53 protein-coding genes and 1 tRNA gene (2 of these 54 running past the window's edge) are annotated in these 55163 nt (G+C 68.3%); 24 read left to right on the top strand and 30 right to left on the bottom strand.

Annotation, left to right across the window (positions count from 1 at the left end):
* The 7 genes from lon to JOY88_RS00510 all read right to left on the bottom strand — a co-directional run.
* A protein-coding gene (lon, locus tag JOY88_RS00540) for an endopeptidase La (RefSeq protein WP_293499390.1) crosses the window boundary here: on the bottom strand, positions 1-309 show its beginning. It extends 2106 nt beyond the left edge of the window; only the first 309 of its 2415 coding nucleotides appear in the window; it begins with the start codon at positions 307-309; its stop codon lies beyond the left edge, outside the window.
* A 71-nt stretch (positions 310-380) separates the two neighbouring features.
* Positions 381-1652, bottom strand: coding sequence for an ATP-dependent Clp protease ATP-binding subunit ClpX (clpX, locus tag JOY88_RS00535; protein WP_293499388.1), 1272 nt, complete (start codon positions 1650-1652; stop codon positions 381-383).
* Between the two features lie 136 nt (positions 1653-1788).
* Positions 1789-2397, bottom strand: coding sequence for an ATP-dependent Clp endopeptidase proteolytic subunit ClpP (clpP, locus tag JOY88_RS00530; RefSeq protein ID WP_293499386.1), 609 nt, complete (start codon positions 2395-2397; stop codon positions 1789-1791).
* Positions 2398-2503: 106 nt separating this feature from the next.
* On the bottom strand, positions 2504-3817 hold the full coding sequence (gene tig / locus JOY88_RS00525; RefSeq protein ID WP_293499384.1) for a trigger factor: 1314 nt from the start codon (positions 3815-3817) through the stop codon (positions 2504-2506).
* 31 nt (positions 3818-3848) lie between these two features.
* A tRNA-Leu gene (locus tag JOY88_RS00520) sits at positions 3849-3935 on the bottom strand.
* A 144-nt stretch (positions 3936-4079) separates the two neighbouring features.
* Positions 4080-7256 (bottom strand): efflux RND transporter permease subunit, encoded by a 3177-nt coding sequence (locus JOY88_RS00515; protein WP_293499382.1) that lies wholly within the window; start codon positions 7254-7256, stop codon positions 4080-4082.
* Positions 7257-7269: 13 nt separating this feature from the next.
* Positions 7270-8400 carry an efflux RND transporter periplasmic adaptor subunit gene (locus JOY88_RS00510; RefSeq protein ID WP_293499380.1) on the bottom strand — a complete coding sequence of 377 codons (1131 nt, stop codon included), beginning with the start codon at positions 8398-8400 and terminating at the stop codon, positions 7270-7272.
* 145 nt (positions 8401-8545) lie between these two features.
* Between JOY88_RS00510 and hpnC the strand changes: the two genes are divergently transcribed.
* From hpnC to hpnE, 3 genes are read left to right on the top strand one after another with little or no spacing between them, the layout of a single operon-like run.
* On the top strand, positions 8546-9370 hold the full coding sequence (gene hpnC, locus JOY88_RS00505) for a squalene synthase HpnC (RefSeq protein ID WP_293499378.1): 825 nt from the start codon (positions 8546-8548) through the stop codon (positions 9368-9370).
* Positions 9367-10215, top strand: coding sequence for a presqualene diphosphate synthase HpnD (gene hpnD, locus JOY88_RS00500; RefSeq protein ID WP_293499376.1), 849 nt, complete (start codon positions 9367-9369; stop codon positions 10213-10215). The genes hpnC and hpnD overlap by 4 nt, the downstream gene beginning before the upstream one ends.
* Positions 10179-11489 carry a hydroxysqualene dehydroxylase HpnE gene (gene hpnE, locus JOY88_RS00495; RefSeq protein ID WP_367269770.1) on the top strand — a complete coding sequence of 437 codons (1311 nt, stop codon included), beginning with the start codon at positions 10179-10181 and terminating at the stop codon, positions 11487-11489. The genes hpnD and hpnE overlap by 37 nt, the downstream gene beginning before the upstream one ends.
* On the opposite strand, the gene JOY88_RS00490 is transcribed toward hpnE, so the two are convergent.
* The gene (locus JOY88_RS00490) at positions 11429-12547 is read right to left on the bottom strand and encodes a TIGR03790 family protein (RefSeq protein WP_293499372.1); all 1119 of its coding nucleotides are present in this window, start codon (positions 12545-12547) and stop codon (positions 11429-11431) included. The genes hpnE and JOY88_RS00490 overlap by 61 nt on opposite strands.
* Before the next feature lie 34 nt (positions 12548-12581).
* Here JOY88_RS00490 and JOY88_RS00485 point away from each other — a divergent pair, with 34 nt between their 5' ends.
* The gene (locus JOY88_RS00485; protein WP_293499370.1) at positions 12582-13352 is read left to right on the top strand and encodes an IclR family transcriptional regulator; all 771 of its coding nucleotides are present in this window, start codon (positions 12582-12584) and stop codon (positions 13350-13352) included.
* A gap of 62 nt (positions 13353-13414) precedes the next feature.
* Here the strand turns inward: JOY88_RS00485 and pbpG are convergent, their stop codons facing one another.
* The 4 genes from pbpG to pssA form a co-directional block, all read right to left on the bottom strand.
* Positions 13415-14380: a D-alanyl-D-alanine endopeptidase gene (gene pbpG, locus JOY88_RS00480; protein ID WP_293499368.1), complete on the bottom strand. Its 966-nt coding sequence runs from the start codon at positions 14378-14380 to the stop codon at positions 13415-13417.
* A 445-nt stretch (positions 14381-14825) separates the two neighbouring features.
* On the bottom strand, positions 14826-16367 hold the full coding sequence (locus tag JOY88_RS00475) for a 2-isopropylmalate synthase (protein WP_293499366.1): 1542 nt from the start codon (positions 16365-16367) through the stop codon (positions 14826-14828).
* Complete coding sequence (gene leuA, locus JOY88_RS00470; protein WP_293499532.1) at positions 16364-18061, bottom strand: 2-isopropylmalate synthase; 1698 nt, start codon at positions 18059-18061, stop codon at positions 16364-16366. The genes JOY88_RS00475 and leuA overlap by 4 nt, the downstream gene beginning before the upstream one ends.
* A 207-nt stretch (positions 18062-18268) precedes the next feature.
* Positions 18269-19093 (bottom strand): CDP-diacylglycerol--serine O-phosphatidyltransferase, encoded by an 825-nt coding sequence (gene pssA, locus JOY88_RS00465; RefSeq protein WP_293499364.1) that lies wholly within the window; start codon positions 19091-19093, stop codon positions 18269-18271.
* Between the two features lie 84 nt (positions 19094-19177).
* Between pssA and JOY88_RS00460 the strand changes: the two genes are divergently transcribed.
* Positions 19178-19543, top strand: coding sequence for an NIPSNAP family protein (locus JOY88_RS00460; RefSeq protein WP_293499362.1), 366 nt, complete (start codon positions 19178-19180; stop codon positions 19541-19543).
* Positions 19544-19598: 55 nt separating this feature from the next.
* Here JOY88_RS00460 and ilvC read toward each other — a convergent pair whose 3' ends face one another.
* From ilvC to JOY88_RS00445, 3 genes are all read right to left on the bottom strand, one after another.
* A complete protein-coding gene (gene ilvC / locus JOY88_RS00455; RefSeq protein ID WP_293499360.1) occupies positions 19599-20615 on the bottom strand; it encodes a ketol-acid reductoisomerase in 1017 nt (338 codons plus the stop codon).
* Between the two features lie 45 nt (positions 20616-20660).
* Positions 20661-21152, bottom strand: coding sequence for an acetolactate synthase small subunit (gene ilvN / locus JOY88_RS00450; protein WP_293499358.1), 492 nt, complete (start codon positions 21150-21152; stop codon positions 20661-20663).
* A gap of 164 nt (positions 21153-21316) precedes the next feature.
* On the bottom strand, positions 21317-23104 hold the full coding sequence (locus JOY88_RS00445; RefSeq protein ID WP_293499356.1) for an acetolactate synthase 3 catalytic subunit: 1788 nt from the start codon (positions 23102-23104) through the stop codon (positions 21317-21319).
* 230 nt (positions 23105-23334) lie between these two features.
* Between JOY88_RS00445 and JOY88_RS00440 the strand changes: the two genes are divergently transcribed.
* The 7 genes from JOY88_RS00440 (at position 23335) to JOY88_RS00410 (ending at position 27570) form a co-directional block, all read left to right on the top strand.
* Positions 23335-23901, top strand: a complete 567-nt coding sequence (locus JOY88_RS00440; protein WP_293499354.1) for an RNA polymerase sigma factor — start codon at positions 23335-23337, stop codon at positions 23899-23901.
* Positions 23898-24389, top strand: a complete 492-nt coding sequence (locus JOY88_RS00435) for a DUF3619 family protein (RefSeq protein WP_293499352.1) — start codon at positions 23898-23900, stop codon at positions 24387-24389. Before JOY88_RS00440 ends, JOY88_RS00435 begins: the two co-directional genes overlap by 4 nt.
* 10 nt (positions 24390-24399) lie before the next feature.
* Positions 24400-25233: a DUF3106 domain-containing protein gene (locus tag JOY88_RS00430; RefSeq protein WP_293499350.1), complete on the top strand. Its 834-nt coding sequence runs from the start codon at positions 24400-24402 to the stop codon at positions 25231-25233.
* Positions 25230-25745 (top strand): RDD family protein, encoded by a 516-nt coding sequence (locus JOY88_RS00425; protein WP_293499348.1) that lies wholly within the window; start codon positions 25230-25232, stop codon positions 25743-25745. The genes JOY88_RS00430 and JOY88_RS00425 overlap by 4 nt, the downstream gene beginning before the upstream one ends.
* Complete coding sequence (locus JOY88_RS00420; protein WP_293499346.1) at positions 25742-26119, top strand: diacylglycerol kinase; 378 nt, start codon at positions 25742-25744, stop codon at positions 26117-26119. Before JOY88_RS00425 ends, JOY88_RS00420 begins: the two co-directional genes overlap by 4 nt.
* 19 nt (positions 26120-26138) lie before the next feature.
* On the top strand, positions 26139-26894 hold the full coding sequence (locus JOY88_RS00415) for an AraC family transcriptional regulator (RefSeq protein WP_293499344.1): 756 nt from the start codon (positions 26139-26141) through the stop codon (positions 26892-26894).
* A gap of 64 nt (positions 26895-26958) precedes the next feature.
* On the top strand, positions 26959-27570 hold the full coding sequence (locus JOY88_RS00410) for a LysE family translocator (protein WP_293499342.1): 612 nt from the start codon (positions 26959-26961) through the stop codon (positions 27568-27570).
* Here the strand turns inward: JOY88_RS00410 and JOY88_RS00405 are convergent.
* Positions 27567-27905 (bottom strand): P-II family nitrogen regulator, encoded by a 339-nt coding sequence (locus JOY88_RS00405; protein WP_293499340.1) that lies wholly within the window; start codon positions 27903-27905, stop codon positions 27567-27569. The two genes, JOY88_RS00410 and JOY88_RS00405, sit on opposite strands and share 4 nt — an antisense overlap.
* Positions 27906-27933: 28 nt before the next feature.
* Complete coding sequence (locus tag JOY88_RS00400; protein ID WP_293499338.1) at positions 27934-29601, bottom strand: NAD+ synthase; 1668 nt, start codon at positions 29599-29601, stop codon at positions 27934-27936.
* A gap of 208 nt (positions 29602-29809) precedes the next feature.
* Here JOY88_RS00400 and JOY88_RS00395 point away from each other — a divergent pair, with 208 nt between their 5' ends.
* Positions 29810-30646, top strand: a complete 837-nt coding sequence (locus JOY88_RS00395) for an alpha/beta fold hydrolase (RefSeq protein WP_293499336.1) — start codon at positions 29810-29812, stop codon at positions 30644-30646.
* A gap of 134 nt (positions 30647-30780) precedes the next feature.
* Positions 30781-31971, top strand: coding sequence for a GNAT family N-acetyltransferase (locus JOY88_RS00390; protein WP_293499334.1), 1191 nt, complete (start codon positions 30781-30783; stop codon positions 31969-31971).
* Positions 31972-31986: 15 nt separating this feature from the next.
* On the opposite strand, the gene ppa is transcribed toward JOY88_RS00390, so the two are convergent.
* Positions 31987-32517: an inorganic diphosphatase gene (ppa, locus tag JOY88_RS00385; protein WP_293499332.1), complete on the bottom strand. Its 531-nt coding sequence runs from the start codon at positions 32515-32517 to the stop codon at positions 31987-31989.
* A gap of 149 nt (positions 32518-32666) precedes the next feature.
* Here ppa and JOY88_RS00380 point away from each other — a divergent pair, with 149 nt between their 5' ends.
* Positions 32667-34844, top strand: coding sequence for a sodium-translocating pyrophosphatase (locus JOY88_RS00380; protein WP_293499330.1), 2178 nt, complete (start codon positions 32667-32669; stop codon positions 34842-34844).
* A 92-nt stretch (positions 34845-34936) separates the two neighbouring features.
* Entirely contained in the window at positions 34937-35764 is an 828-nt protein-coding gene (locus JOY88_RS00375) for a J domain-containing protein (protein WP_293499328.1), read from the top strand.
* A 39-nt stretch (positions 35765-35803) separates the two neighbouring features.
* Here the strand turns inward: JOY88_RS00375 and JOY88_RS00370 are convergent, their stop codons facing one another.
* Genes JOY88_RS00370 through JOY88_RS00360 form a run of 3 tightly spaced genes read right to left on the bottom strand, consistent with a single transcriptional unit; the run spans position 35804 to position 39456 of the window.
* On the bottom strand, positions 35804-36184 hold the full coding sequence (locus tag JOY88_RS00370; protein WP_293499326.1) for a hypothetical protein: 381 nt from the start codon (positions 36182-36184) through the stop codon (positions 35804-35806).
* 48 nt (positions 36185-36232) lie between these two features.
* A complete protein-coding gene (locus JOY88_RS00365) occupies positions 36233-38905 on the bottom strand; it encodes a serine/threonine-protein kinase (protein WP_293499324.1) in 2673 nt (890 codons plus the stop codon).
* Positions 38902-39456: an ECF-type sigma factor gene (locus JOY88_RS00360; protein WP_293499322.1), complete on the bottom strand. Its 555-nt coding sequence runs from the start codon at positions 39454-39456 to the stop codon at positions 38902-38904. Before JOY88_RS00360 ends, JOY88_RS00365 begins: the two co-directional genes overlap by 4 nt.
* A 179-nt stretch (positions 39457-39635) precedes the next feature.
* Between JOY88_RS00360 and JOY88_RS00355 the strand changes: the two genes are divergently transcribed.
* Positions 39636-40145, top strand: a complete 510-nt coding sequence (locus JOY88_RS00355) for a diguanylate cyclase domain-containing protein (RefSeq protein ID WP_293499320.1) — start codon at positions 39636-39638, stop codon at positions 40143-40145.
* Positions 40146-40173: 28 nt separating this feature from the next.
* On the opposite strand, the gene JOY88_RS00350 is transcribed toward JOY88_RS00355, so the two are convergent.
* From JOY88_RS00350 to JOY88_RS00325, 6 genes are all read right to left on the bottom strand, one after another.
* A complete protein-coding gene (locus JOY88_RS00350; RefSeq protein ID WP_293499318.1) occupies positions 40174-40884 on the bottom strand; it encodes an ABC transporter ATP-binding protein in 711 nt (236 codons plus the stop codon).
* Positions 40881-41648, bottom strand: coding sequence for an ABC transporter ATP-binding protein (locus tag JOY88_RS00345; RefSeq protein WP_293499316.1), 768 nt, complete (start codon positions 41646-41648; stop codon positions 40881-40883). Before JOY88_RS00345 ends, JOY88_RS00350 begins: the two co-directional genes overlap by 4 nt.
* Positions 41645-42940 (bottom strand): branched-chain amino acid ABC transporter permease, encoded by a 1296-nt coding sequence (locus JOY88_RS00340; protein ID WP_293499314.1) that lies wholly within the window; start codon positions 42938-42940, stop codon positions 41645-41647. Before JOY88_RS00340 ends, JOY88_RS00345 begins: the two co-directional genes overlap by 4 nt.
* Positions 42941-42944: 4 nt before the next feature.
* Positions 42945-43904: a branched-chain amino acid ABC transporter permease gene (locus JOY88_RS00335; RefSeq protein WP_524539170.1), complete on the bottom strand. Its 960-nt coding sequence runs from the start codon at positions 43902-43904 to the stop codon at positions 42945-42947.
* 136 nt (positions 43905-44040) lie between these two features.
* Positions 44041-45303: a branched-chain amino acid ABC transporter substrate-binding protein gene (locus JOY88_RS00330; protein ID WP_293499310.1), complete on the bottom strand. Its 1263-nt coding sequence runs from the start codon at positions 45301-45303 to the stop codon at positions 44041-44043.
* Between the two features lie 92 nt (positions 45304-45395).
* A complete protein-coding gene (locus JOY88_RS00325; protein ID WP_293499308.1) occupies positions 45396-47042 on the bottom strand; it encodes a 3-(methylthio)propionyl-CoA ligase in 1647 nt (548 codons plus the stop codon).
* Between the two features lie 131 nt (positions 47043-47173).
* Between JOY88_RS00325 and JOY88_RS00320 the strand changes: the two genes are divergently transcribed.
* From JOY88_RS00320 to JOY88_RS00300, 5 genes are all read left to right on the top strand, one after another.
* Positions 47174-48634 (top strand): protein adenylyltransferase SelO, encoded by a 1461-nt coding sequence (locus JOY88_RS00320; RefSeq protein ID WP_293499306.1) that lies wholly within the window; start codon positions 47174-47176, stop codon positions 48632-48634.
* Positions 48631-49047 carry a peptide-methionine (R)-S-oxide reductase MsrB gene (msrB, locus tag JOY88_RS00315; protein ID WP_293499304.1) on the top strand — a complete coding sequence of 139 codons (417 nt, stop codon included), beginning with the start codon at positions 48631-48633 and terminating at the stop codon, positions 49045-49047. The genes JOY88_RS00320 and msrB overlap by 4 nt, the downstream gene beginning before the upstream one ends.
* Positions 49044-49676: a septation protein A gene (locus JOY88_RS00310; RefSeq protein ID WP_293499302.1), complete on the top strand. Its 633-nt coding sequence runs from the start codon at positions 49044-49046 to the stop codon at positions 49674-49676. The genes msrB and JOY88_RS00310 overlap by 4 nt, the downstream gene beginning before the upstream one ends.
* On the top strand, positions 49673-49933 hold the full coding sequence (locus tag JOY88_RS00305) for a BolA family protein (RefSeq protein ID WP_293499300.1): 261 nt from the start codon (positions 49673-49675) through the stop codon (positions 49931-49933). Before JOY88_RS00310 ends, JOY88_RS00305 begins: the two co-directional genes overlap by 4 nt.
* 73 nt (positions 49934-50006) lie before the next feature.
* Positions 50007-50810 carry a peptidylprolyl isomerase gene (locus JOY88_RS00300; protein ID WP_293499298.1) on the top strand — a complete coding sequence of 268 codons (804 nt, stop codon included), beginning with the start codon at positions 50007-50009 and terminating at the stop codon, positions 50808-50810.
* 57 nt (positions 50811-50867) lie between these two features.
* Here the strand turns inward: JOY88_RS00300 and JOY88_RS00295 are convergent, their stop codons facing one another.
* The gene (locus JOY88_RS00295; protein WP_293499296.1) at positions 50868-51539 is read right to left on the bottom strand and encodes an ABC transporter ATP-binding protein; all 672 of its coding nucleotides are present in this window, start codon (positions 51537-51539) and stop codon (positions 50868-50870) included.
* 49 nt (positions 51540-51588) lie between these two features.
* Here JOY88_RS00295 and JOY88_RS00290 point away from each other — a divergent pair, with 49 nt between their 5' ends.
* A complete protein-coding gene (locus tag JOY88_RS00290) occupies positions 51589-52182 on the top strand; it encodes an arylesterase (RefSeq protein WP_293499294.1) in 594 nt (197 codons plus the stop codon).
* Between the two features lie 9 nt (positions 52183-52191).
* On the opposite strand, the gene JOY88_RS00285 is transcribed toward JOY88_RS00290, so the two are convergent.
* Entirely contained in the window at positions 52192-54204 is a 2013-nt protein-coding gene (locus JOY88_RS00285) for a DUF6600 domain-containing protein (RefSeq protein ID WP_293499292.1), read from the bottom strand.
* A gap of 70 nt (positions 54205-54274) precedes the next feature.
* A complete protein-coding gene (def, locus tag JOY88_RS00280; protein ID WP_293499290.1) occupies positions 54275-54811 on the bottom strand; it encodes a peptide deformylase in 537 nt (178 codons plus the stop codon).
* Positions 54812-54865: 54 nt separating this feature from the next.
* On the opposite strand from def, the gene JOY88_RS00275 reads away from it, so the two are divergent.
* Positions 54866-55163 carry the beginning of an MBL fold metallo-hydrolase gene (locus JOY88_RS00275; protein ID WP_293499288.1) on the top strand. It continues 665 nt past the right edge of the window, so the window shows 298 of its 963 coding nt (coding positions 1-298); its start codon is at positions 54866-54868; the stop codon falls past the right edge of the window.

The following is a 55163-nucleotide window of genomic DNA, read 5'->3' as shown; positions in this document are numbered from 1 at the left end:
CGTCGTGGCGCGCTGAAGGCCTTCGACCAGCACCTTCACGGTACCGTCGGGCAGCTTCAGCATCTGCAGGATGCTGGAGACGCAGCCGACCTCGAACATGTCCTCGGGCTTGGGCTCGTCCTTGCCGGCGGCCTTCTGCGCGACCAGCATGATCTGGCGACCGGCTTCCATCGCGGCTTCCAGGGCCTTGATGGACTTGGGGCGCCCGACGAACAGCGGGATGACCATGTGCGGGAACACGACCACGTCACGCAGCGGCAGCAGCGGCAGCGTGATCGGATCGGCGGGGAGGATGGGATGTCCTGACATGAAGACCTCTCTTTCTCAGGCCGATGTAGGGCCTGAGGGTGCAATTGCAAGCGGATGCGGCGGCAGCTGGCTTATGCGCTGGCCTTGGCCTGCTCGCGATAGACCAGCAAGGGCCGCGACGTCGCGTCCTCGATGTTGTGCTCGTCCAGCACGACCTTTTCCACGCCATCGAGTGCGGGCAGGTCGAACATTGTGTCGATCAGCGACTGCTCCATGATGGAGCGCAGGCCGCGGGCACCGGTCTTGCGGGCCAGCGCCTTGCGGGCAATGGCGGCCAGCGCCGGCTTGCGGATTTCCAGCTCCACGCCATCCATCTCGAACAGCTGCTGGTACTGCTTGACCAGGGCATTCTTGGGCTCGGTCAGGATCTGTACCAGCGCATCCTCGGTCAATTCGCCCAGCGTCGCGACGACGGGCAGGCGACCCACCAGTTCGGGGATGAGGCCGAACTTGATGATGTCCTCGGGCTCGCATTCGCGAAACACTTCGCCCACGCGCTTGTCGGACTTGCTCTTCACCGTGGCGCCGAAGCCGATGCCGGACTTCTCGCTGCGGTTCTGGATGACCTTCTCCAGGCCGTCGAAGGCGCCGCCGCAGATGAACAAGATGTTGGTCGTGTCGATCTGCAGGAAGTCCTGGTTGGGGTGCTTGCGGCCGCCCTGCGGAGGCACCGAGGCCATCGTGCCTTCGACGAGCTTGAGCAGCGCCTGCTGCACGCCCTCGCCCGACACGTCGCGCGTGATGGAGGGGTTGTCGGCCTTGCGCGAGATCTTGTCGATCTCGTCGATGTAGACGATGCCGCGCTGCGCGCGCTCGACGTCGTAATTGCAGTTCTGCAGCAGCTTCTGGATGATGTTCTCGACGTCCTCGCCGACATAGCCGGCCTCGGTCAGCGTCGTCGCATCGGCGATCACGAACGGCACGTTCAGCAGGCGCGCCAGCGTCTGCGCCAGCAGCGTCTTGCCGGAGCCGGTGGGGCCGATAAGCAGGATGTTGCTCTTGGAGAGCTCGACCGAATCCTTGGTCGTGCTCATGTGGCGCAGGCGCTTGTAGTGGTTGTAGACGGCCACGGCCAGCGTGCGCTTGGCCACATCCTGGCCGATGACGTACTGGTCCAGGCTGGACTTGATCTCGCTGGGCACGGGCAGATCGGACTTGCCCGCGCGCGCCGCCGGAGCCGGCGCCGGGATCTCGTCACGGACGATGTCGTTGCAGAGCTCGATGCACTCGTCGCAGATGAAGACGGACGGGCCGGCAATCAGCTTCTTGACCTCGTGCTGGCTCTTGCCGCAGAAGGAGCAGTACAGAACTTTCTCGCTGGAGTTGCCTTTTTTATCGGCCATGAGGACTGCTCGAAGAAAACGTAGACCGGGGCGAAATGCCTCGAATGATGATAGTCCAAACGATCTCGGGGCCCTCGTAGGGGTAAGGGCCCCGGTTTCGCTGCGAAATTCGGGGGGCGGTTACAGCCCCCCCGACTCAGGGCCGGTGTTCCAGCACCTGGTCGACCAGGCCGTAGCTCTGCGCCTCGGCGGCGGACATGAAATAGTCGCGCTCGGTGTCCGACTGGATTTTCTCCAGCGTCTGGCCGCTGCGCTCGGCCAGGATGCGGTTCAAGGTCTCGCGAGTCTTCAGGATTTCACGCGCATGGATCTCGATGTCGGTCGCCTGCCCCTGGGCGCCGCCCAGCGGCTGATGGATCATGACCTTGGCGTTGGGCAAGGCAAAGCGCTTGCCCTTGGCGCCGGCCGCGAGCAGGAAGGCGCCCATGCTGGCCGCCATGCCCATGCACAGCGTCGACACGTCGGGCTTGATGAAATTGATCGTGTCGAAGATCGACATGCCAGCCGAAACGCTGCCGCCCGGCGAGTTGATGTAGAGGTTGATGTCCTTGTCGGGGTTCTCGCTCTCCAGGAAGAGCAGCTGCGCGACGACGAGATTGGCCACCGCGTCGTTGACGGGCCCGACCAGGAAGATGACGCGCTCGCGCAGCAGGCGCGAATAGATGTCGTAGGCGCGCTCGCCACGGCCGGACTGTTCGATGACCATGGGCACGAGGCCGAGGTTGCTGGTGTCGAGAGCGCTCATTCAGATCCTTGGAAGCAATTGCGTCTGTTATGGGGGCGGATTATGGCCACGCAAGTGAAAAAGGCGCCGGCCTTGCGGCGCGGCGCCTTCGTGAGGCGAAGGGCTCTCAGTTGCCTTGGGCCATCAGTTCGTCGAAAGGCAGGGCCTTGTCGGACACCTTGGCGGTCGACAGCACGAAATCCGTGACGTTGTTCTCGACCACGACGGCCTCGACCTCGGCCATGCGCTCGCGGTCGCTCAGGTACCAGCGCATGACTTCGGCAGGCTTCTCGTAGCTCTGCGACAGTTCTTCGATGTGCGACTGCAGCTGGGCCGGCTTGGCCTGAAGGTTGTTGGCACGCACCAGCTCGGCCACGACCAGGCCCAGGCGCACGCGGCGCTCGGCCTGCGGCTTGAAGATGTCGGTGGGGATCTCGGCCTTGTCGGCATCCTTGACGCCACGCTTCTTCAGGTCCTCGCGGGCCGCGGCCACCATCCGCTCGGCCTCGCCCAGCACCAGCGCGTTGGGCACGTCCAGCTCGGAGACAGCGACCAGGGCGTCCATGACGGCACCCTTGTTGCGGGCCAGCACGCGGAACTTCACTTCGCGCTCGAGGTTCTTCTTGATGTCGGCGCGCAGCGCGTCGACGGACGCATCCTTGATGCCCAGCGACTTGGCGAACGCCTCGTTCACTTCGGGCAGGTGCTGGGCCTCGATCTTCTTCACGGTGACCAGGAAGTCGGCTTCCTTGCCGGCCACGTCCTTGCCGTGGTAATCCTCGGGGAACTGCAGCGGGAAGGTCTTGCTCTCGCCCGACTTCATGCCACGCACGGCGGCGTCGAACTGCTCCAGCATCTGGCCTTCGCCGATCAGGAACTGGAAGCCCTCGGCCTTGCCGCCGGCGAAGGGTTCGCCGTCGATCTTGCCTTCGAAGTCGATGCTGACGCGGTCGCCGACCTGGGCCACGTCGGCGGCAGCGCGCTGGGCGAAGCTGCGACGCTGCTTGCGCAGGATCTCGACGGTCTTGTCGATGGCTTCGTCCGTCACGTCGCTGGTGACGCGCTCGACCTCGGCGGCGGCCAGGTCGCCGATCTTGACTTCGGGGTAGACCTCGAAGGTCGCGTCGAACGCCATCTGGCCTTCGGGCGCTTCGTTCTTCTGCTCGATGCGCGGCATGCCGGCCACGCGCAGCTGGGCCTCGTTGGCAGCGCTGTTGAATGCGGCGCCCAGCTTGTCGTTGACGACTTCGTACTGCACCGAGTAGCCGTAGCGCTGGGCCACGACGTTCATCGGCACCTTGCCGGGACGGAAGCCGTCGGCCTTGACGGTGCGAGCCAGCTTCTTCAGACGGGCTTCGACTTCGCTGTTGATGTCAGCGGCCGCGACGTGCAGTGTGATGCGGCGTTCCAGCTTTTCGAGGGTTTCGACGGTGACGGCCATGATGGACTCGGGAACAGTTGAAGGACAGTGGTGGTGCGCGGGGCCGGACTCGAACCGGCACGCCCGTGAAGGCGTCAGGACCTAAACCTGGTGCGTCTACCAATTTCGCCACCCGCGCGGGTCTTGCTTGGGCTGCTGCTGGCCTTGATTCAAGCGGTGCAGCAACCCCGTAGGCGATTCGGCAAACCGGCGATTGTAGCGATCTCCCGCGGTTTGCCTGCCGCCCCGCGTACGCGGGACGGCAAAACCCTGATGAACGGCGTCACGGTTGGCCGCCGGCCTCCTCGGGCAAGCGGCTGTGCATGCGGCTGTGCTCCTCGGGCCGCTGCACGCGGAACCAGGCCGCGTACATGGCCGGAAGGGCCAGCAGCGTCAGCACGGTGGCGACGATGAGGCCACCCATGATGGCCACGGCCATGGGCCCCCAGAACACGCTGCGCGACAGCGGGATCATGGCCAGCACCGCAGCCGCCGCCGTCAGCACGATGGGGCGGAAACGCCGCACGGCCGACTCGACGATGGCCGACCAGTCCGGCACGCCGCGGGCGCGGTCCTGCTCGATCTGGTCGATCAGGATGACGGCGTTGCGCATGATCATGCCCATCAGCGCAATGACGCCCAGCAGCGCGACGAAGCCGAAGGGCCGGTTCAGCAGCAGCAGCGCCATCGCGACGCCGGCGATGCCCAGCGGCCCGGTCAGGAAGACCAGCATCGCGCGGCTGAAGCTCTGCAGTTGCAGCATCAGGAGCGTGAAGGTGATGAAGAGCATCACCGGCACGCCGGCGGCGATGGAGCCCTGGCCTTTGCTGCTCTCCTCCACCGCACCGGCGATCTGGATGCCGTAGCCGGTAGGCATCTGCTTCTGCAACTGGTCGAGCTTGGGCCAGACCTCCTGGGTGACCGTCGCGCCCTGCAGGCCTTCGGCGACATCGCCCTGCACGGTGACCGCATAGTTGCGGCCCTCGCGCCACATCACACCAGGCTCCCAGGCGAACTCGACCCGCGCGATCTGCGTCAGCGGGATGGCACGGCCGCTGCTGGTGGGCACATAGGCGTTGCCGATGTCGGTGATGACGGCGCGCTCGTCCTCGGGCTGGCGCAGCACGATGTCAATGAGCTTGTCGGCCTCGCGGTACTGGCCGATGACGGTACCCGACAGCAGCGTGCGCGCCGACTGCGCCAGGCCCTGGCTGGTGACGCCCAGCGCCCGCGCCTTGTCCTGGTCCACGTTCAGGCGCAGCGTCTTGACGTTCTCGTTCCAGTTGTCGTTGACGCCGCGCATGTTGGGGCTGGCGCGCAGGATGTCCTTGGCCTTGTCGGCCCAGTCGCGCACGACCTTGGGGTCGGCGCCGGTGACGCGGAACTGCACCGGATACTGCACCGGCGGCCCGTTGGGCAGCAGCTTCACGCGGCCGCGCGCCTCCGGAAACTCCTCCGCCAGCAATGCAGGCAGGCGCTGGCGCAGCTCCTCGCGTTCGACCAGGCCCTTGGGCAGCAGGATGGACTGCGTCACGTTCGTCGCCGGGAAGATGGTGTCCAGCGGCAGGTAGAAGCGCGGCACGCCGGAGCCAACCCAGCTCGTCACCGTGGCGATGCCGGGCTCCTTGAGCATGCGGGCCTCGAAGCGCTTGGCCAGCGCCTCGGTCTCCTGAAAGGTCGAGCCCTCGGGCAGCGAGAGGTCGACCAGCACCTCGGGGCGGCTGGAGTCCGGGAAGAACTGCTGCTGCACCCGGCCCATGCCGGCGACGCCGAGCCCGAACACCAGCAGCGTGAGGCCGATGGTCTTCCAGCGGTTCTCCACGCACCAGCGCACCAGGCTGCGGAAGCGGTTGTAGAAGGGCGTGTCGAAGAGCTCGTGCACCTCGCCCTCCGCCGCCGGCTTGGCCCTGAGCAGCAGCGCGCCCAGGTAGGGCACGAAATAGACCGACGCCACCCAGGAGATCACCAGCGCCGCCGCTGTCACCGCAAAGATCGCGAAGGTGTACTCGCCGGTCGTCGACTTCGCCAGGCCAATGGGAAGGAAACCCACCGCCGTGATCAGCGTGCCCGTCAGCATGGGCATGGCCGTCACGTCGTAGGCGTAGGTGGCGGCATGCATCTTGTCGTAGCCCTCTTCGAGCTTGCGCACCATCATCTCGACGGCAATGATGGCGTCGTCCACCAGCAGGCCCAGCGCGATGATCAGCGAGCCCAGCGAGATCTTGTGCAGGCCCACGCCCCAATAGAACATCGCGACAAAGGTGATGGCCAGCACCAGCGGGATGGTGATGGCAACGACCAGTCCGGGCCAGATGTCGATGCGCAGCGGCCTGGTGTGCAGGCCCAGCGAGATGAAGCTGACCGCCAGCACGATGACGACGGCCTCGATCAGCACGTGCACGAACTCGCCGACCGAGGTCGTCACGGCCTTGGGCTGGTCCTGGATCTGCTCGAGGTGGATGCCGGCGGGCAGGTCGCGCTCTATGCCCTTGACGGCGACGTTCAGAGCCTTGCCCATCGCGATGATGTCGCCGCCCTTGGCCATGGACACGCCCAGCGCCAGCACGTCCTTGCCCTGGTGGCGCACCGTGGTGGTCGGCGGGTCAACGTAGGCGCGCTTGATCTCGGCGATGTCCCCCAGGCGCATCTGGCTGGCCACGCCGGTCTGCGGGTTGACGGCACGGATCGGCACCTCCGCCAGTGCCTGGGCCGACGTGAACTGGCCCTGCACGCGGATCTGGAAGTTGGCGCTGCCGGCGTTCAGCACGCCGGCACCCTCGACCGCGTTCTGCGCGCCGATCTGGTTGATGACCTGGCCGAAATCCAGGCCCAGCTGCGCCAGCCGCTTCTGCGAGACCTCGATGAAGAGCTTCTCGGGCTGGATGCCCATGATCTCGACCTTGGCCACGTCCTTGACCTGCAGCAGCGCCTGGCGCACGCGGTCGGCATGCTCGCGCAGCTCCTCGCGGCTGAAGCCGTCGGCAGACAGCGCATAGATGGAGCCGTAGACGTCGCCGAACTCGTCGTTGAACAAGGGGCCGAGCACGCCCTGCGGCAGCGTGGCACGCATGTCGCCGACCTTCTTGCGCACCTGGTACCAGATCTCGGCCACCTCCTTGGGCGGCGTGCTGTCCTTGAGCTGGAAGATGGTGATGGACTCGCCGGGCTTGGTGGACGACCGGATCTTGTCCGCGTAGTTCACCTCCTGCAGCGTCTTCTCGATCTTGTCGGTGACCTGGTCAGCCATCTGCTGCGCCGTGGCACCCGGCCAGAAGGCCTGTATGACCATGGCACGGAAGGTGAACGGCGGGTCCTCGTCCTGGCCGAGCTGGAAGTAGGCCGCGAAGCCCATCAGCATCAGCACCACCATCAGGTAGCGCGTCAGGGCTGGGTGCTCCAGCGCCCAGCGAGAGACGTTGAAGCCGCCGACGTAGGGTTGCTTGGTGATCGGGGAGGTCATGCGCGGTCCCGCTTCAGCGTGAGGCTGCGGGAGCCGCTGGTGGGGTCGTGGTGCGTGGCGGCACGTAGCGCTTGACCTTCTGCCCGGGGTTGAGCACATGCACGCCGGCGACGACGACCTCCTGGCCCGCGCTCAGCCCGCCGGCGATGACGACCTCGTTGCCCTCGGCGCCCCCCACCTGCACCGGCACGGGCTTGACCGTCATCGACGCGCCGTCCAGCATCCAGACCGAGGTCTTGCCGCCTTGCTGCAGCACCGCGGCCAGCGGCAGCTTGATGACGCCGGCCGTCTGCGGCAGGTCGAGCACGACGGTGGCGGACTGGCCCAGCCGCACGTCCAGCTTGCCGGCGTCGGCCTTGATGAGGAAGGTGCGCGTGACCGGATCGGTCGCGGCGGCCACCTCGCGCAGCGTCAGCGGCCAGGTCTTGTCGCCCCCCCACAGGCGCACCTTCAGCGCGCCAGGCTGGCTGGCGGCGGCCTTCACGCGGGCGATCTGGTCTTCGGGCACCGAGAAGACGATGTCACGAGGGCCGTCCAGCGCGACGCTGACAACCGGCGTGCCGGCGGCCAGCACCTGGCCCGGCTCGGCGTTGACGCCGGTGACGACGCCCGCGCCGTCGGCGACGAGCTGGGCATAGCCGGCCTGGTTGCCCTGCACGTCGGCCTGCGCCCTGGCCTGCTCCAGCTGGGCCTGGGCGGCCTTGAAGGCCGAGTCGCGGCGCTCCAGTTCGGCGGTGCTGATGAAGCCCTGGCGCTGCAGGTCGACGAAGCGCTTGTAGTCCGCGCCGGCCTGGTCGCGATTCGTGCGGGCGGCGGCCACGCCCGCGGCGGCGGCGGCCTGGGCCAGCTTCAGGTCCTGCGCGTCGATATGGGCAAGCACCTGGCCGGCCCGCACGGTATCGCCCAGATTGACCGCCCGGTTCAGCAGCTTGCCGCCGACGCGGAAGGACAGGCGCGATTCGATGCGCGGCCTCACCTCGGCCGCATACTCATGGCTGGCGCTCGCCGTGCTGGCGCTGACGAGCAGGGTGCGCACCGCCCGCTCCGGTTCCGGCGCGGCGGGCTGCTTCCCGCAGCCCGACACCAGTGCCGGGAGCAGTGTCGCCAGCAGCAGGGACGACGCGAGACGCAGAAGATGGGACATGCAGACCTCGGCAGGGGTGAGACGGCCGGGAGAACGTTTTAATGACCGGCGGGTCAGTAATGTATTCAGAGCCTGTGACAACTGTCAAACCTCGCCGAATTTCGCTGGTACGTCGGGGCTTTGCAAGCGGAACTTGAGAAAAAGCTTGAGCGTCGACCACTACGAGAACTTTCCTGTCGCTTCCATGCTGTGCCCGCCCGCGCTGCGGCCGGCGGTCGTCGCGATCTACCACTTCGCGCGCACGGCCGACGACCTGGCCGACGAGGGCGACGCCAGCACGAGCGAGCGGGCCCGGGCCTTGCGCGACTATCGCGCCGACCTGAGCGCCACCGTCGCCGGGCGGGCGCCCTCCTCCCGCTGGCCGCAGGTCTTCACGCCGCTCGCGCGCGAGATGCCGCGCCTGCAGCCGCCGCTGCTGCACGACTTGCTGGACGCCTTCGAGCAGGACCTGACACCGCCGCGCTACCGCGACCGCGCGCACCTGCTGGACTACTGCCGCCGCTCCGCCAATCCGGTCGGCCGGCTGCTGCTGGGCCTGTACGGCGTGAACGACGCCATCTCGCTGCAACGTTCGGACGCCATCTGCTCGGCGCTGCAGTTGATCAACTTCTGGCAGGACTTCAGCCGCGATGGCCCCCGCGGCCGGCTCTACGTGCCGCAGGCGGACCTGGAGCGCCATGGCCTCGCGGCCGAGGAGGTCCTGGCCTGCCGCGACAGCCCGGCGGCCCGCACGCTGATCGCCGACCTCTGCGCCTGGGCCCGCACGCTGATGCTCGAAGGCGCGCCGCTGGCGCCGACGCTGCGCGGCCGCGCCGGCTGGGAGCTGCGCTTCGTCGTCCAGGGCGGGCTGCTCATACTCGACAAGATCGCGGCACGCCAGCACGACAGCCTGCTGCACCGCCCCGCCCTCAGGGTTTGGGACCTCCCTCGCCTCGCCTGGCGCGCCCTGACAATGCGGGCCGCACCATGAACCCAGAGCAATACGTCCAGGACAAGGCCGCCGCGAGCGGTTCGAGCTTCTATTACGCCTTCCTGTTCCTGCCGCCGCCCCGGCGCGCGGCGATCACGGCCTTCTACGCCTTCTGCCGCGAGGTGGACGACGTCGTCGACGAGACGCATGACGCCGGCGTCGCCGCGACCAAGCTGGCCTGGTGGCGCAAGGAGGTTGCCAGCGCCTTCGCCGGCCAGCCCAGCCACCCGGTCACGAAGGCGCTGATGCCCCATGTGCAGGCCTACGACATCCGTATCGAGCATCTGAACGCCGTCATCGAGGGCTGCGAGATGGACCTGCAGCAGACGCGCTATCTCGACTTCCCCGGCCTGGCGCGCTACTGCCATCTGGTGGCGGGCGTCGTCGGCGAAGTGGCCAGTGGCATCTTCGGCCGCACGCAGTCGCAGACCGTCGAGTACGCCCACAAGCTGGGCCTGGCCATGCAGCTGACCAACATCATCCGCGACGTCGGCGACGACGCGCGGCGCGGCCGCATCTACCTGCCGGTGAATGAGCTGCAGCAGTTTGGCGTCAAGGCCAACGAGATCCTTCTGCGCAGCAAGCCCTGGGGCTATGGCGAGCGCTTCACGGCGCTCATGCGGTTCCAGGCCGAGCGCGCGCACCGGCTCTACGACGAGGCCCAGGCGCTGCTGCCCGAGGCGGACCGCGCCGCGCAGAAACCCGGCCTGATGATGGCCAACATCTACCGCGCGCTGCTCGTCGAGATCGAACACGAGAACTTCCAGGTGCTGCACCAGCGCATCGCACTGACACCGCTGCGCAAGCTGTGGATCGCGATGAAGACCAACTGGCGCGGCCGGTGAGCCGCATCGCCATCGTCGGTGGCGGCTGGGCCGGCATCGCCGCGGCCGTCGCGCTGGCCGACGCCGGCCACGACATCCACGTCTTAGAGATGGCGCCTCAGCTGGGCGGGCGCGCGCGCAGCGTCGCGGGCGAGCCGCCCTACGACAACGGCCAGCACATCCTCATCGGCGCCTACCGCGACAGCCTGGCGCTGATGCGCCGCCTGGGCGCCGACCCGAACCAGTTGCTGGCGCGCCTGCCGCTGGCCCTGCCCTACCCCGGCGAGCCGGGCCTGCGCCTGCCGCCTGGGCCGCCGCTGCTCGGCTTCGCGCGCGGCGTGCTGGCCCATCGCGGCTGGCCGCTGTCGGCGCGGCTGGGCCTGCTGGGCGCCGCGGCCGGCTGGCTGGCGCGCGGTTTTCGCTGCGATGCGGACCTGACCGTCGCCCAGCTGTGCGCCGGCTTGGCCGTGGACGTGCGGCGCGACCTCGTCGAGCCGCTGTGCATCGCCGCGCTGAACACGCCCGCGCCCCAGGCCAGCGCCCAGGTCTTCCTGCGCGTGCTGCAGGACGCGCTCTTCAGCGGCGCCGGCAGCGCCGACCTGCTGCTGCCGCGGCGGACGCTGTCCGAGCTGCTGGCAGGGCCGGCCACCACCTGGCTGGGCCCGCGGCTGCGCCTGGGTTGCCGCGTACAGAAGATAGGACCCGGCTGGCGCGTCGACGGCGAGGCCTTCGACGGTGTCGTGCTCGCCTGCACCAGCGTCGAGGCAGCGCGGCTGACCGCCGACCTCGCGCCCGACTGGTCCGCCATGGCCGGCGCCCTCGGCTTCGAGCCCATCGTCACCGTCTACCTGAGCAGCCCCGGCAGCCGCCTGCCCGCGCCCATGCTGGCGCTGCGCGACGGGCCGGATGCACCGGCCCAGTTCGTCTTCGACCAGGGCCAGCTCGGCGGCGCGCCGGGCCGCTTCGCCTTCGTCGTCAGCGGCGCGGCACCCTGGGTGGCGCGCGGCGGCTGCGCCGAGGCCGTGCTGGCCCAGGCCCGACGCGAGCTCGACTGGGCCACGCCGCCCGTCATCGACAGGCTGCTGGCCGAGAAGCGCGCCACCTTCGCCTGCACGCCCGGCCTCGCCCGGCCGCCCGGCCGAATCGCGCCGGGCCTGTTCGCAGCCGGCGACTATGTGCAAGGCCCCTACCCCGCCACGCTGGAGGGCGCCGTGCGCGCCGGCCTCGCCGCCGCTCAGGGCATGGGCACCGGCGCGAAGGGCGCGGCCAGCGGCTCGCCGACGAAGACCCCCTGAGCCGGCCAGGCCACGCTGTGCCAATAGGCCTCCAGCGCGCTGACGCCCTGGGCATAGGCCTGGATCAGCAGTTGGGGATGCGGGAACTTCTGCAGGTGGTTGCAGGGCTCGCTGACCGTGCCGTAGCTGGCCGTTGCGCCGGCTTCGATCCAGTCGAGGATGTTCATCTGCCCCTCGCCGGCGGGCCGGTCGAGCTGGCCGCCGAACGAGGTCAGGTGGTCGGCCAGCGCGCCGGGCAGCCATTCGCCACCCAGTGGCGCGGGCACGCGGGCCAGGCCGGTCTGGTAGACCAGGGTTCGACGCATGACCGGCAGCGCCTCGCTCCTCACGCGCGCGACCTCGAGGCCGGGCGCACCCGGCACCGGACCGGCCGGCGGGAACAGCCGCTCGCGGACGTTGCGCGCGGCATCGGGCGTTGCCGCGAGGTAGGCCACGGCCGTCTCGGGCGCCCCCGCGGCCAGCCGGTGGTCGGCGGCGATGCCGCGCTCGATCATGGCCATGGCCGCCGACACCGAACGGGCCGCCAGCTGCATGGTCGGTCGCAGGCCGATGACCAGCCAGGGTCGGGCGCCGAAGTAACTCGTGTAGGGGCTGGTGCGCGTGGCCGCGCAGCTGTTCGCGCAGAGGTCGGGCTGCAGGCCCTGCCCCAGGGCGCTGGTCAGCGAATTGCAATCGACGGCATAGGGCTGCACCCAGGCCAGGGCCAGGCCGTTGACATGCTCGGGCATGTGGCTGCGCAAGGCCTGGTCCAGCACCGCGAACTCCTCGCGCGTCAGGCTGGCTCGCAGGGGCAGGTGGACGCGCAGCACCTGCTCGGCCGGGATGCCGCGCCGCTTGGCGTAGTACTCGCCGACGACGACCGAATACGGGTCGGCCGTGTTGATGACCAGCCCCAGCTCATGGGCCGTGATGCGGCCATACAGCCGCGGCGCGCGCGCCCAGCGCGCCTCCGCCGCGCCGCTCGCCGCGGGCCCCGGTTCGGCCGCCTGGGCCAGGCCCGCACAGGCCAGCAGCAGCCCCGCCAGGGCTTGCCATCTGCTGAAGCATGCTTTCGCCATACAAAACACCCGCAATCTCCCCCACAATGAGGCCATGAAATCCAAAGAGGCCCGGCAGACCCCGGCGATCCAGGTGCTGGAGCGCATGTTCGCGCTGCTGGACGTGCTGGCCGGCCACCAGGACCCGGTCTCGCTGAAGGCCTTGTCCGAGGCCACCGGCCTGCACCCCTCCACGGCCCACCGCATTCTCAATGACCTGACGCTGGGCCGCTTCGTCGACCGGCCCGAAGCGGGCAGCTACCGGCTCGGCATGCGCATGCTGGAGCTGGGCAATCTCGTCAAGGCAAGGCTGGACGTGCGCGACGCGGCGCTTCCGGCCATGCGCGAGCTGCACAAGTTCACCCATCAGCCGGTCAACCTGTCGGTGCGCCAGGGCGACGAGATCGTCTACATCGAGCGCACCTACTCCGAGCGCTCGGGCATGCAGGTCGTGCGCGCCGTCGGCGGCCGCGCGCCGCTGCACCTCACGTCGGTGGGCAAGCTCTTCCTGGCCGGCGACGACAGCCCGCGCGTGCGCGCCTATGCGACGCGCACCGGCCTGTCGGGCCACACGCGCAACAGCCTCACCGACATTGGTGCGCTGGAGCGCGAACTGGCCATGGTGCGCCAGCGCGGCATCGCCCGCGACGACGAGGAGCTGGAGTTGGGCGTGCGCTGCATGGCGGCCGGCATCTACGACGACCAGGCCAAGCTCGTGGCCGGGCTGTCCATCTCGGCGCCGGCCGACCGGCTGGAGGAGAGCTGGGTCGTGCGGCTGAAGGAGACGGCGGCGCAGATTTCGGCGGCGCTGGGCTACCGGGCCTGATCGCACCCCGCAAAAGCAGATGCGGCGCCGAGGCGCCGCGTTCTTCATTCCGGGTCGGCTGCTCAGAGCTTGGTGGAGACAGCCGCGTTGTCGCCCTGACTGGACAACCACTTGCGCATGCGCTCGGCATCGGCGATCCGCGACGCCTTGCCGCTGGAGTCCAGGAACACCATGATGAGCTTGCGGCCGGCCATGCTGGCCTGCATGACCAGGCATTTGCCGGCCTCGTTGATGAAGCCGGTCTTCTGCAGTCCGATGTCCCACAGCGGGTTGGACAGCAGACCGTTGGTGGAGCGGAACTGCACCAGGCGCTTGCCCAGCGCCACGCGGGCCTCGCGCGACGTCGACAGGTCGCGCAGCAGCGGCACCTGGCTTGTCGTGTTGACGAGCTTGGCCAGGTCGGCCGCGCTGCTCTGGTTGCGGCTGGACAGGCCCGTGGGCTCGACGTAATGCGTGTCGGCCATGCCCAGGCTCTGGGCCTTGGCGTTCATCGCCGCCACGAAGGCGTCGAGCCCGCCGGGATAATTGCGGCCCAGCGCGTGGGCGGCGCGGTTCTCGCTGGCCATCAGCGCCAGATGCAGCATGTCACCCCGCGTCAGCGTCGTGCCCACGGCCAGGCGCGAACGGGTGTTCTTCTCGGTGTCGATGTCATCGGTGGTGACCGAGATCTTCTCGTCCAGCGAGAGGCCGGCCTCCACGACCACCAGCGCCGTCATCAGCTTGGTGATGGACGCGATGGGCAGCACGGCCTGCGGGTTCTTGGAAAACAGGACCTCGTTGGTGTCCTGGTCCAGCACATAGGCGACGCTGGACTTCAGCGACAGCGGATCCTCCACGTCGTGGAGGCCGGCCACCTGGCCGAAGGTCGGCACCGCGGCAATGACCGGGGCGACCTTGCGCACCACGACGGACTTGGCCTTGCGGGTCTGTGTCGGCGTGGCCTTGGACTTGCTGACGGGAGCGGCGGCCTCGGCAACACCCGCGGACAACAGGGCAAGGCTCAGGAAAGCGGCGGCAAAAGTCTTCAACGGGGTCCCCAACGGCTGGGCATCAGTGTAAATGATGCCAAAAATACTGACAAGATAAGAACTTAAGCGAGATACCTCAAGTGAATTCCTGTCCCGTCACAGCGGACCACAGACTCCAGGCCCGTGACCGGCTCTTTCGCTTTGCAGCAGGATACAAACGCGCGGAAGTAGGCCTCGGCTGACACGTTTTGTGTATCGGGTCGGCCCCGGATGCGAGGAATTGCCGCCCAGCCGCCCCGTCCACTGCCTGCGAAGCGCCACGGGCTGCGATTCTGCGGTCGCCACCTGCGGCCCGAGCCCGGGGCCGGACCGGCTTTACGCGCCAAAGTCCACGTCGAGTGGTAACGGTTGCGTGCGGCGTGACACCTGTCACGCCGGTTACAACGCCTCGGGACGGCACGCGGCGGCGTCATGCCCGCCGGCCAGCCCGGCTGGCCGGCCTCAGTCAGCCCTGCGCGGCGACCCGCTCCGTCTTGCTCTGCAGCTTGTTCAGCGCGCTGAGATAGGCCTTCGCGGACGCCACCACGATGTCCGGGTCGGCCCCCACGCCGTTGACCACGCGCCCGGCATGCTGCAACCGCACGGTCACCTCGCCCTGCGACTCGGTGCTGCCACCTGTGATGGCGTTGACCGAGTACAGCACCATCTCGGCGCCCGATTCGACGACGGACTCGATGGCGCGCAGCGTGGCATCCACCGGGCCGTTGCCGTCGCTCTCGGCCCGGTGCTCCTGAAGACCGACGGCGAAGACGATGGCGGCATGCGGCCGTTCGCCGGTCTCGGAGCGCTGTGCCAGCGACAGCAGGCGGTAGTGCTCGGCATCGTTGATGACGGATTCATCCATGACCAGGGCCACGATGTCCTCGTCGAAGATCTCGTTCTTGCGGTCGGCCAGGTCCTTGAAACGCTGGAAGGCCGCGTTGACCTCGGCCTCGCTCTCCAGCTGGATGCCCAGCTCCTGCAGGCGCTGCTTGAAGGCGTTGCGGCCCGACAGCTTGCCCAGCACGATCTTGTTGGCGGCCCAGCCCACGTCCTCGGCGCGCATGATCTCGTAGGTGTCGCGCGCCTTCAGCACGCCGTCCTGGTGGATACCTGACGCATGCGCGAAGGCATTGGCGCCGACCACCGCCTTGTTGGGCTGCACGACGAAGCCCGTCGTCTGCGACACCAGCTTGGAGGCCGGAACGATCTGCGAGGTCTCGATGCCCACGTCCAGGCCGAAATGGTCGCGCCGCGTCTTCACGGCCATGACGACCTCCTCCAGCGAACAGTTGCCCGCCCGCTCGCCCAGGCCGTTGATGGTGCATTCGACCTGGCGCGCGCCGCCTATCTTCACGCCGGCCAGCGAATTGGCGACCGCCATGCCCAGGTCGTTGTGGCAGTGCACGCTCCAGATCGCCTGATCGGCATTGGGCACCTTCTCGCGCAGGCGACGGATGAAGTCGCCATACAGCTCGGGGATGGCATAGCCCACCGTGTCGGGAATGTTGATGGTGCCGGCCCCCTCCCTGATGACGGCCTCGCAGACGCGGGCCAGGAAGTCGATGTCGGAGCGGTAGCCGTCCTCGGGCGAGAACTCGATGTCACCGCACAGGTTGCGCGCGAAGCGCACGGCCAGCGTGGCCTGCTCCAGCACCTGCTCGCGCGTCATGCGCAGCTTCTTCTCCATGTGGAGTTCGCTGGTGGCGATGAAGGTGTGGATGCGGGCCCGCTGCGCCGGCGCCAGGGCCTCGGCCGCGCGGGAGATGTCGCGGTCGTTGGCGCGGGCCAGCGAGCAGATGGTGCTGTCCCTGACCGCCGCGGCGATGGCCTTGACGGCCTCGAAGTCCCCGTTGCTTGACGCCGCGAAGCCGGCCTCGATGACGTCCACCTTCATGCGCTCCAGCTGGCGGGCGATGCGCAGCTTCTCCTCGCGCGTCATCGACGCGCCGGGCGACTGCTCGCCGTCGCGCAGCGTGGTGTCGAAGATGATGAGCTTGTCGGTCATCGCACGTTCTCCTCTCGTGTAGGTTGCACCGCAACCGGCGCGCGCGACAGGCCGGACAGGATGGCCTGCATGGATGCGCGCACGATGCTGCCATCAATACCCACGCCGTGGCGGGTCACGTCGCCGATGCGCAGTTCCAGGTAGGCCACGGCGCGGGCATCGGCACCGCTGCCGATGGCGTGCTCGTGGTAGTCCAGCACGCGCACCTCGGTCCCCAGGCGGGTGGACAGTGCATTGACGAAGGCGTCGATGGGGCCGTTGCCCTCACCCTGCACATGGCCCATCCAGCCGCCCAGCACGACCTCGGCCGACAGGCGCATCGCGCCACCGGCCACCTCGGTCATCTGAGGCTGCACGACGGCGGCACCGGCGTCGCCGATGGCGTACTCGCGCTCGAAGATGCCGTAGATGTCCGCGGCCGTCAGCTCCTTGCCGGCGTCGTCCATGACGCGCTGCACGACCTGGCTGAACTCGATCTGCAGCCGGCGCGGCAGCTCCAGGCCGTACTCGGCCTCCAGCAGATAGGCGATGCCGCCCTTGCCGGACTGGCTGTTCACGCGGATGACGGCGTCATAGCTGCGACCCAGGTCCTTGGGGTCGATGGGGAGGTAGGGCATGTCCCAAATCTCTCCCTCCTGGCGAGCCGCAAAGGCCTTCTTGATCGCGTCCTGGTGCGAGCCCGAGAAGGACGTGTAGACCAGGTCGCCCACATAGGGGTGGCGCGGGTGCACCGGGATCTGCGTGCAGTGCTCGACGCAGCGGCGCACCTCGTCGATGTCGGAGAAGTCCAGTTGCGGATCCACGCCCTGGGTGTAGAGGTTCAGCGCGATGTTGACGAGGTCGACATTGCCGGTTCGCTCGCCATTGCCGAACAGGCAGCCCTCGACGCGGTCGGCGCCGGCCATCAGCGCGAACTCGCCGGCGGCCGTGCCGGTGCCGCGGTCGTTGTGCGGGTGGACCGACAGCACGATGCTGTCGCGACGCGCCAGGTGGCGGTGCATCCACTCGATCATGTCCGCAAAGATGTTGGGCGTGCTGTGCTCGACGGTGGAAGGCAGGTTGATGATGCACTTGCGCTCGGGCGTGGGCTCCCACACCGCCGTCACCGCGTCGACCACGCGCTTGCTGAAGGCCAGCTCGGTGCCGGAAAACATTTCGGGCGAATACTCGAAGCGCCAGTCGGTGCCCGGCCGCGCGGCGGCCAGCTCCTTGATCTGGCGGGCATGCGAGCTGGCCAGCTCGACGATGCCGTCCTCGTCCTGGCCCAGCACGACGCGGCGCATGATGGGCGCGACGGCGTTGTAGACATGGACGATGACGCGCTTGGCGCCGTCCAGCGACTCGAAGGTGCGCTCGATGAGGTGTGAGCGCGCCTGCGTCAGCACCTGGATGCTCACGTCGTCTGGGATGTGGCCGCCCTCGATGAGCAGGCGGATGAAGTCGAACTCGGTCTGTGACGCCGACGGGAAGCCGACCTCGATCTCCTTGAAGCCGATCTTCACCAGTTGCTGGAACATGCGCAGCTTGCGCGGGATGTCCATGGGCTCGATCAGCGCCTGGTTGCCGTCGCGCAGGTCGGTGCTCAGCCAGATCGGTGCGCAGGTCAGCACGGCGTCGGGCCAGCGGCGGTCCGGCAATGCGGCGGGGGCCACACGCGGAAATTGGCGGTACTTGAGCTGCGGTTGCTTCAACATCATGGTCATTCCATCCGTGGGGGGTGGTGCAACCTGCAGCATCGAAAAAACAAAACGGCCCGCTGCGGTTGCATACGGGCCGTTGGTGTCAGTGTGGGCTTATGAGCGTATAGGCGTGGCTGACTAGCGAACCCGTGGTTCCTCTAGGACTAGTAGCAGGCTAATTCGCGTGGCGCGGCTCATGGGTTGGGAATCTAGCACGAATGGCTATTGATGCAAGCCTCGCTCATCGGGCTCGTCGGTGCTGGTGGAGATGACGCTGGTGGGCTTGCCCTTGGCCTTGCGCCAGCCGTAGATGACATAGCCCGACAGGCCGTAAACGCAGAAGGCACCGAAGAGAACGCGCGATGGGTCGAGCGCCGCGAGGCCGATGGCCAGCATGATCAGCACCAGCACGATGAAGGGCACGCTGCGTCGCCGGTCAAAGACTTTGAAGCTGTAGAACGGAGCATTCGTCACCATCGAAAGGCCGGCGAACAGCGTGATGCCGTAGGCCGTCCAGGCCACCCAGCTGCCGGGCTGGACGCCGGTGTAGTTGGACTGGTCCACCACCGCCCAGATCAGCCCGATGACCAGTGCCGCGGCGGCCGGGCTGGGCAGGCCCTGGAAGTAGCGCTTGTCGACGACACCGATGTTGACGTTGAAGCGCGCCAGCCGGAGCGCGGCGCCGGCGATGTAGACGAAGGCCGGGATCCAGCCCGGCTTGCCCATGTCCTTCAGCGCCCACATGTAGACGATGAGGGCCGGCGCGGCGCCGAAGGCGACCATGTCGGACAGGCTGTCCATCTGCTCGCCAAAGGCGGACTGCGTGTTGGTCATGCGCGCGACGCGGCCGTCCAGGCTGTCGAGGATGGCGGCGGCGAAGATGGCCACGCAGGCCACCTCGAAGCGGCCGTTCATGGCCATGACGATGGCGTAGAAGGCGCTGAAGAGCGCGCCCAGCGTGATGGCGTTGGGCAGCGCGTAAATGCCTTTGCGGCGGGGGCGGACGGCGATGCTGGGCTCGTCGTCCTCGGAGGGCTCAGGAGTCATGGGCGGCAGGATAGCGCAGCGCCCTGCGACGACGGCGCAGGATTGCTGGCAGCTCCCGGCAAATCAGGCGCCTAGCATCGCTCGATGCCACATGAACGCAACGACAAGGCCGCCATGAAACTCGTCGAAGTCCGCACCTACCGCCTCAAGCCCGATTGCGCCGAGCGCTTCATCGCCGCCGTCCACATGGCCCTGCCGCTGGTGCGCGCCAGCGGCATGGACGTCGTCGCCTTCGGCCGCTCGGACCATGAGCATGAGAGCTTCTTCCTGATCCGCGCCTTCGACAGCCGCGAGCAACTGGTCGCACAGCAGGACGCCTTCTACGGCTCGGACGCCTGGCGCCAGGGCCCGCGCGCCGGGCTGATCGACTGCCTGGACACCTACGCCAACACGCTGCTGTGGCTGACCGAGGCGGCGGTCGACGCGTTGCGCGCCAATCACCAGGTCTGAGAAATGCAAAAGGCCGGCGCCTCGCGGCACCGGCCCTGGCTGCTCGCGCAGGCGATCAGTTCTTGGCCTTGTCGACCAGCTTGTTGGCCTTGATCCAGGGCATCATCTCGCGCAGCTTCTCGCCGACCTGCTCGATGGGATGCTCCGCGGTCAGGCGGCGGCGGCTGATCAGCGTCGGGGCGCCGGCCTTGTTCTCGAGGATGAAGCTCTTCGCGTATTCGCCGGTCTGGATGTCCTTCAGGCACTGGCGCATCGCGTTCTTCGTGGCTTCGGTGACGACGCGCGGGCCGGTCACGTACTCGCCGTACTCGGCGTTGTTCGAGATCGAGTAGTTCATGTTCGCGATGCCACCCTCGTAGATCAGGTCCACGATGAGCTTGAGCTCGTGCAGGCATTCGAAGTAGGCCATCTCGGGGGCGTAGCCCGCTTCCGTCAGCGTCTCGAAGCCGGCCTTGATCAGTTCGACGGCGCCGCCGCACAGCACGGCCTGCTCGCCGAACAGGTCGGTCTCGGTCTCTTCGCGGAACGAGGTCTGGATGATGCCGGCCTTGCCGCCGCCGTTGGCCGCGGCATAGCTCAGCGCCAGATCACGCGCCTTGCCGGTCTTGTCGGCGTAGACGGCGATCAGGTGGGGCACGCCGCCACCCTGCTTGTAGGTGTTGCGCACCGTATGGCCGGGGGCCTTGGGGGCGACCATCCAGACGTCCAGGTCCTCGCGCGGCTGCACCTGGCCGTAGTGCACGTTGAAGCCATGGGCGAATGCCAGCGACGCGCCGTTCTTGATGTTGGGCTCGACTTCCTTCTTGTAGACGTCGGCGATCTGCTCGTCGGGCAGCAGGATCATGACCACGTCGGCGGCCTTCACGGCCTCGGCGATCTCGGCGACCTTCAGGCCCGCGCCCTCGGCCTTGGACCAGGAGGCGCCGCCGCGGCGCAGCGCGACGGTGACCTTGCAGCCGCTGTCGTTCAGGTTCTGCGCATGCGCGTGGCCTTGTGAGCCGTAGCCGATGATGGTGACGTTCTTGCCCTTGATGAGGCTGAGATCGGCGTCCTTGTCGTAATAGACGTTCATGATGGGTCGCTCCAGGAAAAAACTGTGTGTTGGGGTGAAGACGGATCAGACGCGCAGGATGCGCTCGCCGCGGCCGATGCCGCTGGCGCCGGTTCGGACGGTTTCGAGGATGGACGCGCGGTCGATCGCGTCGATGAAGGCGTCGAGCTTGCCGGCGTCGCCGGTCAGCTCGATCGTGTAGGTCTTCTCGGTCACGTCGATGACGCGGCCGCGGAAGATGTCGGCGGTGCGCTTGATCTCCTCGCGCTCCTTGCCGACGGCGCGCACCTTGATGAGCATCAGCTCGCGCTCGGTGTAGTTGCCCTCGGTCAGGTCGACGACCTTGACGACCTCGATGAGGCGGTTGAGGTGCTTGGTGATCTGCTCGATGACTTCATCGGACCCGGTGGTCACGATGGTCATGCGCGACAACGACGCATCTTCCGTCGGCGCCACGGTCAGGCTCTCGATGTTGTAGCCGCGGGCGGAGAACAGGGCCACGACGCGCGACAGCGCGCCCGGCTCGTTCTCGATGAGCAAAGCAATGATGTGTTTCATGGGGATCGTCCTTCGCGCTCTTCGGTGCCGACGGCGGTAACCGGCGGACCTTGGCTGCGGGTTCGAATCGTTGAAGAAGAGCTGCCGTTCTCGGCTGCGTCCGTCATCCGCCGCCGGCCTCGGTACGCGCGGTAACGCGCACCCAGACCCGCGGCTTCAGCCGTTCACAGGTCTTCCGAGCCCAGCAGCATTTCCGAAATACCCTTGCCCGCCTTGACCATGGGCCAGACGTTCTCGGTCGGATCGGTGCGGATGTCGAGGAACACCGTGCGGTCGGTGAGCCGCATCGCTTCCTTCAGCGCCGGCTCCACGTCACCCGGCTTCTCGACCAGGATGCCCACGTGGCCATAGGCCTCGGCCAGCTTCACGAAGTTGGGCAGCGCGTCCATGTAGCTGTGCGAGTAGCGGCCCTCGTAGTCCAGCTCCTGCCACTGGCGCACCATGCCAAGGTAGCGGTTGTTCAGCGACACGATCTTGACCGGCGTCTTGTACTGGAAGCAGGTCGACAGCTCCTGGATGCACATCTGGATGCTGCCCTCGCCGGTGATGCAGAACACGTCCGACTCCGGCTTGGCGAGCTTGATGCCCATCGCATAGGGCAGGCCCACGCCCATGGTGCCCAGGCCGCCCGAGTTGATCCAGCGGCGCGGCTCGTCGAACTTGTAGTACTGCGCGGCCCACATCTGGTGCTGGCCCACGTCGGACGTGATGTAGGTGTCGCGGTCGCGCGTCAGCTTCCACAGCGTGTCGACGACCATCTGCGGCTTGATGACCTCGTCCGAGTCCTTGTAGACCAGGCAATCGCGGCTGCGCCACCCGTTGATCTGGCTCCACCAGGCATTGATGGCGTCAGCATCGGGCCTGGCCTGGGCCTCCCTGATCTGGGCGATCAGCTCCTGCAGCACGTCCTTGACGTCACCGACGATGGGGATGTCGACGCGCACACGCTTGGAGATCGACGAGGGGTCGATGTCCACGTGGATGATCTTGCGCTCCACCGAGCCGAAGTGCTTGGGGTTGCCGATGACGCGGTCGTCGAAGCGCGCGCCCACGGCCAGCAGCACGTCGCAATGCTGCATGGTCATGTTGGCCTCGTAGGTGCCGTGCATGCCCAGCATGCCCAGGAAGCGCGGGTCCGTGCCGGGCATGGCGCCCAGGCCCATCAGCGTGTTGGTGCAGGGGAAGCCCAGCAGGTCGACCAGCTGGCGCAGCTCCGTCGCTGCCTCGCCGAGGATGACGCCGCCGCCGGTATAGATATAGGGCCTCTTGGCCTGCAGCAGCAGCTGCACGGCCTTGCGGATCTGGCCGCTGTGGCCCTTCCTGACCGGGTTGTAGGAGCGCATCTCGATGCGCTCCGGATAACTGAACGTCGTCTTGGCCAGCGACACGTCCTTTGGGATGTCCACGACCACAGGTCCGGGGCGGCCCGTGCGGGCGATGTGGAAGGCCTTCTTCAGCGTGACGGCCAGGTCGCGCACGTCCTTGACGAGGAAGTTGTGCTTGACGATGGGGCGGGTGATGCCGACCGTGTCGCATTCCTGGAAGGCATCCAGGCCGATGGCCGGCGTTGGGACCTGTCCCGTGATGATGACCATCGGGATGGAGTCCATGTAGGCCGTCGCGATGCCGGTGATGGCATTCGTCACACCCGGACCCGAGGTCACCAGCGCCACGCCCACTTCGCCGGTCGCGCGGGCGAAACCGTCAGCGGCATGGACGGCGGCCTGCTCGTGGCGCACCAGCACATGCTGGATGCTGTCCTGCTTGTAGAGGGCGTCGTAGATGTAGAGCACCGCGCCACCGGGGTAACCCCAGAGATGGCGCACCCCTTCGGCCTGCAGGCAGCGAACGAGGATCTCGGAGCCGTTCAGCTCCGCGGTGGGGGAATTGGGGGAGGAAGATGGCGGCTGCGCCAGGGCGGCGCGCTTGATTTCCGCGGCAGACATGTCCATTTTCGAACCTCTGTGAATTTCTCTAACGAAAAACCATTGGTGCCCCTCTTCTCGCCCTCGTGAGGCGGATTCGGAGCCTGCGCAGTCAACCGATGGGGCCCCGGTCGGGCGGCCACGGAGAGAGCATGACTCTTTGTGCGAAACGCCATTATGCCGAGCAAAAATGCCTGAGCCTTCGTATCAGGCGAATGCCATAATCTGCGCTGCCGCCTGGACCCGCTCCTCAAGCCTTGGCAACCGACAAAGAACTCAACGATTTCCTGCGTACCGTGGACCGCCGCGCCTTCAAGCGCACGGCCTACCTGGTTCGAGACGACGATGCCGCCCTGGACATCGTGCAGGACGCCATGATCAAGCTGGCCGAGAACTATTTCGACCGCCCGGCGGCCGAACTCCCCCTGCTGTTCCAGCGCATCCTGTCGAACGCGACGATGGACCATTTCCGTCGCCAGAAGACGCGCAACGCCGTCATGACGAATATGTCGGACTTCGAGGGCGGCGATGGCGATGGCGACTTCGACCTGCTCGAGATTCTCGAGACCCAGGACGGCGCGATAGGCGCGTCCAGCACGGCCGACGAAGTCAGCCGGGCGCAGATATTGCAGCGCATCGAGGCGGAAGTCGAGCAGTTGCCGGCGCGTCAACGCGAAGCCTTCCTGCTGCGTTACTGGGAGGAACTGGATGTTGCAGAGACCGCCTCTGTGATGGGTTGTTCGGAAGGCAGCGTCAAGACGCACTGCTCCCGGGCGGTCCACGCGTTGGCGAAGTCGCTCAAGGCCAAGGGGATCACGCTATGAATTCGCCGTCGAAGTTTTCCACTCTCCCTACGGACCGGGACGCCCGCCTGAATGCGAGCGTCAAGCGCTTCGGCCTGCGCGTCGCTGCCAGCCTGACCGAACGCAGTGCCGAGCTCCCGCATGACGTGTCGGAGCGCCTGCGCTTCGCGCGCGAGCAGGCGCTGGCGCGCGCGGCCCAGGCCCGAGCCGCTCGCACGGCGGCGAACCCAGCCAGCCCCATGATGGTGCAGATGGGCACCACCTTGGCGCTGAGCGGCGGCCCGCGCGGCGCCGGCGGCCATGGCGACAGCGGTCTCTGGGCCAAGCTCGTCTCCGCCCTACCCCTGCTGGCGCTGCTGGCCGGTCTGCTGTTGATGCAGCAAGGCCAGAAGCATGAGGAGATCGTTGCCACCGCCGAGGTCGACACGGCCCTGCTCAGCGACCAACTGCCCCCGGCCGCCTTCGGCGACCCGGGCTTCGCGGAATTCCTGAGAGATGGACAAGAATGACCGGAGCCGCATGATCCGAGCCGCGCTGACGCCAGCCGTCGCCCCATCCCTCCTGCTGACTGCCCTGCTGCTGTGCGCAGCGGGGTTTTCTGCTTTTGCGCAGACGCCGGAGGCTGCCCCCGCACCCGAGGCCTCCGTTGCCAGTGCGCCTGCGGCGCCCGCGCGCGGCCAGCGGCCCGCGCAGCCGGTCCTGCCGCCGGTGTCCGCCCTGGCCACCGTACCGACCTGGCAGGCGTTGACGCCCGCGCAGCGCGAGCTGCTCGCGCCGCTGGAGCACGACTGGGACAAGCTGGGCCTCGGCCAGCGCAGCAAATGGCTGAACGCGACGCCGCGGCTGGCCAGGCTTTCACCCGAAGAACTGCGCCGGCTGCACGAGCGCATGCGCGACTGGGCGTACCTGAAGCCCTCCGAGCGGCTCGACGCGCGCGTCGGCTTCCAGGTCGCCAAGCAGGTCGACGCGGAACAGCGCCAGGCCAAGTGGGAGGCCTACCAGGCACTGCCGCCCGAGAGGCGCCAGGAACTGGCCGAGAAGGCCGCCGCCCGCCGCCGGGCCCAGACGCAGGCCAAGGCCGGTGGCCATGCGGCCAAGCCGCTGGCGGTCCAGTCCAAGTCCAACATCGTGCCCGCCTCGCCCAAGCTCGTCACGCCGGTGCCGGTGACCGGAAGCCTCCTGCAGGCCAAGCCCGGCGCGACCACGGTGCTGATGACGCGCCGGGCCACGCCGCCCCTGCACCAGGCCGCCGGCCAGCCCAAGGTCGTGGCCGACCCGACCCTGGTCGACCCCAAGACGCTGCTGCCCAAATCGCTGAAGGCGCCGTCCGCGGCCTCGACGCCGCGTCCATGACCGCGCCGCTCCCCGACCAGGGCGCCGCGCCTCCGGGCCTGGCGCGGCGCCTCGCGGCCTTCGTCTACGAGGGCGTGCTGCTGTTCGGCGTGATCTTCTTCACCGGCTTCCTCTACACGGTGCTGACCCGCCAGCAGCATGCGCTGGAGGGCCGCGTCGGCATGGGCCTCGTGCTATTCACGGTGATCGGCCTGTACTTCGTCGGCTTCTGGACCCGCTCGGGCCAGACACTGGCCATGAAGACCTGGCATCTGCGCGTCGTCGATGCCGAGGGGCGCCCGCTGGGCTGGCGCCGCGCCGTGCTGCGCTACCTCTTCAGCTGGCTGTGGTTCCTGCCGGCGCTGGTCAGCGTCTGGGCGCTGGGCCTGCACGGCGGCGGCGCCATCGGCGGCAGCCTGGCCGCCGGCATCGCTGCCTATGCGCTGATCGCGCGCCTGCATCCGCAGCGACAATTCCTGCACGACGCGATCTGCGGCTCGCGTGTCATCACCCTGCTTCCGCAGCGCTCATGAGCAACCCCCACAAGGGCCGCACCGGCCTGGATCGCATCATCCACGCCGCCGGCTACTCCTGGGCCGGCCTCAAGGCTGCCTACACCGGCGAAAGCGCCTTCCGCCAGGAGACCTGGTTGTGCGTCGTCGCCGCACCACTGACGTTCTGGCTGGCCAAATCCTGGGAGCAGGCCGCGCTGCTGCTGGGCTCGCTGCTGCTGGTACTGATCGTCGAGTTGCTGAACTCGGCCATCGAGGCCGTCGTGGACCGCGTCTCCTTCGAGCGGCACGAGCTGTCCAAGCGCGCCAAGGACATCGCCAGCGCCGCCGTGCTGATGGCCCTGCTGCTGGCCGCGGGCATCTGGGGCGCTGCGGCCTGGCAGCACCTGCGCTGACCTGCGACAGTACGGGGTCATGCTGCCCCGTGGTTTCACACTGATTCCCAGCCATGCCGACGGCATCGAAGCCGTCACGGCCGACTCGGCGCTGGCCTTCGGCCGGCACACGCATGGCGAATTCGGCATCGGCCTCATCGAGCGTGGCGCACAGAAGTCGGCGAGTGGGCGCGGCGTCGTCGAGGCGGCCGCCGGTGACGTGATCACCGTCAACCCCGGCGAGGTGCACGACGGCACGCCCTTGGCCGCTGGCGGGCGGCGCTGGCGCATGCTCTACATCAGCCCGACCCTGGTGCTGGACGCGGCCGACGACATCTCGCCCGGCGCGGCCTTCGAGTTCACGGCACCCGTCCTGCGCGACGCCGTTCTGGCAGCCCGCTTTCGGGCGCTGTTCGACGCCGCCACGGTCGGCAGGCGGGCGTGGTGCGCCGAGGCCGGCCTGCTGGAGCTGGTGGCCGGGCTGTTGAGGCCCGCCACCACGCGCGCAGCGGTCCACGCGGGTGTGGCGGCCGCGCGCGAGCGCATGGACGACGACCCGGCCGCCGACGCGGGCCTGAGCCGCTACCAGTTCCTGCGCGCCTTCACGCGCTTGACCGGCCTGCCGCCCCACGCCTACCGGCTGCAACGCCGCGTGCAGCGCGCCCGCCAGCTCGTACGCGGCGGCCTGCCGCTGGCCGACGCCGCCGCGGCCAGCGGCTTCGCGGACCAGAGCCACATGACGCGCTGTTTCGTGCGCAGCTACGGGCTCACGCCCGGCGCATGCATGCGACGCTGAAATTTCGTTCAAGACGCGGCCCCGCGGGCGCCGCAGCATGAGCGCCCCTTCAAGGAGCGTCTGCATGAACCTCGAATTCCTGACCGTCTCGCTGCTGGTCGTCGCCTCGCCGGGCACGGGTGCGGCGGTGACCATTGCCACCGGCCTGTCGCGGGGCGCCCGCATGGCCGCGGTCGCTGCCCTGGGCTGCACGCTGGGCATCGTGCCCCATATGCTGGCCGCCGTGACCGGCCTGGCCGCACTGCTGCATGCCAGCAGCCTGGCGTTCGAGACGGTGAAGTACGCCGGCGTGGCCTACCTGCTTCACATCGCATGGACGACGTGGCGCGAACAGGGCGTGCTGAGGATTGATCCCGACGGCACTGACCGCTCGGATTGGCAGGTCATCCGGCACGCCGTGCTCGTGAACCTGCTCAACCCAAAACTGTCGATGTTCTTCCTTGCGTTCCTGCCGCAGTTCATCTCACCGGATGACGCGGCGCCGACCGCCTCGATGCTGCAGCTGTCGGCCATCTTCATGGCCATGACCTTGGGCGTGTTCGCGCTCTACGGCGCCTTCGCGGCACGCATGCGCGACCGGGTGCTGGGCAGTCCGACGGCAATGACCTGGCTGAGACGCGGCTTCGCTGCCACCTTCGTGGCGCTGGGCGCGAAGCTGGCCCTCACGGCACGCTAGACGGCGGCCTCGTCCGTCTCGCCGGTGCGGATGCGGATGACCTGCTCGACCGGCAGCACGAAGATCTTGCCGTCGCCGATCTTGCCGGTCTTGGCCGCCTTCAGGATGGCGTCGATGCAGCGCTCGACCTCGTCGTCCTTCACGACGACCTCGACCTTGACCTTGGGCAGGAAGTCGACGACGTACTCAGCGCCACGGTAGAGCTCGGTGTGGCCCTTCTGGCGGCCAAAGCCCTTGACCTCGGTGACCGTCAACCCTGATGCACCCACCTCGGCCAGCGCCTCGCGGACCTCGTCCAGCTTGAAAGGTTTGATGATGGCGGTGATCTGCTTCATGACGGGACTCCGGTTGACTGCTCCGAGTTTACGCACGGAACCTGGACGTGATGGGGTAGCGCCAGTCCCTGCCGAAGCCCCGATGGGTGATGCGTATGCCCACCGGCGCCTGGCGGCGCTTGTATTCGTTGATCTTTATCAGGCGCGTGACGCGCTCCACGTCCTCAGGCTTGAAACCCGCGGCAACAATTTCGGCGATGGACTGGTCCTGCTCCATGTAGCGCGCCAGGATGGCATCCAGCACCTCGTAGGGCGGCAGGCTGTCCTCGTCCTTCTGGTCCGGGCGCAACTCGGCCGATGGCGGGCGGGTGATGATGCGCTCGGGGATGATCTCGGGGCCCTGCGCATTGCGCCAGCGCGCCAGGCGGAAGACCAGCGTCTTGGCCACGTCCTTGATGACGGCAAAGCCGCCGGCCATGTCGCCGTACAGCGTGCAGTAGCCGGTGGCCATCTCGCTCTTGTTGCCCGTCGTCAGCACGATGCTGCCGAACTTGTTGGACAAGGCCATCAGCAGCGTGCCGCGGATGCGGGCCTGGATGTTCTCCTCGGTGGCGTCGGCGGCCAGGCCCTTGAACTCGTCGGCCAGCGTCGCGTTGAAGGCGTCGAACATGGGCACGATGCTCATCTCGTCGTAGCGCACGTTCAGGCGCTCGGCCATGTCGCGGGCGTCTATCCAGGAGATGTCGGCCGTGTAGGGCGAGGGCATCATGACCGCCCTGACCTTGTCGGCGCCCAGCGCGTCGACGGCGATGGCCAGCACCAGCGCCGAATCGATGCCGCCCGACAGGCCCAGGATGGCGCCGGGGAAGCCGTTCTTGCCGAGGTAGTCGCGCACGCCGACCACCAGCGCCTGCCAGACCTGGGCTTCCATCTCGAGCGCGGGCGCAATCGTGCCGCTCAGGCGGTGCGCGGCGTCGACCTCGATGACGGCCAGCGCTTCCTCGAACATCGGCGCCCGTGCGGCCAGCGCGCCGTCGGCCTGGACGGCGAAGGACGCGCCGTCGAAGACCATCTCGTCCTGCCCGCCGACGAGATGGGCATAGACCAGCGGCAGGCCCGCGGCGCGCGCGCGCTCGGCCATGCGGGTCTCGCGCTCCTCGACCTTGCCGACATGGAAGGGCGAGGCATTGATGACGCACAGCAACTCGGCGCCCGCGTCTTGAGCTGCGGCGGCGGGCTCGTCGAACCAGGCGTCCTCGCAGATCAGCAGGCCGACCTTGAACCCGCGCACGTCGAAGACGACCGGGCCCAGCCCCGCGTCGCGCCCCGAGTAGAAATAGCGGCGCTCGTCGAAGACCTGATAGTTGGGCAGCTCGCGCTTGGCATAGGTCTGCGTCACGCGGCCGCCGGCCAGTACCGAGGCCGCGTTCAGGCACGGCGGCAGCGACCAGCTGCGCTCGCGCACGACGCCGTCCTCGCGCGCCAGCGGGTGGCCCACGACGACCTGCAGTCCCGCGCAGTCAGCCAGCTCAGCGGCGATGCGGCGCAGCTGCACGTCGCAGGCGGAGAGAAACGCCGGGCGCAGCAGCAGGTCCTCGGGTGGATAGCCGCACAGCGCCAGCTCGGGCGTGACGAGCAGGTCTGCGCCGGCCGTATGCGCGGCGCGCGCCTTGGCAATGATGCGGTCCGCATTGCCCGCCAGATCGCCGACGACGACGTTGATCTGGGCCAGGGCAATCTTCAAGGGCGAGGGCATGGGCAACGGCAGTTCAGGACACGAGACCGGCATTGTCATTCGGGTCGGCAACTCGCCCGCCGCGCGACCCGAAAGCCATCGATGCGCCCGGCCTATCGGCCGCCGTGCCACCTCCACAGGCTTGAGGATGGACGTCCCCGCCCGACGGCGTAGCTTGCCAGCGTCCAGTCACCCAGTCGCAGCGGCCGGCACAAGGAGTTCATCCACGATGGAACAGCGGATCCTGACCGTGGGCGGCCTGCGTTCGCCGGCCCTGTGCGCTGGCGATGGCGCGTCGCCGCAAGCCGTCGTGTTCGTCCATGGCAACCCGGGCTCCTGCCGCGACTGGCTTGGCCTGATCGAGCAGGTCGCGCCGTTCAGCCGCGCCTTCGCGCCCGACCTGCCGGGCTTCGGCAAGGCCGACAGGCCGGCCGACTTCGACTACACCGTCGCCGGCTATGCCCGGCACCTCGGGCGCCTGATCGCTTCTCAGGGCATCGCACGCGTGCATCTCGTGCTGCACGACTTCGGTGGCCCCTGGGGCCTGCAATGGGCGGCCGAGCACCCGGACCGGGTCGCGAGCGTCACGCTGCTCAACATCGGCGCCCTGCCCGGCTACCGCTGGCACTATCTGGCCCGCATCTGGCGCACGCCCCTGATCGGGGAGTTGTTCATGGCCCTCACCAACCGCCCCGGGCTGCGGCTCGCGCTGCGCCATGGCAACCCGCGCGGCCTGCCCCAGCCCTTCTTCGACGAGATGTATGCGAACTACGACGCCGGCACGCGCAGGGCCATCCTGAAGCTCTACCGCAACACCAGCGATCTCGGCGCCCTGGCTGAACTGGCCGCCAGCGCGCTCGCGCCCAGAAGGATTCCGGCACTGGTGGTCTGGGGGGCTCGCGACCCCTACGTCCCCGTGAAGTTCGCGGAAATGCAGCGCCGCTTCTTCGCGGTCGAGCAGGTCGTACGCCTGGAAGACAGCGGGCATTGGCCCATGATCGACAACCCAGCCGCCGTCGCGCAGGCCGTGCTGCCCTTCCTGCGCTCGCAGACGGGCCGCGCCTGAGGCCGGGCCGCCACGCTCCCGGTCTCGCCCGGCCCGCGCCGGATCAACCCCAGCCGCATGCGCCGCGCGCGCTTGGGCAATGATGCCGCCCATGTCGCCCTGCAGCCCGGCAGGGTGAAACCACTGACCATTGCATGGCATCCTCTTCCAACGCGGCTGAGAAGGCCGCCGTCATCCGGGTCGACGCCGACCCGGCGGCCCTGCCCGAGCGCGCCTGGGACGCCCTGCTCGCGGCCCAGGCTCGGCCCACGCCCTTCATGCGGCTGGCTTATCTGCGCGCGCTGCACGCCAGCGGCAGCGCCGTCGCGACCACGGGCTGGCAGCCGCAGTTCGTGTCGCTGTGGCGTGGCGACGAGCTGCTGGCGGCCTGCCCGGCCTATCTCAAGGGCCACAGCTATGGCGAGTACGTGTTTGACTGGGCTTGGGCCGAGGCCTACCACCGCCATGGGCTGAGCTACTACCCGAAGCTGCTGGTGGCCGTGCCCTTCACGCCGGTGCCGGGCAGCCGGCTGCTGGCCGTCGACGACGAAGCACGCGCCATGCTTGCCCAGGCCTTGCGCGCGCTGGCCCGGGAGACCGAGGCTTCCTCCCTGCACGTGCTGTTCGGCGACGACGCCGACCAGGCGGCGCTGGCGGCAGCCGGCTGCATGGCCCGCGGCGGCGTGCAGTTCCACTGGACGGCCGAGGGCGACACCGACTTCGCCGCCTTCCTCGCCCGTCTGCAGCGCGACAAGCGCAAGAAGATCCAGCAGGAGCAGCGCCGCGTGCGCGAGGCGGGCATCGTCTTCGAGACTCGCCTTGGCCAGGACATCCGGCCCGAGGACTGGGACTACTTCTACCGCTGCTACCGGCAGACCTACAGCGAGCACCGCAGCACGCCCTATCTCAGTCGCGACTTCTTCGCCCGCATGGCCGTCGACATGCCGGAGCACTGGCTGATGTTCACGGCCCGTCGCGCCGGCGTGCACGTGGCGACCTCCCTGATCGCGCTGGACCCCGAGCGCCGCGCCGCCTTCGGCCGCTACTGGGGAGCCACCGAGCCCATCCCCAACCTGCACTTCGACGCCTGCTACTACCAGCCGCTGGCCTGGTGCATAGACCACGGCTACCAACGCTTCGAGGGCGGGGCCCAGGGCGAGCACAAGATGGCCCGCGGCCTGATGCCCACGCCCACCGCGTCCAGCCACTGGCTGGCTCACCCGGCCTTCGCCGAGGCGGTGAACGACTTCCTGGCCCGTGAGGGCCAGGCGGTGGCGGGCTACCTCGACGAGCTGGGTGAGCACGGCCCGTTCAAAGCAAAAGACGCCGCGGATGCGGCGTCTTGAGCGGAGCGGGACGGGTCAGGCCTTGGCGTAGTTGGCCATGCCTTCGGCGATCTCCGACTTGGCCTTCTCCGGGCCTTCCCAGCCCTTGACCTTGACCCACTTGTTGGCTTCCAGGTCCTTGTAATGCTCGAAGAAATGCTGGATGGCCTTCAGGCGCATCGGGTTCACGTCCTCGATCTTCTGCCAGTGGTCGTACATGGGCAGGATCTTGCTGGTGGGCACGGCCAGCAGCTTGGCGTCGCCACCCGCCTCGTCGTCCATCATCAGCACGCCCAGCGGGCGGCAGGTCACGACGACGCCGGGCGTCAGCGCGAAAGGGGTGATGACCAGCACGTCGACCGGATCGCCATCGTCGGCCAGCGTCTTGGGGATGTAGCCGTAGTTGCACGGGTAGTACATCGGCGTGGTCAGGAAGCGATCGACGAACAGGGCGCCGCTGTCCTTGTCGACCTCGTACTTGATCGGGTCGGCATTCATCGGAATCTCGATGATGACATTGAATTCGTCGGGCGCCTTGGCGCCGGGGCTCACGTTCTGCAGGCTCATGGTCGTCGTTCTTGGGGCTAAGGAAAACCCCGATTCTAGGTTTGCTGGTAAACGCTCAGCTGACAGCCACGACCCGGCCCGTAAGCTCCGCCGCGCAGGCCGCGCAGCCCGCGAGGCCGCTGATCGCACGCTAAACAGGAGACTTGTTCATGTCGACGGAAGTGGCGCTGTATTTCGCGCTGGCCTGCGGCCTCGCGGCCGTTCTTTATGGCTTCATACAAAGAAGCTGGATCCTGAGCCAGGATGCCGGCAACGCCCGCATGCAGGAAATCGCCGCGGCGATCCAGCAGGGTGCGGCCGCCTACCTGGGCCGGCAGTACCGCACCATCGCCATGGTCGGCGTCGTGCTGGCCATCGCCATCGCTGCCTCCGGCCTGGGCACGACGACGGCCATAGGCTTCGTCGTCGGCGCGCTGCTGTCGGGCGTCTGCGGCTTCATCGGCATGAACATTTCCGTGCGCGCCAACGTGCGTACCGCACAGGCGGCATCCAAAGGTATTGGCCCGGCGCTGGACGTGGCCTTCAAGGGCGGCGCCATCACCGGCATGCTGGTGGTGGGCCTGGGCCTGCTGGGCGTGGGCGGCTTCTACATGGCCATTGGCGGCGGGCATGACAGCACAGCCTTGAAGCCCATGCTGGGCCTGGCCTTCGGCTCCTCGCTGATCTCCATTTTCGCCCGCCTGGGCGGCGGCATCTTCACCAAGGGCGCCGACGTGGGCGCCGACCTGGTCGGCAAGGTCGAGGCCGGCATCCCCGAGGACGATCCGCGCAACCCCGCCGTCATCGCCGACAACGTGGGCGACAACGTCGGCGACTGCGCCGGCATGGCGGCCGACCTGTTCGAGACCTACGCCGTCACGCTGATCGCCGCGATGGCGCTGGGCGCGCTGATGGTCACGGGCTCGAGCGCGATGGCCGGCGTGGTCTACCCGCTGGCGCTGGGTGGCGTGTCCATCATCGCATCCATCATCGGCTGCCTCTTCGTCAAGGCCAGCCCCGGCATGAAGAACGTGATGCCGGCGCTGTACAAGGGCCTGATCGTGGCCGGCGTGCTGAGCCTGATCGCCTTCTACTTCGTCACCCGTGCCATGTTCCCCGGCAGCATCGAACTGACCGGCGGCGGCACGACCAACGCGACGGCGCTGTTCGGCGCCTGCGCCGTTGGCCTGGTGCTGACGGCCGCCATGGTCTGGATCACCGAGTACTACACCGGCACGCAGTACCACCCGGTGCAGCATGTGGCGCAGGCCTCCACCACCGGACATGGCACCAACGTCATTGCCGGCCTGGGCGTATCGATGAAGTCCACCGCCTGGCCGGTGCTGTTCGTCTGTGCGGCCATCTATTCGGCCTATGCACTGGCGGGCCTGTACGGCATCGCCGTCGCCGCCACCTCCATGTTGAGCATGGCCGGCATCATCGTCGCGCTGGACGCCTACGGCCCCATCACCGACAACGCCGGCGGCATCGCCGAGATGAGCGAGCTGCCGGACAGCGTGCGCGACGTGACCGATCCGCTGGACGCCGTCGGCAACACCACCAAGGCCGTCACCAAGGGCTACGCCATCGGCTCGGCCGGCCTGGCGGCGCTGGTGCTGTTCGCCGACTACACGCACGCGCTGGAAGCGCGTGGCATGCACGTCAGCTTCGACCTGTCCGACCACAAGGTCATCCTGGGCCTGTTCATCGGCGGCCTGATCCCCTATCTCTTTGGTGCGATGGCGATGGAGGCCGTGGGCCGCGCGGCGGGTGCGGTCGTGGTGGAAGTGCGCAAGCAGTTCGCCGACGGCGCCATCATGGCCGGCCAGCGCAAGCCGGACTACAGCGCCGCCGTCGACATGCTGACCAGCGCGGCCATCAAGGAGATGATCGTGCCGTCGCTGCTGCCGGTGGCCGCACCCATCATCGTGGGCATGACGTTGGGCCCGGCCGCGCTAGGCGGCCTGCTGATGGGCACCATCGTGACCGGCCTGTTCGTCGGCATCTCCATGTGTACCGGCGGCGGCGCCTGGGACAACGCCAAGAAGCTCATCGAGGAAGGCTTCAAGGACGACAAGGGCGTGCTGCACAAGAAGGGCAGCGAGGCGCACAAGGCCGCCGTCACCGGCGACACCGTGGGCGACCCCTACAAGGACACGGCCGGCCCGGCCGTGAACCCGCTGATCAAGATCATCAACATCGTGGCCCTGCTCATCGTGCCGCTGCTGCCGATGACGGCGGGCAGCCAGGCACCCGAGCCGACGCATGCCAGCGCCGCCGCGGTGGCGCCCGCCGCGCCGGCCGCCAGCATGGGCGAGGCGCCGGCCTCGGCGGCATCGCAGCCGTAGCCGGGTAAATCCGGTGCGCGGCGGCCCGAGAAGCGGGACTTCTCGGGCCGTTCCCACATCTGGCGCAGGCAGAATTGCAACCCATGGCGAGCATGGCGATCACGAGGCACGAGCTGACGCGACGACGCGAACAACTGCAGGACCTGCAGCGCTATCTCGCGGTGCTGGAGGCCGACCATGACGGCGCCCGCGCCAAGCTGCTGGGCTTCCGCCAGCGCTACCTCGAGGCCCTGGGCCCGCTGATGCGCGAGCTCGACGAGCTGGAGGCCCAGCTCCACCAGGCCACGGCCTTGCTGTCCGAAGCCCTGAAGCGCCAGGGCGTGGAGGCGCCCATGTCGGCCTCGCCGCGCGCCAAGGCCTGGCCCGACACCCCCGCGCTGCCGGATGCGACGCCGCTGCCGCCCGAGCCCACGGGTCCGACGACCGACCTACCGCCACCCAGCCTGAAGACGCTGTACCGGCGCGCAGCCATGCGCTTCCACCCCGACCTGGCACCTTCCGGCCCGGAGCGCGAGGTCTGCGAGCAGCGCATGATGATCGTCAACGACGCCTACGCCAGCGGCGACCGGCATAGGCTGGAGACCCTGCTGCTGGCGGCCGGCGAACTGCCCGAGAAGGTCATCGGCGGCCCGGCCGACGCTGTGCGCGCATGGCTGGGCCTGTGCGAGCACATGGTGCAAGGCCGCATCCGCGTCGTGCAGGCGCAGACGGCCATGCTGCAGGCCCAGCAGATGCACGAGCTGCGCATTGCCGTAGAGCGCGCCGAGGTCGGCGGCATGCGCCCGCTGGACATCATGGCTGCGCGGCTGCGTGCCCAGATCGCGGAGCGCCGCCAGGAGCTCTACATCGGCGAGCGCGTGGGCGGCGACGCCAGCCTGGCGGCCGATTTCCTGCGCAAGCGCCACCAGCGGCTGACCTGAGCGCGGCGCGGCCCGCCGGAACGCGCGCGCCTCCGGGCGTCAGTCGTCGCTATTGACCACCACAGGATCGGTGCTGGCGTACAGCCCATCCACCTGGCCGGCGTTGGAGAACATCAGCACGACGCCCTTTTCGACCGTGTTGGTGGTGGGCATGGGAATGACCACCATGCCCTCGTCGTTCGACGGCGTGAAGTTCTTGTCGTTCATGCTGGCCGGATGGCCCAGCGTCTTGAAGACGGCACCAAGCAAGGTCAGCGCAGAGCCTTCGGCCTGGCCAATGGTGCAACCACCAGCCTGCTGCGGGATGACCAGCCGATCGCCCTCCACCGGCTGCTTGGCAGCGTAGTCGTAGAAATAGAGGCAGGAGGCGAACTGGCCGGACGGGTCGATGCTGGCACGGACAAAGTACTGGGATGGCATGGAACATATCCTCCAAATAAGGGACAAGTCACGGGTCCGAACCGCCGCCTAACGCCGCGTTGCAAGCCAGTCCCGCGTGGTGGAGGTTTGTACCTCCTTGCTCTCGGGCCAGCATGGCTGCAATTCCAGCCAGGCTCTCGTGACTTCGTAGTCCATGCGCAATAGCTCACGGAAACCGTCGAAGTCGCTCACGACGTCCGCGCAGCGTGCATCCCGCTGCGCGCCCTTGCCCGGATAGCGGAGCGCCGCAGCCTCCGTCTCTGCGAGTGCGCGGGCCAGGCGGAACTCGGTAGGCCTGTCGTGCCAGGCCTTGCGAAGCTGGAGCACGGTTTCGTCCAGCAGCCGTGCGGCCTCGGCCGGCGTTGCTGCGAGCGTTTCCGCGCGCAGCCGAGCCCATCGGGCACGTTCGGTCAGCCGGCGCAAGCGGGTGGCTTCGCCGCCAGCCGCCTCGGCGCGCTCCAGCGCTTCGGTCAGTTGGGGCAGGCGCTCGCGCAGCATGCGCTGGCGATCCGCGGCCGGCAACGCGTCCGCGGCATGCAACTGGGCGACCAGCAGATCGGCCTGCCAGCTTCGGTTGGCAGGATCTCGCTCGACCAGCTTCTCAAGCCCCCGCACGGCACTCGCCAACAGCTGCGGCGCCCGGTAGGCTTGCCCCGCCTGCAGGCTGCTCAAGCCCAGCCAGCGCTGCAGCACCGCGAGGCGGTGAGCCCACTGAGCATCGGCCGGCTGACCCTGCTGCAGGGTCTCGACGATGCCCAGTGCCTCCTCGAAGGCCTTCACCGCCGCCGTGAACTCGCCCTGCCACAGCTTGGCCTGGCCCTGCCAGCTCAAATCGTTGGCGAAATCACCCAGCACCTGGATGCGCCTCTCACCCTCGAGGCGTTCGAGGACGCGCCGCTTGATGTCGGTCGCCTGCGCAAAGGCGGCCTCCACCTCACCCAGCCGGCCCGTTGCCAATGCCAGGCTGCCAAGGTTGGTATGTGCATAGGACAGCTCGACCTGGGCTTCGGCGCTCTGGGGTTGGGCTTTCAGCCAGGCCTCGCTCACACGCCGGTACGCCTCCCACGATAGGCGCGCTCCGTCGTGGTCGCGCTGCAGAAGCTGGACCTGGCCTATCCAGAAATGCGCGGCGCCCTGCGCCTTGCGCCAGTCGGCGGTCAGCGTCGGCTCGGGCGGCTCCCCCTGCAACAGCGCGCTGGCGGCCTGCAGGGGCTCCATGGCCGCCGCCAGCTCCCGCTTGGACACACGCACCTCGCCGATGACGGTCAGCGCCTTGGCACGCTGTAGACGATCCGTGCCCTCCGGGTCCTGCGCGAGAAAGCTCAGGGCCTTGCCGCCCACGCTGTCCAGCAGCTCCAGCCGACCGATAGGCCGCAGCTTGTCGGCGAACTCGCCAAGCATGTAGCTGAGCAAGTCCTCGGCCTGCTGGCGCCTTGCCTGGGCCTGCTGCTCTGCGGCCTCGGCGCGCCGCGCCTGCACCAGGCTGGCGGTGGTGGATGCCAGCAGCAGCAGCACCGCCGCCGTGCCCGCAGCCACGGCAAGGCGGTGGCGGCGCACGAAGCGGCCCAGCACATAGAGCCGGCTGTCCGGCCGCGCGCCTATGGGCTCGTGGGCCAGCCAGCAGCGCAGGTCGGCCGCCAGGCCCTCGGCATTGACATAGCGCTCCGCCGGCTGCTTCTTCAGCGCCTTGGCGACGATGGTGTCCAGGTCGCCGCGCAACTGGCGGGCCTGGCGGGACGGCAGGGGGTCGGCCCCCTGCCGCGCCGCATCCGAGAGCCGGCGCGGCACCTGCTCCACCACGGCCTTGAGCAGATCAAGCCGCATCTGCGTGTCCGCGGCCGTCGGATGCCCGCCGCCCAGCAACTGGTAAAGCAGCACGCCCAATGCGTAGACGTCTGTCGCCGTCGTCACTTCAGACTGCTGCACCTGCTCGGGCGCGGCGTACTGCGGCGTGTAGGCGTGGCCGGCCAGCTGTGTCAGCTCTGTATTTGCCACGCCCTGCCCCGCATCGTCCAGCAGCTTGGCGATGCCGAAGTCCAGAAGCTTCACCTCGCCCGAGCGGGTGACGAGGATGTTGCTGGGCTTGAGATCGCGGTGCAGGATCAGACGGGCATGCGCATGGCCCACCGCGGCCAGCACGTCGAGGAAGAGGCGTACCCGGGCCTCGATGTCGAGGCCATGCTCGCGGCAATAGGCGTCGATGGGCTGGCCGTCCACATACTCCAGCACCAGATAGGGCTGGCCCTGCACGACGCCGGCATCGAGCAGCCGGGCGATGTGCGGATGGGACAGGCGCGCGAGAATCTGCCCTTCGCGCGCGAAGCGTCCCGTGTCGCCCGCGGCGAACAGGCCGGCCCTGAGGAACTTCACCGCGACGCGGCCCTCGAATCGGCCATCCACGCGCTGCGCCGTCCAGACGCTGCCCATGCCCCCCTGGCCCAGCTCGCGCTCCAGCCGGTAGGGGCCGATGGTCAGGCCCTGCGCCACGGGGCTTTCGGGCGGCGCATCCAGCTGCAGGGTGTCGGCCACCGGGCGCTCCAGGAAGCCGCCGTCGTTCAATGCCTGCTCCTGCAGCAGCAGTGCGCGCAGTTCGTCGGCCAGCGCGGCGTCCTGCAGCGACAACGCATCCAGGCGCCGCGCCCGGGCGTCGCCGTCCAGGTCCAGCAGCTCGTCCAGCAGTGGGCTCAACACCAGCCAGCGTTCCTTGGGGAGTGGGGTCATGTCTTGAGACTCATGGCAAGGAAGAGCCTGGCTTTCTGCCAGTCGCGCTGCACGGTGCGCTCGGTCACGTTCAGCGCCTGGGCGATCTCCTGTTCCAGCAACCCGCCAAAGTAGCGCATCTCCACGACCTGGGCCAGGCGCGGCTCCAGCTGCGCCAGCTCCTCCAGCGCCTCGTGCACGCGCAGCACATGGTCCTCGTCCTGCGGGGCCAGCTCGGCCACGGCGGTGTTCAGCGTCAGCGCCTGCGCGCCGCCGCCGCGCCGGTCCGCCTGCCGGGCACGCACCAGGTCGATCACCACGCTACGCATGGCCCGCGCCACATAGGCCAGGAAGTAGCGCCGGTCCGGGAACTCGGCATCCGGCACGCCTTCCAGGCGCAGCCAGGCCTCGTGCACCAGGGCCTGGGTGTCGAGCAGGGTGAGATCGCCGGAGCGCCGCAGGCGGCTGCGGGCCAGGCGCTGGAGGTCGGCATACAGCCGCCCCACCACCTGGTCGGCCGCGGCCCGGTCGCCGGCCTGGGCCGCCCTCAACAGTTGGGTGATCTCTTGCACCGCCCAAACTGTAACGGCCGGTAGGGGCCGGGCGGGCGGGACAAACGCGGTTGCGCGCGAGGTACGAAGTTTTTTTGCACGGCGATGTCGGGTTCCGGAGCGCGGCCGCGTTCTTCAGTGTGATGCCTCAATGCGCCGCCCGGCCGGCGGCCCGTGGCCAATCCTTACGGAGCCCGTTCATGTCCGTCACACAACTCGTCCTTCAGGACACAGCCCCCACCGGCCGCGGCGGCTATGCGCCCACGCGGCCGATGGTGCAATCGCTGGTCGAACTCGTCCCCTATCTGTCGCGGCGGTTGGCCCGCTGCCGGCGCGACGGCGAGCAAATGGCCCTGCTGTGGATAGAGCTCGCCCCCGTGCCCTCGCCGGTGGCCGACGCCGCCGGCACGACGGCCGAACTGCTGCGCACCGCGGGCCTGCGCGTACGCAACCGCGTGCGCGGCACCGATGAGGTCGTGCAGGTGGGCGAACAAGGCTTTGCCGTGCTGCTGCCGGGCGCCGGCGGCGCGGAAGCAGCCCTGGTGGCCCTCAGGCTCAAGCAGACGCTGTCGGGCGCCTACGGGCTGGACAGCGGGCAGGCCCACCTCGCCGTGGCCATGGGCGAAGCCGCCTACCCAGAGACCGGGCTCACCGGCACCGAGCTGGCCGAGGCCGCGCAGCGCAGCCTGGCTCTGCGTCAGGAGGCCTGAACCCCAAGCCGCCGCCCTCCGGCCCCGTTCACACCTCCAGCCACTCCTTGCGGACGTAGGCGTTGGCGCGCAGGTCCGCCGGGCTGCCCTCGAAGACGATGCGGCCGTGGCCCATCACATAGCAGCGCTCGGAAATTTCCAGCGCGATGGCCAGCTTCTGCTCGACCAGCAGTACCGCGATACCACGTTCCTTCAGCGCCTTCAGGTACTCGGCCACCAGCTCGACGATCTTGGGCGCCAGCCCCTCGGTAGGCTCGTCGATCATGATGAGGTCGGGGTCGCCCATCAGCGTGCGGCAGAGTGTGAGCATCTGCTGCTCGCCGCCGGACAGCACGCCGGCCTCGGTGTGCTGCCGCTCCCTGAGCCGCGGAAACATGCGGTACATGTCCTCGAAGCTCCAGCGCGGGCTCTTGTTGCGGGTCTTCTCGCCCAGCATCAGGTTCTGGTGCACCGTCAACTTGGGAAAGATATCGCGGTTCTCCGGCACATAGCCCAGGCCCAGGTGGGCGATCTCGTAGGCCTTGCGGCCCACCAGCTCCTGCCCGCCCCACTGCACCGAGCCCTTGGCGTCGACCTGGCCCATGATGGTCTTGACCGTCGTCGAGCGGCCCGCGCCGTTGCGGCCCAGAAGACTCACGATCTCCCCGGGCTTCACCTCCATGCTGACACCATGCAGCACATGGCTCTTGCCATAGAAGGCGTGGACGTTGTCCAGCTTGAGGAGTCTGCCTTCGGTCATGCCGCCGCCTGGGTTTCTGCGAGCACGGAGCCGAGGTAGGCCTCCTGCACGCGTGCATTCGCGCGCACCGCATCCGGTGTATCGAAGGCGATGACCTCGCCATAGACCAGCACGGCGATCTTGTCTGCCAGGCCGAAGACGACACCCATGTCGTGCTCCACGGTCAGCAGCGTCTTGCCGACGGTCACGTCGCGAATCAGCTGGATGAAGCGCTGGGTCTCGCTCTTGCTCATGCCGGCTGTGGGCTCGTCCAGCAGGATGACGCTGGAGCCGCCGGCGATGGTGATGCCGATCTCCAGCGCCCGAGCCTCGGCGTAGGTGAGGTTCATGGCCAGCACGTCGCGGCGCTTGTCGAGCTTGATCATCTCGAGGATGTGCTCGGTGCGGTCGTTGGCGTCGTCCAGGTCGGCGAGGAACTTCCAGAACGCGTAGCGGTGGCCCAGGCTCCACAGCACCGCGCAGCGGATGTTCTCGAACACGCTCAGGCGCGTGAACAGGTTGGAGACCTGGAAGCTGCGCGACAGCCCCTGCCGGTTGATCTCGTAGGGCTTGCGGCCGTCGATGCGCTGGCCGTGCAGGTGGATCTCCCCCGACGTGGGTGCGAAGCGGCCGCTGATCAGGTTGAACAGCGTGCTCTTGCCCGCGCCGTTGGGCCCGATGATGGCGACACGCTCGCCGGCCTGCACGGCCAGGTTGGCGCCGCGGATGATCTCGCTCTTGCCGAAGCTCTTGCGCACGTCGCGCAGCTCGAGGGCGAAGCTCATAGCGCCTCCCTGCGCTTGATTTCCTTCTCGATGTCCTCCTGGATCTCGCCCCACTCGTGCACGTACCGGCGGCGCACCAGCTCGAACAGGGCCGCACCGACGACGATCAGCAGGCCCGCGCCGAACCAGGCATCCACGCCCGCGCTGTTCAGCGTCGCGCCCATGAAGCGCAGCTCGGGACCCAGCGCCTCGTTGAGCTGGCGGTGGTAGACCATCTCGATCATGGTCGCCGCACCCACCAGCGCCGCCAGTGCCGTGCCGGCCAGCGCGAGATAGGACGTCCAGAGCTTCTTCAGCTTGCCGAAGGCCGCGACGCGCAGGTTCATCAGGATAAGGCTGGCGAAGCCGCCCGGCGCGTACATGACCATGAAGAGGAAGATCAGCCCCAGGTACAGCAGCCATGCCTTGGTCAGCTCCGACAGCAGCACGCCGCAGAAGACCATCAGCACGGCGCCGATGATGGGGCCGAAGAAGAAGGTTGCGCCGCCCAGGAACGTGAACAGCAGGTAGGCGCCCGAGCGCGTCGCATGCAGCACCTCGCCGTTGACGATCTCGGTGTTGATGGCGCCCAGCCCGCCCGCGACACCGGCGAAGAAGCCGGAGATGGCGAACGCCATGAAGCGCACCCAATGCGTGTTGTAGCCAACGAACTCGACGCGCTCGGGGTTGTCACGGACGGCGTTCAGCATGCGGCCCAGGGGCGTGCGCGTCAGCGCGAACATGGCCGCCGTGCAGATGAAGCAATAGACGGCGACCAGGTAGTAGACCTGGATCTGCGGCCCGTAGCTGATGCCCAGCACCGGCTGGCCGATGACGCGATTGCTGGACACGCCGCCCTCGCCGCCCGAGAACTCGGGCAGCATCAGCGCCAGCGCGAACACCAGCTCGCCGATGCCCAGCGTGATCATCGCGAATGGCGTACCGGCCTTCTTCGTCGACACGTAGCCCAGCAGCGCCGCGCACACCAGGCCGGCGGCGCCACCGACCAGCGGCACCAGGCTGACGGGCAGGCCCAGCGTGCCGGCACCGGCCATGTTCAGCGCATGGATGGCCAGGAAGGCGCCCATGCCGCTGTAGACGGCATGGCCGAAGCTCAGCATGCCGCCCTGGCCCAGCAGGATGTTGTAGGCCAGGCAGGCAATGACGCCTATGCCCATCTGCGTCAGCATGGTCTGCGCGAGGCCACTGGTCCAGATGCGCGGCGCGACCAGCAGCACCAGCGCGAACAGCCCCCAGACGAACCAGCGCCCGACGTTGAGCGGCTTGAAGTGGAATTCCTTGGCCTGGCTCATCGCGTCAGTCTTCCCGCGTGCCGAGCAGGCCCTTGGGCCTGAAGATCAGGATCATCACCATCAGCAGATAGGGCAGGATCTGCGCGACATCCTTCAACGCCAGGCGCAGCACCGGGTAGCCGGGCGTGTCTGGCGTGACGGTCATGCCCATGGCCGTCAGCGCCGAGGCCAGCGATGCGTCCACCGTCAGTGGCAACGTCTGCAGCAGGCCGATGACGATGGAGCCGACGAAGGCGCCCGCCAGCGAGCCTATGCCGCCCACGACGACGACGACGAAGATGATGGAGCCGACGATGACGGCCATGTTGGGCTCGGTGACGAAAGTGATGCCGCCGATGACGCCGGCCAGCGCCGCCAGAGCGCAGCCGCTGCCGAACACCAGCATCAGTACTCGCGGCACGTTGTGGCCGAGCGCCTCCACCATCTCCGGATGGGTCAGCGAGGCCTGGATGACCAGGCCCACGCGGGTGCGCGTCAGCAGCAGCCAAAGGCCCAGCAGCATCAGCAGCGCAACCAGCATCATGAAGGCGCGCGTCAGCGGAAAGGTGGAGCACAGCGCCGCCGTGCACAGCTCGGGCGCGGCCTTGCCGAGCGCGAAGGACAGCCCCTGGGCCGGCGACGAGATGATGGTGAAGGCCGAGCCCTGCAGCGCCTCGGGCGGCGTGAAGGGCACGGCCGTGCGGCCCCAGATCAGCTGCACCAGCTCCAGGATCACATACGACAGGCCGAAGGTGATGAGCAGCTCAGGCACATGGCCGAACTTGTGCACGCGGCGCAGCGCCAGCCGCTCGAACGCCGCGCCCAGCAGCCCGACGACGAGCGGCGCCAGCAGCAGCGCCGGCCAGAAGCCGACGATGCCCACCAGCGAGTAGGCAACGTAGGCGCCCACCATGTAGAAACTGGCATGCGCGAAGTTCAGCACGCCCATCATGCTGAAGATCAGCGTCAGCCCGGAGCTGAGCATGAACAGCAGCAGCCCGGACGACAGGCCGTTCAGCAGGTTGATGAAGATTTGATCCAAGGCGGAGCCGACGACGGGGTGGTCCAGGGGATCGCGCCGCCCCTTGCGGACGGCGCGGCCGGGTCGGGGGCTGGGGCGATCAGCCGGGCCGCTTCATCTGGCAGGACGTGGGCGTCGACGACACATAGGACTCGTACTCCTTCACCGGCACCAGCGTCATGCCGGTGTTCTCCGGGCTGTACGGGTACTTGGCATCCGCCTTCTGCCAGACCGAGATGTAGAGCGCCTGCTGCAGCTGGTGGTCGCTCTTGCGCATCGTCACCTCGCCATTGAAGCTCTTCACGGTCAGGCCTTCCATCGCCTTGGCCACCTTGACCGGGTCCGTCGACTTGGCGTTGGCCATGGACTGGCTGAGCATCAGCAGGATGTGGTCGGCGCTCCAGGTGTAGAGGTCGTCGTTGAACTTGGCCTTGAACTCGTTGCCCAGCTTCTGCGTCTCGCCGCCCATGTTGTAGTGGCTGTAGGCGGCCTGGTAGACACGACCGGCGCCGCCCGTGCCCAGGGCCGTGGGCGTGCCGGTGACGCCGGTGTAGTAGGTGAAGAACTTGCCGTTGTAGCCGGCCTCGTTGGCGGCCTTCACGAGCAGCGCGAGATCGGAGCCCCAGTTGCCGGTAATGACGGTGTCGGCGCCGCTGGCCTTGATCTTGGCGACATAGGGCGCGAAGTCGCGCACCTGGGCCAGCGGGTGCAGGTCCTCGCCGACGATCTGGATGTCCGGGCGCTTGCGCGCCAGCATCTCCTTGGCGTACTTGGCGACCTGGTGGCCGTGGGCGTAGTTCTGGTTCAGCAGGAAGACCTTCTTGACGTCGGGCTGGTCCTTCATGAAGGTCGTGATCGCCTCCATCTTCATGGATGTGTCGGCGTCGAAGCGGAAGTGCCAGAAGCTGCACTTGCTGTTGGTCAGGTCGGGATCCACCGCCGAGTAGTTCAGGTAGATGACTTCCTTGCCCGGGTTGCGCTCGTTGTACTTGTTGACAGCATCCACCAGCGCCAGCGCCACGCTCGAGCCGTTGCCCTGCATGATGTAGCGGATGCCCTGGTCGGTCGCAGCCTTGAGCAGGTTCAGCGACTCGGCGGGGCTGAGCTTGTTGTCGAAGGGCACGATCTCGAACTTCACGCCGGCCGGGTTGCTCTTGTTGAACTTCTCGGTCAGGAACTGGAAGGTCTTGACCTGGTTCTGCCCCACCGGCCCCATCAGGCCCGAGAGCGCATCGATGTAGGCCAGCTTGACCGTCTCGCCCTTCTGCGCCTGGGCCGCACCGGCCGTCAGTGCGAGCGCCGCGGCGGCTCCCAGCACGCGCGCGAAGCGCGAAGGGAAGCGGGCCGAAGTGAAGTCGAACATGCTTGTCTCCTGGGTTATGGCTTTGAGGTGAACGAAAGTTAATGCAGCCGGGCCCCGACGAAGTCCCGGGCTTTCCCCAGACGCTGGCCGGCTCAGGCCGTGGGGAGCTTGTGGTTCAGGAACTGGTCGCGCAGCTTGAGCTTCTGCACCTTGCCGGTAGCCGTATGCGGGATCTCGGCGACGAAGACGACGTCGTCCGGGATCTGCCACTTCGCGATGCGGCCCTCGTAGAAGGCCAGCAACTCCTCGCGCGTCAGCGCCGCGTCGGCCTTCTTCACGACCACCAGCAGCGGCCGCTCGTCCCACTTGGGATGCTTGGCCGCGATGACGGCCGCCTCATGCACGGCCGGGTGGGCCATCGCGATGTTCTCGAGGTCGATGGAGCTGATCCACTCGCCGCCGGACTTGATGACGTCCTTGCTGCGGTCGGTGATCTGCATGAAGCCGTCGGCGTCTATGGTGGCCACGTCGCCGGTGGGGAACCAGCCTGGCTCGCCGTCCACGCTGACCAGCGGCGACTCATCGTGGTTGAAGTACTTGGCGATGACCCAGTGGCCGCGCACGACGAGGTTGCCGGAGCTCTGGCCGTCCCACGGCAGCGAGCGGCCCTCGTCGTCGATGAGGGCCATGTCAACGCCGTAGATGACACGGCCCTGCTTCTCCAGCAGGCGCTGCTGCTGCTCGTGCGGCAGGCCCAGCTGGCGCGTGGTCAGCTTGGACAGCGTACCCAGCGGCGACATCTCCGTCATGCCCCAGGCGTGGATGACCTCGATGCCGAAGTCCTCCTGCAGCGACTTCATCATGGCCGGCGGGCAGGCCGAGCCGCCGATGACGGTGCGCTTGAAGGTCGAGAACTTCAGCTGGTTGGCCTTCACATGGTTCAGCAGGCCCAGCCAGACGGTGGGCACGCCGGCGCTGAAGGACACCTTCTCGCCCTCGAACAGCTCGTACAGGCTCTTGCCGTCCAGGTGCGGCCCGGGCAGCACCAGCTTGAAGCCCACCAGCGCCGCGCTGTACGGCAGGCCCCATGCGTTGACGTGGAACATCGGCACGACGGGCAGCACGACGTCGCGGCTGCCGCAGTCCATCGCGTCCGGCAGCGCCGCGGCGTAGGCATGCAGCACCGTCGAGCGATGGCTGTAAACGGCGCCCTTGGGGTTGCCCGTGGTGCCGGAGGTGTAGCAGATGCTGGAGGCCGTGTTCTCGTCGAAACGCGGCCAGCTGTAGTGGCCGTCCTCTGCGTCCAGCAGATCGTCGAAGCACAGCAGGTTGGGAATGCCCGTGGCGGCCGGCATGTGGGCGCGCGAGGTCATCAGCACAAAGTGCTGCACGCTCTTCAGCAGCGGCGCGATCTTCTCGACCAGCGGCAGGAAGGTCGCATCGAAGCACAGCACGCGGTCCGCCGCGTCGTTGGCGATCCAGACGATCTGCTCGGGAAACAGGCGCGGGTTGATGGTGTGGCACACCAGCCCGGACCCCGAGCTGCCATAGTAGATCTCGAGGTGGCGGTGGCCGTTCCAGGCCAGCGTGCCGACACGGTCGCCAGGCTGGCAGCCCAGCCGCGCGAAGGCCTGCGCGGCCTGGCGCGAACGGCGCGCCACCTCGCGCCAGTTGCTGCGATGCAGGTCGCCCTCGACCCGCTTGCTGACGATCTCGGTCTCGCCCGAATGCCGCTCGGCGTGCTTCAGCAGCGACGAGATCAGCAGCGGTTCCGACATCATTCGGCCCATCAATGCCATGTTGTCTCCTGGCGGTCTTATCGATCCAGTCTAGCCCCCGCCCAGAGCCCCCACCGTCACAACCGCGACCCTCGCCCCCCGGGGAAACACCCAGGCCAGCGGGGCCAAGCACCGCTCACTAAACTGACGAAATGGACTCGCTTACCGGCCTCGCCTGGACCAACCGCTTCGCCGACCTGGGGCCAGACTTCTTTACCGAACTGCCAGCCGAAGGGTTGCCCGACCCGCACTGGGTGGCACAAAGCCCCGACTGCGCGCAACTGCTGGGTTTGCCCGCCGACTGGACTCTGCAACCCACCGCTCTGCCTGCCATGTCCGGCAACGCTCCCTGGCCCGGCATGCGGCCCCTGGCCAGCGTCTACAGCGGCCACCAGTTCGGCGTCTGGGCCGGGCAGCTCGGCGACGGCCGCGCGCTGTGGCTGGGCGAGGTCGACACCCCCACCGGACCGCAGGAGCTGCAGCTCAAGGGCGCCGGCCTGACGCCCTACTCGCGCCGCGGCGATGGCCGCGCGGTGCTGCGCTCGTCCATCCGCGAATTCCTGTGCTCCGAAGCCATGGCCGCCTTGGGCGTGCCGACGACACGAGCCTTGTGCATCACCGGCTCGCGCCTGCCGGTCATCCGCGAGACGGTGGAGACCGCCGCCGTCGTCACCCGCGTGGCGCCCAGCTTCATCCGCTTCGGCCATTTCGAGCATTTCGCCCACCACGACCGACCCGACGCGCTGCGCCGACTGGTCAACTGGTTCATCGCCCACCATGCGCCCGAATGTGCCGACGAGCCCGAGCCGGTCGTCGCGCTGCTGCGCAAGGTGTCCCTGCAGACTGCCGACCTCATCGCCCACTGGCAGGCCATAGGCTTCTGCCATGGCGTCATGAACACCGACAACATGTCCATGCTGGGCCTGACGCTGGACTACGGCCCCTTCGGCTTCATGGACGGCTTCGACCCCAGCCATGTCTGCAACCATAGCGACGACCGCGGCCGCTACGCCTACGCGCGCCAGCCGGCCGTCGCTTTCTGGAATCTGCACGCACTGGCCCAGGCCCTGCTGCCGCTGATGCCCATCGCGACCGAGAAAGACGCCGAGGCCTCCGGCGAGCGGCTGCTGGAGGCCGTCGAGGCCTACCGCGAGCGCTTCGCAGGCCAGATGCTGGCCCGCCTGCGAGCGAAGCTGGGCCTTGTGGGCGAGGACGCAGACGACCAGGCTCTGGCCGACGACTTCCTGAAGCTGATGGCCGCCTCGCGCGCCGACTTCACGCAAAGCTTCCGCCGCCTGTCGCGCGCGCAGTCCTCGCCCGAGCCGCTGCGCGACCTCTTCGTCGATCGCGAGGCGCTGGACGCCTGGCTGCTGCGCTGGCGCGCCCGCGCCGCACCGGACGCCCAGGCGCGCATGCTGGCCGCCAATCCCGCCGTCGTGCTGCGCAACCACCTCGCCGAGGGCGCCATACGCGCCGCCCAGCGGGGCGACTTCACGGAGATCGCGCGGTTGCTGAAAGTTCTGGGCCGCCCGTTCGACGAACCCGAGCAGGCCGGCGACGCCGCCCTGCCGCCCGACTGGGCGTCCTCCCTCGAAGTCTCCTGCTCATCATGACCGACAAGCCCTACCCCATCCAGAAGACCGATGCCGAGTGGCGCGAACAGCTCGACGCGATGCAGTACCAGGTCGCCCGCCACGCGGCCACCGAACGCGCCTTCACCGGCAAGTACTGGGACCATTTCCAGCCCGGCCACTACAACTGCATAGGCTGCGGCACGCCGCTGTTCGAGGCCGATACCAAGTTCGACGCCGGCTGCGGCTGGCCCAGCTACTGGGCGCCCGTCAACAGCGAGGTCGTCGAGCGCGTGGTGGACCGCAGCCACGGCATGGTGCGCGTGGAGGTACGCTGCAACCGCTGCGGCAGCCACCTGGGCCATGTCTTTCCCGACGGCCCCGAGCCGACGGGCGAGCGTTTCTGCATCAACTCGGCCGCCATTGACTTCGTCAAGGACAATCCGGGCGCATGAAGTTACTGCTAGATTTTCTGCCGCTGATCCTGTTCTTCGTCGCCTTCAAGGGCGCTGAAGGCCACCCCGATGCTGCGGCGGCGTTTGCGACGGAACATTTCGGCTTCCTGGTCCAGGGCGGAATCGTCGGCCCGCAGGAGGCGCCGGTGCTGCTGGCCACCGTCGTCGTCATGGTCGCCACGCTGGCCCAGGCGGCCATCCTCAAGGCCCGCGGCAAGAAGATCGACCTGATGCTGTGGATCAGCCTGGCCCTGGTGGTCGTGCTGGGCGGCGCCACGGTCTGGTTCCACAATGAAACCTTCATCAAGTGGAAGCCCACCGGCCTGCACTGGGCGATGGCGCTGACGCTGTGGATCTCCCAGGCCTGGTTCGGCAAGAACCTGATCCAGGCCATGCTGGGCGCCGAACTGCGGCTACCCGACGCCGTCTGGCTGCGTCTGAACCGCGCCTGGGTGCTGTTCTTCGCCGCCATGGGCGTGGCCAACCTCTATGTGGCCTACCACTTCACGACCTCGGCCTGGGCCAACTTCAAGGTGTTCGGCGTCACTGGCCTGATCGTGCTGTTCACGCTGGCCCAGGGCCTCTACCTCGGCAAGCACCTGCCGCCGGAAGAGGACGGCAAGCCATGATCGCCGCACAGATCGAGGCTCGCCTGCGGGCCGAGCTGGCGCCCACCGAACTGAGCGTCCGCGATGACAGCGCTCAGCACGTCGGCCACGCCGGCGCCCGCGAGGGCGGGCATTTTCATGTGGCTGTCGTGTCCGATCGCTTTGCGGGCCTGCAACGGCTGGCCCGCCACCGCCTCGTTTATCATTGCCTGTCCGACCTGATGCAGCATGGCATCCATGCGCTGGCCATCGACGCCCGCGCCCCGGGTGAACGCTGAGCCTGGTCGAGCGTGATCGAACCACGCGCCCAGACCGGGCGCGATTTTTTTAGCCTGATTCACACCCCAGCCCATGAAGAAGTTTGCGCTTGCCGCCATCGTCGCGGCCACCATCTCGGCCCTCGTGCCGGCTGCCGCAACCGCGCAGAACATCGCCACCGTCAACGGCAAGCCTGTGCCCAAGGCGCGCGTCGAGACGCTGATCCAGCAGGTCACCAAGAGCGGCCAGCAGCAGCGCTCGCCCGAGCTGGAAGCCCAGATCAAGGACGAGGTCGTGCGTCGCGAGATCTTCATGCAGGAAGCCGAGAAGCGCGGCATCCCGCAGGGCGCCGACTACAAGGTGCAGATGGAACTGGCCCGCCAGATGCTGCTGATCCGCGGCCTGATGGAGGACGTCAAGGCCAAGAACCCGGTCACCGACGCCGAGGCCCAGGCCGAGTACGACAAGTTCAAGGCCGCCAACAGCGGCAGCGAGTACCGCGCCCGCCACATCCTGGTTGAGAAGGAAGAGGACGCCAAGGCGCTGATCGCCCAGATCAAGGCCGGCGCCAACTTCGAGGAACTGGCCAAGAAGAACTCCAAGGACACCGGCTCCGCCCAGAACGGCGGCGACCTGGACTTCGCCAACCCGAACAACTTCGTGCCCGAGTTCAGCAAGGCCATGGTCGCGCTGGAAAAGGGCCAGATGACGGACGAGCCGGTGAAGAGCCAGTTCGGCTACCACATCATCAAGCTCGAAGACATCCGCCCGGCCACCTTCCCGGCCTTTGACGACGTGAAGGCGCAGATCAAGCAGCGCATCGAGCAGCAGAAGATGATCGACTTCCAGGAAAGCCTGATCAAGAAGGCGAAGACGGACTACAGCTTCTCCAAGTAAGCCCTCGCGCCGAAACCGCTAAGCCCGCTGATCGCAAGGTCAGCGGGCTTTTCTCTTTCAGGCGGCCAGTCGGCCGGCCTCGATGCGCAGCTGGCGCTCGCAGCGCGCCGCGATCTCGCGGTCGTGGGTGACGAGAACCAGCGTCGTTCCAGCCTCGCGATTGAGCTCGAACATCAGCGCCATCACCGAGGCGCCGGTCGCGAAGTCCAGGCTGCCGGTCGGCTCGTCGGCCAGCAGAAGGGCCGGGCGCTGCACAAATGCGCGCGCCAGCGCCACGCGCTGCTGCTCGCCGCCAGACAGCACGCGCGGGTAATGGCCCAGGCGCTCGCCCAAGCCGACGCGGGCCAGCATGGCCGCGGCCTGCTCGCGTGCATCGCGCTCGCCGCGCAGCTCCAGCGGCAGCATGACGTTCTCCAGCGCCGTCAGGTTGGGCAGCAGCTGGAAGCTCTGGAACACGAAACCCAGCTCGCGCGCGCGCACCGCGGCGCGCTGGTCCTCATCCAGCGTGAACAGATCCTGGCCGCGCAGCTTCACGGTGCCGCCGCTGGGCGTGTCCAGGCCCGCCAGGATGGCGAGCAGCGTGCTCTTGCCCGAGCCCGATGCGCCGACGATGGCGACCGACTCCCGGGCGGTCAGCGTGAAGCTGATGTCATGCAGAATCGTCAACTCCCCGGTCGCGTCGCTCACGCGCTTGGTGATCTGGTCAACTTGAACAAGGGCTTCGGGCATGTCGGGACTGCGGCGGCGTTGGGTGTTGGCGCACTTTAGCCTGGGGGTGATGGCCGGCTGGACGTCAGGGGCCGCGGCGGCCGAGGCGCCCGTCATCCTCGTCGTCGGCGACAGCCTGTCGGCCGAGTACGGACTCAAGACCGGCACGGGCTGGGTCGCGCTGCTGCAGGCCCGGCTGGCCGAGCAGAGGAAGCCGCATCGCGTCGTCAACGCCAGCATCAGCGGCGACACGACCTCTGGCGGCCGCAGCCGGCTGCCGATGGCACTGCGCACGCACAAGCCCGCCGTCGTCATCCTGGAACTGGGCGGCAACGACGCGCTGCGCGGCCTGCCGCTGTCCAGCACGCGCGACAACCTGCTGGCGATGACGCGCGCCGCACAGTCGGCCGGCGCCAAGGTCATCGTCGTCGGCATGCAGGTGCCGCCCAATTACGGCAGCGGCTATGTACGCGACTTCGAGGGCTTGTTCGCCGACGTGGCCAAGCAGACCCATGCCGGCCTGGTGCCCTTTCTGCTGAAGGGCGTGGCCGATCGCGCCGATGCAATGGACTGGTTCCAGCCGGACCGCATCCACCCGCTGGCCAAGGCGCACCCGCACATGCTGGACAACGTCTGGCCGGCGCTGCGGCCGCTGCTCGGCTAGCTAGGGGCCTCAGCGCTCGGCCTGCCGCTCGGCGGGCCGTCCTTCGTTTTGCGGCCGATCGCGGCGCACCGGTACACCGTCCTGACGACCGCGCTGAGGACCCTCCTCGCGAGCTTGGGGACGGGGCTGGGCTTGCGGCTGCGGCTGGGGCATTGGCATGCGTGGCGTTTCCATCTGGCGCTGCGGCTCGGGCTGGGGCACGCGGCGCTGCTGTTCCTCGCGGCGCTGCTGTTCCTCGCGCCGCTGCTGAAACTCCTCGCGGCGTTGCTGCTCATCGCGGCGTTGCTGCAGGTCTCTCTGCTGCATTTCCTCGCGGCGCTGCTGCTGTTGTGCCTCGCGTTGTTGTTGCTGCTGCTGTGCCTCGCGTTGCTGTTGCTGCTGCTGTGCCTCGCGTTGCTGCTGCTGCAGGGCTTCACGCTGTTGCTGTTGCTGTTGCTGTTGCTGTTGCTGTTGCTGCGCGTCGCGTTGCTGCTGCGCGCGCCAGGGCATGTTGTCGCCGCCACGCTGCGGCTCAAAGCCGGGCCGCGCCTGCGGAAGCTGGACGGCCGGCTGCGCCGTCTGCGGTTGCTGGGCCTCCGGGCCGCGGGGGTCGCGACGCAACGGCAGTTGGCCGTCGCTGCGCCAGCCCGTGCCGGCGTCGGGAGCGCGCGGCATGCGACGCGGCAGATCGGCCTCGGCCGGACGCGTCGGCGCGGCGGGCAGCACGGCGGCCAGATCGTTGCGGCCGGGCGCGACTGGCAGCGGGCGGGCCCAGCCGGGATCGCCCCTGCGATCAGAGCCGCGCACCGGCATGGGCTGGATCGCTGCGCCCGGCGCGGGCAGCATGCTGATGGCGGCCGGCACGTCGCGGTAGCGGTTCGGGCGCTGCACGGTGACGGGGTCGCGCAGGTCGCGTGGGTCGTTGATGCGGTTCACGTAGCGCGGGCTGTGGTGGTACGCCGGCACGTAGACCTCGCGCGGCGCCAGCGGATACCAGCCGAAGCGCGGGGGCGCGGGCCGGCTGCCTATGCTGATGCCCACGCTGACCGCGCCACCGCCCACCCAGCCCACCAGGGCTGGCGCGTAGACGGGGCGATGGACATAGGGCCCCGGTGCCCAGCACCAGCGCCCGCCCCAGCTGACCCAACGGCCGTAGTGGAAGGGCGCGAAGCCCCAGGGCGCGTCGTCCACCCAGGTCCAGCCCCACAGGCGCGACCAGGCCCAGTGGCCATAGCGGTAGGGCGCCCAGTCGGCGACGATCAGCGTGGTCGGCACCCACACGGCGCCGTAGTCTGGCGCGGTCTCCCAGCGGCCGTAGCGGTCCAGGTCCTCGGCGCCGGTCATCTCGGGCGAGACATAGCGGGCCACGGGGCGGTCGCCCTCTTCGCGGTTCTCCGATAGCACCCAGTCACCGAAGCCGTCGCTGTACAGAGGCGAGCGCTCGGCGCGCGGGCCGTCGGGCCACCACAACTCCACCTGCTCGCCGGTGCCCAGAACCACGGGCGAGGCGGCGCGCGCCCATTCGAAGCGCATGCGCCCCTGCCAGACGTAGACCTTGCTGCCACGGTCGAGCTGCTCGACTCGGTAGAGCCCTTCGCGCTCGGGCCGGGCCGTGCCCTCGCGGGTACGCAGTTGCGTCTCGGCCGCGTTCTCGGGGGAACGCAGGCGCAGCGCCACGTCGCCACGATCCAGCTGCAACAGGGTCTGGCCTTCGTCGAGCTGGCTCAGTTCCAGATCGCTGCGCTCGTCCACCCAGATCGTCGTCGAGCCGACGCGCAGGCTGACGCGGGCGCGCTCGTCGGTGCGCAGGCGGTCGCCCTCGCCCACCGTCTGGTTGCGGTTGATGCGCGTCCACTCGCGACTGTCCTGGTCGAACAGCCAGGCATCACCGACGACGCTGACGACGCGGGCGGCCCGCGTCGGCGGATCGCGGTCGGCGTCCTGGGCCTTGGCGCCGGGGGCGATGGCGACCAGCAGGGTCAGCGCGAGGATGCGCCAGGTACGACGGTTCAGGACGAGCTTGGGGGCGGCGGGCGTGACCATGTGCTTGAGGCTCCTTTGCGGCACCCTAACGTGCCGCTGGCGCAGCCGGTGCACGGCGCTTACAAACGTTTCAATCATCGGCGTTGGCATCCAGCTCCGGAAACAGCACCGACGTGAAGCCGAAGCGCGTGAAGTCCTTGACCCGCATCGGGTAGAGGACGCCGTCCAGGTGGTCGCACTCATGCTGAACGACGCGGGCGTGGAAGCCCTCGGCGATGCGATCCATGGCGTTGCCGTCGGCATCGAAGCCGGTGTAGCGGATGCGCTCGTCGCGTTCGACGACGCCACGCAGCCCCGGCACCGACAAGCAGCCCTCCCAACCCTCGGCGCGCCCGCCGTCCAGCACCTCGATGACCGGGTTGATCAGCACGGTGGGCGGCACGGGCGGCGCGTCCGGGTAGCGCACATTCCTCGTGTAACCAAAGATGACCAGACGCAGGTCGACGCCGATCTGTGGCGCCGCCAGGCCCGCGCCACTGGCTGCTGCCATCGTCTCGAACATGTCGGCAATCAAGGCCTTGAGTGCCGGCGTGCCGAACTCGGTGACCGGCTTGGCGACGCGCAGCAGGCGCGGATCGCCCATCTTCAGAATCTCGTACACCGCCACCGCGGCCTCCTTCGGCTATCGTGAGCGGCGATTCTAGGAAGCCCCTCTCCCCCCATGCTTGATTTCATCGAAGACCTCGGCCACGGCATCTATGCCATCGACACCGGCTTCCAGCGCCCGCGCTTCGACGCGGCCTATCTGATGGTGGAGGACGGCCGAGCCGCCTTCATCGATACCGGCACCAACCATGCGGTGCCGCGCCTGCTGGCGGCGCTGAGCGCGCTAGGCCTGGCGCCAGACGCCGTCGACTGGGTCATCCCGACCCATGTCCACCTCGACCATGCCGGCGGCGTTGGCCTGCTGATGGAGTCCTTGCCCCGCGCCCGGGCCCTCATCCACCCGCGCGGGCTGC

This window comes from Roseateles sp., from assembly GCF_019237615.1.
Classification (GTDB): domain Bacteria; phylum Pseudomonadota; class Gammaproteobacteria; order Burkholderiales; family Burkholderiaceae_C; genus Pelomonas.
Note: the sequence above shows the minus strand (reverse complement) of the source record. Positions and strands in the feature narration are given on the sequence as shown.

Excerpts from the sequence above, each read along its gene's own strand:
- JOY88_RS00390 (WP_293499334.1), top strand. The coding sequence starts at position 30,781 with ATGGCATCCTCTTCCAACGCGGCTGAGAAGGCCGCCGTCATCCGGGTC.
- JOY88_RS00475 (WP_293499366.1), bottom strand. The coding sequence starts at position 16,367 with ATGACCGACAAGCTCATCATCTTCGACACCACGCTGCGCGACGGCGAG.
- JOY88_RS00460 (WP_293499362.1), top strand. The coding sequence starts at position 19,178 with ATGCCACATGAACGCAACGACAAGGCCGCCATGAAACTCGTCGAAGTC.
- JOY88_RS00415 (WP_293499344.1), top strand. The coding sequence starts at position 26,139 with ATGCTGCCCCGTGGTTTCACACTGATTCCCAGCCATGCCGACGGCATC.
- JOY88_RS00300 (WP_293499298.1), top strand. The coding sequence starts at position 50,007 with ATGAAGAAGTTTGCGCTTGCCGCCATCGTCGCGGCCACCATCTCGGCC.
- leuA (WP_293499532.1), bottom strand. The coding sequence starts at position 18,061 with ATGTTGAAGCAACCGCAGCTCAAGTACCGCCAATTTCCGCGTGTGGCC.
- JOY88_RS00350 (WP_293499318.1), bottom strand. The coding sequence starts at position 40,884 with ATGACCGAAGGCAGACTCCTCAAGCTGGACAACGTCCACGCCTTCTAT.
- JOY88_RS00330 (WP_293499310.1), bottom strand. The coding sequence starts at position 45,303 with ATGTTCGACTTCACTTCGGCCCGCTTCCCTTCGCGCTTCGCGCGCGTG.
- JOY88_RS00445 (WP_293499356.1), bottom strand. The coding sequence starts at position 23,104 with ATGGACATGTCTGCCGCGGAAATCAAGCGCGCCGCCCTGGCGCAGCCG.
- JOY88_RS00355 (WP_293499320.1), top strand. The coding sequence starts at position 39,636 with ATGTCCGTCACACAACTCGTCCTTCAGGACACAGCCCCCACCGGCCGC.
- JOY88_RS00515 (WP_293499382.1), bottom strand. The coding sequence starts at position 7,256 with ATGACCTCCCCGATCACCAAGCAACCCTACGTCGGCGGCTTCAACGTC.
- JOY88_RS00380 (WP_293499330.1), top strand. The coding sequence starts at position 32,667 with ATGTCGACGGAAGTGGCGCTGTATTTCGCGCTGGCCTGCGGCCTCGCG.
- JOY88_RS00395 (WP_293499336.1), top strand. The coding sequence starts at position 29,810 with ATGGAACAGCGGATCCTGACCGTGGGCGGCCTGCGTTCGCCGGCCCTG.
- JOY88_RS00430 (WP_293499350.1), top strand. The coding sequence starts at position 24,400 with ATGATCCGAGCCGCGCTGACGCCAGCCGTCGCCCCATCCCTCCTGCTG.
- ppa (WP_293499332.1), bottom strand. The coding sequence starts at position 32,517 with ATGAGCCTGCAGAACGTGAGCCCCGGCGCCAAGGCGCCCGACGAATTC.
- JOY88_RS00365 (WP_293499324.1), bottom strand. The coding sequence starts at position 38,905 with ATGACCCCACTCCCCAAGGAACGCTGGCTGGTGTTGAGCCCACTGCTG.
- ilvN (WP_293499358.1), bottom strand. The coding sequence starts at position 21,152 with ATGAAACACATCATTGCTTTGCTCATCGAGAACGAGCCGGGCGCGCTG.
- ilvC (WP_293499360.1), bottom strand. The coding sequence starts at position 20,615 with ATGAACGTCTATTACGACAAGGACGCCGATCTCAGCCTCATCAAGGGC.
- JOY88_RS00490 (WP_293499372.1), bottom strand. The coding sequence starts at position 12,547 with ATGGCGAAAGCATGCTTCAGCAGATGGCAAGCCCTGGCGGGGCTGCTG.
- JOY88_RS00420 (WP_293499346.1), top strand. The coding sequence starts at position 25,742 with ATGAGCAACCCCCACAAGGGCCGCACCGGCCTGGATCGCATCATCCAC.
- JOY88_RS00345 (WP_293499316.1), bottom strand. The coding sequence starts at position 41,648 with ATGAGCTTCGCCCTCGAGCTGCGCGACGTGCGCAAGAGCTTCGGCAAG.
- JOY88_RS00435 (WP_293499352.1), top strand. The coding sequence starts at position 23,898 with ATGAATTCGCCGTCGAAGTTTTCCACTCTCCCTACGGACCGGGACGCC.
- clpX (WP_293499388.1), bottom strand. The coding sequence starts at position 1,652 with ATGGCCGATAAAAAAGGCAACTCCAGCGAGAAAGTTCTGTACTGCTCC.
- JOY88_RS00375 (WP_293499328.1), top strand. The coding sequence starts at position 34,937 with ATGGCGATCACGAGGCACGAGCTGACGCGACGACGCGAACAACTGCAG.
- JOY88_RS00425 (WP_293499348.1), top strand. The coding sequence starts at position 25,230 with ATGACCGCGCCGCTCCCCGACCAGGGCGCCGCGCCTCCGGGCCTGGCG.
- JOY88_RS00310 (WP_293499302.1), top strand. The coding sequence starts at position 49,044 with ATGAAGTTACTGCTAGATTTTCTGCCGCTGATCCTGTTCTTCGTCGCC.
- JOY88_RS00295 (WP_293499296.1), bottom strand. The coding sequence starts at position 51,539 with ATGCCCGAAGCCCTTGTTCAAGTTGACCAGATCACCAAGCGCGTGAGC.
- JOY88_RS00370 (WP_293499326.1), bottom strand. The coding sequence starts at position 36,184 with ATGCCATCCCAGTACTTTGTCCGTGCCAGCATCGACCCGTCCGGCCAG.
- JOY88_RS00485 (WP_293499370.1), top strand. The coding sequence starts at position 12,582 with ATGAAATCCAAAGAGGCCCGGCAGACCCCGGCGATCCAGGTGCTGGAG.
- JOY88_RS00320 (WP_293499306.1), top strand. The coding sequence starts at position 47,174 with ATGGACTCGCTTACCGGCCTCGCCTGGACCAACCGCTTCGCCGACCTG.
- JOY88_RS00285 (WP_293499292.1), bottom strand. The coding sequence starts at position 54,204 with ATGGTCACGCCCGCCGCCCCCAAGCTCGTCCTGAACCGTCGTACCTGG.
- JOY88_RS00305 (WP_293499300.1), top strand. The coding sequence starts at position 49,673 with ATGATCGCCGCACAGATCGAGGCTCGCCTGCGGGCCGAGCTGGCGCCC.
- JOY88_RS00405 (WP_293499340.1), bottom strand. The coding sequence starts at position 27,905 with ATGAAGCAGATCACCGCCATCATCAAACCTTTCAAGCTGGACGAGGTC.
- JOY88_RS00290 (WP_293499294.1), top strand. The coding sequence starts at position 51,589 with ATGGCCGGCTGGACGTCAGGGGCCGCGGCGGCCGAGGCGCCCGTCATC.
- msrB (WP_293499304.1), top strand. The coding sequence starts at position 48,631 with ATGACCGACAAGCCCTACCCCATCCAGAAGACCGATGCCGAGTGGCGC.
- JOY88_RS00335 (WP_524539170.1), bottom strand. The coding sequence starts at position 43,904 with ATGCTCAGCTCCGGGCTGACGCTGATCTTCAGCATGATGGGCGTGCTG.
- JOY88_RS00325 (WP_293499308.1), bottom strand. The coding sequence starts at position 47,042 with ATGGCATTGATGGGCCGAATGATGTCGGAACCGCTGCTGATCTCGTCG.
- JOY88_RS00510 (WP_293499380.1), bottom strand. The coding sequence starts at position 8,400 with ATGTCCCATCTTCTGCGTCTCGCGTCGTCCCTGCTGCTGGCGACACTG.
- clpP (WP_293499386.1), bottom strand. The coding sequence starts at position 2,397 with ATGAGCGCTCTCGACACCAGCAACCTCGGCCTCGTGCCCATGGTCATC.
- JOY88_RS00340 (WP_293499314.1), bottom strand. The coding sequence starts at position 42,940 with ATGAGCCAGGCCAAGGAATTCCACTTCAAGCCGCTCAACGTCGGGCGC.
- JOY88_RS00410 (WP_293499342.1), top strand. The coding sequence starts at position 26,959 with ATGAACCTCGAATTCCTGACCGTCTCGCTGCTGGTCGTCGCCTCGCCG.
- pssA (WP_293499364.1), bottom strand. The coding sequence starts at position 19,093 with ATGACTCCTGAGCCCTCCGAGGACGACGAGCCCAGCATCGCCGTCCGC.
- JOY88_RS00400 (WP_293499338.1), bottom strand. The coding sequence starts at position 29,601 with ATGCCCTCGCCCTTGAAGATTGCCCTGGCCCAGATCAACGTCGTCGTC.
- hpnD (WP_293499376.1), top strand. The coding sequence starts at position 9,367 with ATGAACCCAGAGCAATACGTCCAGGACAAGGCCGCCGCGAGCGGTTCG.
- tig (WP_293499384.1), bottom strand. The coding sequence starts at position 3,817 with ATGGCCGTCACCGTCGAAACCCTCGAAAAGCTGGAACGCCGCATCACA.